The sequence below is a fragment of the Paraburkholderia sp. GAS41 genome (assembly GCF_050436545.1).
Lineage (GTDB): Bacteria > Pseudomonadota > Gammaproteobacteria > Burkholderiales > Burkholderiaceae > Paraburkholderia.
On sequence record NZ_JBNDMK010000008.1, the window covers coordinates 173,015 to 230,273 of the forward strand.

At 63.5% G+C, this 57,259-nt stretch carries 47 protein-coding genes, 6 pseudogenes and 1 riboswitch (2 of these 54 cut by a window edge); of the genes and pseudogenes, 28 read left to right on the plus strand and 25 right to left on the minus strand.

Annotated features, from left to right (window positions below; translation table 11 throughout):
• From P3T43_RS14055 to P3T43_RS14075, 5 genes and pseudogenes are all read left to right on the plus strand, one after another.
• Positions 1-421, plus strand: partial view of an amino acid permease gene (locus tag P3T43_RS14055; RefSeq protein WP_429281651.1) — the end only. The gene continues 1,010 nt to the left of window position 1, outside the view; only the last 421 of its 1,431 coding nucleotides appear in the window; the start codon falls outside the window, past its left edge; its stop codon occupies positions 419-421.
• Positions 422-1,672, plus strand: a complete 1,251-nt coding sequence (locus P3T43_RS14060) for an NAD(P)/FAD-dependent oxidoreductase (RefSeq protein ID WP_429281652.1) — start codon at positions 422-424, stop codon at positions 1,670-1,672.
• Between the two features lie 28 nt (positions 1,673-1,700).
• The gene (locus P3T43_RS14065; protein ID WP_429281653.1) at positions 1,701-2,852 is read left to right on the plus strand and encodes a branched-chain amino acid ABC transporter substrate-binding protein; all 1,152 of its coding nucleotides are present in this window, start codon (positions 1,701-1,703) and stop codon (positions 2,850-2,852) included.
• A gap of 31 nt (positions 2,853-2,883) precedes the next feature.
• A pseudogene (eutB, locus tag P3T43_RS14070) lies at positions 2,884-3,279 on the plus strand (ethanolamine ammonia-lyase subunit EutB); the annotation flags it as partial.
• Positions 3,270-3,740: pseudogene (locus P3T43_RS14075) on the plus strand (ethanolamine ammonia-lyase light chain EutC); the annotation flags it as partial. The pseudogenes eutB and P3T43_RS14075, both read left to right, overlap by 10 nt.
• A 134-nt stretch (positions 3,741-3,874) precedes the next feature.
• Here P3T43_RS14075 and P3T43_RS14080 read toward each other — a convergent pair.
• The gene (locus tag P3T43_RS14080; protein ID WP_429281654.1) at positions 3,875-4,774 is read right to left on the minus strand and encodes an NAD(P)H-binding protein; all 900 of its coding nucleotides are present in this window, start codon (positions 4,772-4,774) and stop codon (positions 3,875-3,877) included.
• A 194-nt stretch (positions 4,775-4,968) separates the two neighbouring features.
• Between P3T43_RS14080 and P3T43_RS14085 the strand changes: the two genes are divergently transcribed.
• The gene (locus P3T43_RS14085) at positions 4,969-5,922 is read left to right on the plus strand and encodes a helix-turn-helix domain-containing protein (RefSeq protein WP_429281655.1); all 954 of its coding nucleotides are present in this window, start codon (positions 4,969-4,971) and stop codon (positions 5,920-5,922) included.
• A gap of 52 nt (positions 5,923-5,974) precedes the next feature.
• Here P3T43_RS14085 and P3T43_RS14090 read toward each other — a convergent pair whose 3' ends face one another.
• The 3 genes from P3T43_RS14090 to P3T43_RS14100 form a co-directional block, all read right to left on the minus strand.
• Positions 5,975-6,817: an anti-sigma factor family protein gene (locus tag P3T43_RS14090; RefSeq protein WP_429281656.1), complete on the minus strand. Its 843-nt coding sequence runs from the start codon at positions 6,815-6,817 to the stop codon at positions 5,975-5,977.
• Positions 6,814-7,332 (minus strand): RNA polymerase sigma factor, encoded by a 519-nt coding sequence (locus P3T43_RS14095; RefSeq protein WP_429281657.1) that lies wholly within the window; start codon positions 7,330-7,332, stop codon positions 6,814-6,816. The genes P3T43_RS14090 and P3T43_RS14095 overlap by 4 nt, the downstream gene beginning before the upstream one ends.
• A 233-nt stretch (positions 7,333-7,565) precedes the next feature.
• Positions 7,566-8,333, minus strand: coding sequence for a transcriptional regulator (locus P3T43_RS14100; protein ID WP_429281717.1), 768 nt, complete (start codon positions 8,331-8,333; stop codon positions 7,566-7,568).
• 242 nt (positions 8,334-8,575) lie between these two features.
• Between P3T43_RS14100 and P3T43_RS14105 the strand changes: the two genes are divergently transcribed.
• Positions 8,576-9,664: a catalase family peroxidase gene (locus P3T43_RS14105; RefSeq protein WP_429281658.1), complete on the plus strand. Its 1,089-nt coding sequence runs from the start codon at positions 8,576-8,578 to the stop codon at positions 9,662-9,664.
• On the plus strand, positions 9,661-10,206 hold the full coding sequence (locus P3T43_RS14110; RefSeq protein WP_429281659.1) for a cytochrome b: 546 nt from the start codon (positions 9,661-9,663) through the stop codon (positions 10,204-10,206). Before P3T43_RS14105 ends, P3T43_RS14110 begins: the two co-directional genes overlap by 4 nt.
• Before the next feature lie 108 nt (positions 10,207-10,314).
• Here the strand turns inward: P3T43_RS14110 and P3T43_RS14115 are convergent, their stop codons facing one another.
• Positions 10,315-12,795: a GcvT family protein gene (locus P3T43_RS14115; protein ID WP_429281660.1), complete on the minus strand. Its 2,481-nt coding sequence runs from the start codon at positions 12,793-12,795 to the stop codon at positions 10,315-10,317.
• Between the two features lie 256 nt (positions 12,796-13,051).
• On the opposite strand from P3T43_RS14115, the gene P3T43_RS14120 reads away from it, so the two are divergent.
• From P3T43_RS14120 to P3T43_RS14130, 3 genes are all read left to right on the plus strand, one after another.
• On the plus strand, positions 13,052-13,849 hold the full coding sequence (locus tag P3T43_RS14120; RefSeq protein ID WP_429281661.1) for a DeoR/GlpR family DNA-binding transcription regulator: 798 nt from the start codon (positions 13,052-13,054) through the stop codon (positions 13,847-13,849).
• 227 nt (positions 13,850-14,076) lie between these two features.
• Positions 14,077-17,400: an SNF2-related protein gene (locus tag P3T43_RS14125; RefSeq protein ID WP_429281662.1), complete on the plus strand. Its 3,324-nt coding sequence runs from the start codon at positions 14,077-14,079 to the stop codon at positions 17,398-17,400.
• Positions 17,397-17,909 (plus strand): DUF1697 domain-containing protein, encoded by a 513-nt coding sequence (locus tag P3T43_RS14130; protein ID WP_429281663.1) that lies wholly within the window; start codon positions 17,397-17,399, stop codon positions 17,907-17,909. Before P3T43_RS14125 ends, P3T43_RS14130 begins: the two co-directional genes overlap by 4 nt.
• A gap of 57 nt (positions 17,910-17,966) precedes the next feature.
• Here the strand turns inward: P3T43_RS14130 and P3T43_RS14135 are convergent.
• A pseudogene (locus P3T43_RS14135) lies at positions 17,967-18,155 on the minus strand (cation:dicarboxylate symporter family transporter); the annotation flags it as partial.
• A 587-nt stretch (positions 18,156-18,742) separates the two neighbouring features.
• Here P3T43_RS14135 and P3T43_RS14140 point away from each other — a divergent pair.
• On the plus strand, positions 18,743-19,810 hold the full coding sequence (locus P3T43_RS14140; protein ID WP_429281718.1) for an SDR family oxidoreductase: 1,068 nt from the start codon (positions 18,743-18,745) through the stop codon (positions 19,808-19,810).
• 35 nt (positions 19,811-19,845) lie between these two features.
• Here the strand turns inward: P3T43_RS14140 and P3T43_RS14145 are convergent, their stop codons facing one another.
• A complete protein-coding gene (locus P3T43_RS14145; protein WP_429281664.1) occupies positions 19,846-20,082 on the minus strand; it encodes a hypothetical protein in 237 nt (78 codons plus the stop codon).
• Between the two features lie 516 nt (positions 20,083-20,598).
• On the opposite strand from P3T43_RS14145, the gene P3T43_RS14150 reads away from it, so the two are divergent.
• Together P3T43_RS14150 and P3T43_RS14155 are read left to right on the plus strand one after the other, a co-directional pair.
• Positions 20,599-22,320: a methanol/ethanol family PQQ-dependent dehydrogenase gene (locus P3T43_RS14150; RefSeq protein ID WP_429281665.1), complete on the plus strand. Its 1,722-nt coding sequence runs from the start codon at positions 20,599-20,601 to the stop codon at positions 22,318-22,320.
• 107 nt (positions 22,321-22,427) lie between these two features.
• A complete protein-coding gene (locus P3T43_RS14155) occupies positions 22,428-23,660 on the plus strand; it encodes a c-type cytochrome (RefSeq protein ID WP_429281666.1) in 1,233 nt (410 codons plus the stop codon).
• 58 nt (positions 23,661-23,718) lie between these two features.
• Here P3T43_RS14155 and pqqD read toward each other — a convergent pair whose 3' ends face one another.
• Positions 23,719-24,000, minus strand: coding sequence for a pyrroloquinoline quinone biosynthesis peptide chaperone PqqD (pqqD, locus tag P3T43_RS14160; RefSeq protein ID WP_429281667.1), 282 nt, complete (start codon positions 23,998-24,000; stop codon positions 23,719-23,721).
• A 241-nt stretch (positions 24,001-24,241) separates the two neighbouring features.
• On the minus strand, positions 24,242-26,233 hold the full coding sequence (locus P3T43_RS14165) for a sigma-54-dependent Fis family transcriptional regulator (RefSeq protein WP_429281668.1): 1,992 nt from the start codon (positions 26,231-26,233) through the stop codon (positions 24,242-24,244).
• 263 nt (positions 26,234-26,496) lie between these two features.
• On the opposite strand from P3T43_RS14165, the pseudogene P3T43_RS14170 reads away from it, so the two are divergent.
• Both P3T43_RS14170 and P3T43_RS14175 read left to right on the plus strand, forming a co-directional pair.
• Positions 26,497-26,996, plus strand: a pseudogene (locus tag P3T43_RS14170) (alanine dehydrogenase); the annotation flags it as partial.
• Between the two features lie 247 nt (positions 26,997-27,243).
• On the plus strand, positions 27,244-27,753 hold the full coding sequence (locus P3T43_RS14175) for an N-acetyltransferase family protein (RefSeq protein ID WP_429281669.1): 510 nt from the start codon (positions 27,244-27,246) through the stop codon (positions 27,751-27,753).
• 121 nt (positions 27,754-27,874) lie between these two features.
• Here the strand turns inward: P3T43_RS14175 and P3T43_RS14180 are convergent, their stop codons facing one another.
• Positions 27,875-28,372 (minus strand): helix-turn-helix domain-containing protein, encoded by a 498-nt coding sequence (locus P3T43_RS14180; protein WP_429281719.1) that lies wholly within the window; start codon positions 28,370-28,372, stop codon positions 27,875-27,877.
• Positions 28,373-28,423: 51 nt separating this feature from the next.
• On the opposite strand from P3T43_RS14180, the pseudogene P3T43_RS14185 reads away from it, so the two are divergent.
• A pseudogene (locus P3T43_RS14185) lies at positions 28,424-28,609 on the plus strand (helix-turn-helix domain-containing protein); the annotation flags it as partial.
• 90 nt (positions 28,610-28,699) lie between these two features.
• On the plus strand, positions 28,700-29,377 hold the full coding sequence (locus P3T43_RS14190) for a LysR family transcriptional regulator substrate-binding protein (protein ID WP_429281720.1): 678 nt from the start codon (positions 28,700-28,702) through the stop codon (positions 29,375-29,377).
• Between the two features lie 99 nt (positions 29,378-29,476).
• Here the strand turns inward: P3T43_RS14190 and P3T43_RS14195 are convergent, their stop codons facing one another.
• Complete coding sequence (locus P3T43_RS14195; protein ID WP_429281670.1) at positions 29,477-30,124, minus strand: LysE family translocator; 648 nt, start codon at positions 30,122-30,124, stop codon at positions 29,477-29,479.
• 104 nt (positions 30,125-30,228) lie between these two features.
• Here P3T43_RS14195 and P3T43_RS14200 point away from each other — a divergent pair, with 104 nt between their 5' ends.
• Positions 30,229-31,077: a LysR substrate-binding domain-containing protein gene (locus tag P3T43_RS14200; protein ID WP_429281671.1), complete on the plus strand. Its 849-nt coding sequence runs from the start codon at positions 30,229-30,231 to the stop codon at positions 31,075-31,077.
• A gap of 144 nt (positions 31,078-31,221) precedes the next feature.
• Complete coding sequence (locus P3T43_RS14205; protein ID WP_429281672.1) at positions 31,222-31,485, plus strand: ATP-binding protein; 264 nt, start codon at positions 31,222-31,224, stop codon at positions 31,483-31,485.
• A gap of 27 nt (positions 31,486-31,512) precedes the next feature.
• On the opposite strand, the gene P3T43_RS14210 is transcribed toward P3T43_RS14205, so the two are convergent.
• From P3T43_RS14210 to P3T43_RS14225, 4 genes and pseudogenes are all read right to left on the minus strand, one after another.
• Positions 31,513-32,424, minus strand: a complete 912-nt coding sequence (locus P3T43_RS14210; protein ID WP_429281673.1) for a carboxymuconolactone decarboxylase family protein — start codon at positions 32,422-32,424, stop codon at positions 31,513-31,515.
• Positions 32,425-32,498: 74 nt separating this feature from the next.
• A pseudogene (locus P3T43_RS14215) lies at positions 32,499-33,210 on the minus strand (SDR family NAD(P)-dependent oxidoreductase).
• Between the two features lie 221 nt (positions 33,211-33,431).
• Positions 33,432-33,839, minus strand: coding sequence for a hypothetical protein (locus P3T43_RS14220; RefSeq protein WP_429281674.1), 408 nt, complete (start codon positions 33,837-33,839; stop codon positions 33,432-33,434).
• Entirely contained in the window at positions 33,752-34,420 is a 669-nt protein-coding gene (locus tag P3T43_RS14225) for a hypothetical protein (RefSeq protein WP_429281675.1), read from the minus strand. Before P3T43_RS14225 ends, P3T43_RS14220 begins: the two co-directional genes overlap by 88 nt.
• 968 nt (positions 34,421-35,388) lie before the next feature.
• Between P3T43_RS14225 and P3T43_RS14230 the strand changes: the two genes are divergently transcribed.
• From P3T43_RS14230 to P3T43_RS14245, 4 genes are all read left to right on the plus strand, one after another.
• On the plus strand, positions 35,389-36,087 hold the full coding sequence (locus P3T43_RS14230; RefSeq protein WP_429281676.1) for a response regulator transcription factor: 699 nt from the start codon (positions 35,389-35,391) through the stop codon (positions 36,085-36,087).
• Between the two features lie 62 nt (positions 36,088-36,149).
• Positions 36,150-37,532: a FecR domain-containing protein gene (locus P3T43_RS14235; RefSeq protein WP_429281721.1), complete on the plus strand. Its 1,383-nt coding sequence runs from the start codon at positions 36,150-36,152 to the stop codon at positions 37,530-37,532.
• A gap of 18 nt (positions 37,533-37,550) precedes the next feature.
• Positions 37,551-39,974, plus strand: a complete 2,424-nt coding sequence (locus P3T43_RS14240) for a CHASE2 domain-containing protein (protein ID WP_429281677.1) — start codon at positions 37,551-37,553, stop codon at positions 39,972-39,974.
• 34 nt (positions 39,975-40,008) lie between these two features.
• Entirely contained in the window at positions 40,009-40,617 is a 609-nt protein-coding gene (locus tag P3T43_RS14245; protein ID WP_429281678.1) for a DUF4136 domain-containing protein, read from the plus strand.
• Between the two features lie 39 nt (positions 40,618-40,656).
• On the opposite strand, the gene bluB is transcribed toward P3T43_RS14245, so the two are convergent.
• From bluB to P3T43_RS14265, 4 genes are read right to left on the minus strand one after another with little or no spacing between them, the layout of a single operon-like run.
• Positions 40,657-41,313 carry a 5,6-dimethylbenzimidazole synthase gene (bluB, locus tag P3T43_RS14250; RefSeq protein ID WP_429281679.1) on the minus strand — a complete coding sequence of 219 codons (657 nt, stop codon included), beginning with the start codon at positions 41,311-41,313 and terminating at the stop codon, positions 40,657-40,659.
• Entirely contained in the window at positions 41,297-42,595 is a 1,299-nt protein-coding gene (locus tag P3T43_RS14255; protein ID WP_429281680.1) for a cobyrinate a,c-diamide synthase, read from the minus strand. The genes bluB and P3T43_RS14255 overlap by 17 nt, the downstream gene beginning before the upstream one ends.
• 3 nt (positions 42,596-42,598) lie before the next feature.
• Positions 42,599-43,201, minus strand: a complete 603-nt coding sequence (cobO, locus tag P3T43_RS14260; protein WP_429281681.1) for a cob(I)yrinic acid a,c-diamide adenosyltransferase — start codon at positions 43,199-43,201, stop codon at positions 42,599-42,601.
• Positions 43,198-43,647: a cobalamin biosynthesis protein gene (locus P3T43_RS14265; protein ID WP_429281682.1), complete on the minus strand. Its 450-nt coding sequence runs from the start codon at positions 43,645-43,647 to the stop codon at positions 43,198-43,200. The genes cobO and P3T43_RS14265 overlap by 4 nt, the downstream gene beginning before the upstream one ends.
• Before the next feature lie 131 nt (positions 43,648-43,778).
• Positions 43,779-44,046: riboswitch (cobalamin riboswitch) on the plus strand.
• Between the two features lie 134 nt (positions 44,047-44,180).
• Here P3T43_RS14265 and cobW point away from each other — a divergent pair.
• The 4 genes from cobW to P3T43_RS14285 are packed head-to-tail and all read left to right on the plus strand — an operon-like array spanning position 44,181 to position 50,802.
• Positions 44,181-45,260: a cobalamin biosynthesis protein CobW gene (gene cobW / locus P3T43_RS14270; protein ID WP_429281683.1), complete on the plus strand. Its 1,080-nt coding sequence runs from the start codon at positions 44,181-44,183 to the stop codon at positions 45,258-45,260.
• Positions 45,261-45,266: 6 nt separating this feature from the next.
• A complete protein-coding gene (gene cobN, locus P3T43_RS14275; protein WP_429281684.1) occupies positions 45,267-49,073 on the plus strand; it encodes a cobaltochelatase subunit CobN in 3,807 nt (1,268 codons plus the stop codon).
• Entirely contained in the window at positions 49,070-50,137 is a 1,068-nt protein-coding gene (locus P3T43_RS14280; RefSeq protein ID WP_429281685.1) for an ATP-binding protein, read from the plus strand. The genes cobN and P3T43_RS14280 overlap by 4 nt, the downstream gene beginning before the upstream one ends.
• Positions 50,138-50,163: 26 nt before the next feature.
• The gene (locus P3T43_RS14285; RefSeq protein WP_429281686.1) at positions 50,164-50,802 is read left to right on the plus strand and encodes a vWA domain-containing protein; all 639 of its coding nucleotides are present in this window, start codon (positions 50,164-50,166) and stop codon (positions 50,800-50,802) included.
• A gap of 77 nt (positions 50,803-50,879) precedes the next feature.
• On the opposite strand, the gene P3T43_RS14290 is transcribed toward P3T43_RS14285, so the two are convergent.
• The 6 genes from P3T43_RS14290 to P3T43_RS14315 all read right to left on the minus strand — a co-directional run.
• Positions 50,880-51,461: a carbonic anhydrase gene (locus P3T43_RS14290; protein ID WP_429281687.1), complete on the minus strand. Its 582-nt coding sequence runs from the start codon at positions 51,459-51,461 to the stop codon at positions 50,880-50,882.
• A gap of 263 nt (positions 51,462-51,724) precedes the next feature.
• Positions 51,725-52,660: a flagellar brake protein gene (locus P3T43_RS14295; RefSeq protein ID WP_429281688.1), complete on the minus strand. Its 936-nt coding sequence runs from the start codon at positions 52,658-52,660 to the stop codon at positions 51,725-51,727.
• A gap of 73 nt (positions 52,661-52,733) precedes the next feature.
• On the minus strand, positions 52,734-54,494 hold the full coding sequence (gene cobJ / locus P3T43_RS14300) for a precorrin-3B C(17)-methyltransferase (RefSeq protein WP_429281722.1): 1,761 nt from the start codon (positions 54,492-54,494) through the stop codon (positions 52,734-52,736).
• Positions 54,491-55,222: a precorrin-2 C(20)-methyltransferase gene (locus P3T43_RS14305; protein WP_429281689.1), complete on the minus strand. Its 732-nt coding sequence runs from the start codon at positions 55,220-55,222 to the stop codon at positions 54,491-54,493. The genes cobJ and P3T43_RS14305 overlap by 4 nt, the downstream gene beginning before the upstream one ends.
• Positions 55,223-55,849, minus strand: a complete 627-nt coding sequence (locus P3T43_RS14310; protein WP_429281690.1) for a precorrin-8X methylmutase — start codon at positions 55,847-55,849, stop codon at positions 55,223-55,225.
• A protein-coding gene (locus tag P3T43_RS14315; protein ID WP_429281691.1) for a precorrin-3B synthase crosses the window boundary here: on the minus strand, positions 55,842-57,259 show its 3' portion. It continues 124 nt past the right edge of the window; only the last 1,418 of its 1,542 coding nucleotides appear in the window; the start codon falls outside the window, past its right edge; its stop codon occupies positions 55,842-55,844. Before P3T43_RS14315 ends, P3T43_RS14310 begins: the two co-directional genes overlap by 8 nt.

Below are 57,259 nucleotides of genomic sequence, written 5' to 3' on the forward strand. Positions count from 1 at the left end.
CGCGGTGCTGCTGAGCAGCGTAGTCGGCTATATGGCGATCATCGCGGCCATTGTGTCGCCGCAAGGGGTGTTTCTGTTTCTCGTGAATGCGTCCGGCGCGGTCATGCTGTTCGTCTATCTCGCGACGGCGCTGGCGCAAATCCGCATTCGCCGCCGCATCGAAGCCACCGCGCCCGAGCGTCTGTCCTTGAAGATGTGGCTGTTTCCGTGGCTGTCGTATGCGGTGGTGGCGGCGATTGTCGGTGTACTCGTCGCGATGGGTGCGGATGCCTCCCTGCGGCCGCAATTGATGGCGAGCCTCGCGAGTCTGGCGGTGGCGTCCATCGCTTATCTGCTGGCGGCAAAACGCCAGCAGGGCGAGGCGACCGCGACGGGTTTTCGTGCGCCGCTTGGCAAACATGCATTGGCGGGGCGCAAGTAGATGTCTGAGATCGCCATCGTGGGAGCGGGATTCATCGGCCTTGCCAGCGCCGCGGCGCTGATGCGGGATGGCCACCGCGTGACGTTGTTCGATCCGGCCGGCGTGGGGCAGGGCGCGTCGTTCGGTAATGCAGGGACCTTCGCGCATTACGCCTGCATCCCGGTCAACAACCCGTCCGTGTTCCGCGATTTACCCCGTTTTCTGTTATCGAACGACAGCCCGTTCCGCCTGCGCTGGGGATATCTGCCGCACCTCGCGCCCTGGCTCGCGCGCTTCATGATGAGTTCGCTGCCGCGCCGCTATGCGGCGAGTGCGGGTGCCTTGGCCACCTTGCTCGGCCACGCGCAGGACGGTTACGCGCCGATCCTCGCGGCGCCGGCACTGGCGCGTTTCGTCCGGCAGCGCGAGTGTCTCTATCTGTATTCCAACGCCAGTTCGTTCGATGCCGCGCGTCCGGCTCTCGATCTGCGTAAGACACTCGGCGTCGCGTTCGAGGTGCTCTCAGGCGACGACATCTGCGCGCTCGAACCGTCGCTCGCGCCGATTTTCGAACGCGGCGTGCTGTTCAGCGACAGTTGGCACTTCTCCGATCCGCAAGGCTTTTTGCAGGCGCTTTTTGACCAGCTCGCGACCGAGGGGCTGAAACTGGAGCGCGCGACCGTGGGCGCGGTGCAGGCCAGCGCACAGGGCGCCAGCCTCACCGTGGATGGCAAGACGCGCAGCTTCAGCCACGTCGTCATCGCCACCGGTGCGCGATCCGCGCAGTTCGCCAGACAATGCGGCGACGTGGTGCCGCTCGATACCGAGCGCGGTTATCACGTGCGCTACCCAGGCGCGCAGCAGCTGATTTCGCGCCCGGTTGGCTGGGCCGAACGCGGCTTCTACATGACGCCGATGAGCGACGGCATTCGGGTCGCGGGGACCGTCGAACTGGCCGGCTTCGGCGAAACGCGCAATCGCTCGCTGCTCGACCTGCTGACGTTTTCGTCGAAGCGGGCGTTGCCTGGCCTGGACGAACCCGACACCAGCTGGCTCGGCTTTCGTCCGACGCTGCCGGACGGTGTGCCCGTGCTGGGCCGTTCGAGCGCCAGCGAGCGCGTGATCTACGCGTTCGGTCATCAGCATCTTGGCTTGACGCTGGCGGGTATCAGCGGACGCATCGTTGCCGACCTGGTCGCGCAACGCGCGCCCCCGTTCGATCTTGCGCCGTACGCGGCGACGCGATTTCAGGTTGCGGCTCACGCCGCTTAACGTAGTCACATCTCGCAAGGAGTGCATCATGAATCGTCGCTATTGGCTGTTGAGTTTGGCCGTCTGCGCGCTGGGCACGCAAATGGCGCCGTCGTGGGGTGCCGATCCGGAAGTCGTCAAGATCGGCTTTGTCGGACCGTTGACTGGTCCGGTGGCCCGCGTCGGCAAGGATTTGCAGTACGGCGCGCAACTGGCGCTCGACGAAGAGAATGCCAGGCATCCGACCGTGGGCGGCAAGCCGGTCACCTTCGTGCTGGATGTTCAGGATGACCAGGGAGACCCGCACGTGGCGGTGCAGGTTGCGCAGAAACTGGTCGATGACGGCGTGGTGGGCGTGATCGGCCACTACAACTCAGGATGCAGCATCCCGGCTTCGGCGGTGTACCACCAGGCGGGTTTGGCGATGATCACCCCGGGTTCGACCAATCCGGACCTGACCAGGCAGGGCTTCAAGAACGTGTTCCGGACCATGGGCCACGACGGCATCGGCGGCGTGGTGGCGGGCCATTTCGTGGTCGAGCAGATGAAGGCCAAGCGTATCGCCATCATCGACGACCGCACCGCGTTCGGCGAAGGGCTCGCCAATGCCTTCGAAAAAGGCGTCAAGGAAGCGAACGGCAACGTGGTGGATCGCGAGTTCACCAACGACAAGGCGGTCGATTTCCGCTCCATTCTGACCACGCTCAAGAGCAGGAATGTCGACCTGATTTTCTTCGGCGGACTGGATGAGCAGGGCGCGATGCTCGTCAAGCAGATGCGCTCATTGGGGATGAACGCGCAACTGTTCGGTGCAGGCGCCTTGAAGAGCAATGCGTTCCTGCAGATCGCCGGCACGGCGGGGGATGGTACGCAGGATCTGGAACCGGGACCGGCGCTCGACAAGCTGCCGGCCGCGCAGGAGTTCGGCAAGCGCTACAAGGCGCGCTTCAATCAGGATGTCGAACTGTACGCGCCTTTTGCCTATGACGCCGCGCTTGCGCTCATCAAGGCGATTCACAGCGCCGACTCGCTCGACCGCGCGAAGATCGTCGACAATTTGTCGAAAGTCACGCTCAACGGCGTGACTGGCAAGATCACCTTCGATCCCTACGGAGACCTGATCAAGCCGCCCTACACGCTGTTCCAGGTCGAGCAGGGCCAGTGGAAGAGCGTCAAGACTGTCGGTGGCAGCGGCGCGTAATGCTTTCCGGATCTCAGGCAAGGTTGCAACCATGAACTTCCGCGAAACCATTGGCGCACGCAGCTATCGCTTCGAGGGGCTCGCCACCCTGCTCGCCAAGGCGAGCCCGCGCCGCTCCGGGGACGAACTGGCCGGTCTCGCCGCCGCCTCGGAAGAAGAGCGGGTGGCGGCGAAGCTGGCACTCGCGCAGGTGCCGCTCGCGGCGTTCCTGAACGAGGCGCTGATTCCCTACGAAAGCGACGAGGTCACGCGCCTCATCATCGACACCCATTCGGTCGAGGCATTCAAGGAGATCTCGCATCTGACGGTGGGCGATTTTCGTAACTGGTTGCTGGCCGATACCACGGGTACGGCTGCGCTCACGCGCATTGCCGCAGGCCTCACGCCCGAGAGGGTGGCCGCGGTCTCGAAGCTGATGCGTCGTCGGGCGTGCGCCCCGATCTGGTGTTCGTGCTGGCGGACGGACTGTCTTCAAGCGCGGTGACGTTGCACGCCATCCCACTGATGGAGCGAACCATCGCCCGCCTGGAAAACTGGCATGTCGGCCCGGTCGTCGTGGCGACCCAGGCGCGCGTGGCAATCGGCGATCAGATCGGCGAGCTGCTGCATGCCGGCCTCGTGGCGGTGCTGATCGGTGAACGTCCAGGGCTGAGTTCGCCGGCAAGCCTCGGCGTATATCTGACGTATCGTCCAGCCGTGGGACGCAACGACGCGGAACGCAACTGCATTTCCAATGTACGCCCCGAAGGATTGGGCCACGACGCGGCCGCATTCAAGCTCGTGCATCTGCTCGAGGCTGCGCGTCGCCGCGCGCTCACGGGGGTTGGGTTGAAGGACAACAGCGTCTGGCAGGCTGAGGCGCCGTCGGTGGTTGACGATGCGCGATAGTCTGCTTGGAGATCGCGCAGGCGCGTTTGTGTGGCGTTCGTCACGACAAGCGCGCCTGAGCAACGAATGACGATCGGCAATCGAAACGCCATGAAGTCGTCGTTGCCAAGGATTCGCGAGCGCGTTTAGCGGGTTCAGCGCGCGGCGGCTTCGACTCGCGGCAGCATCGACGCCAGCACGTCCGCAAGCAGCGTGGTCCCAAAACGGCGTTCGCCAACCCCATCTTCAACGTCGATACGGCCATTGTTATGCGCGTCGTAGAGGTCCGTAGTCAACTGGGCGTGATTGAGACTGAGTCCCGCGCGTAACAGCATCGGCGTCCACGCTTCGCGCGGCAACGCCTGCGCCGCGACGGTGCGTCCGCTTAGCGCGCTGAGTGTGCGCGCGACATCGAGCGCGCTGACCCGCGCCGGGCCTTCAATGCTGACGATACGCGGGGAGATATCGCCGTCCGGGTCATCGTCGATTAGCAGGTCGGCGGCGAGGCGCCCCACGTCCTGTGCGGCGACGGTCGGAAACCGTTTCTCCAGCGGATGATGCAGGCTCGGCAGCAAGCCGGCCGTCAGCGCGGCCGGGATCACGCGGCCCCAGTTGTGCATATGTTCCGCCGCGCGCAGGAACGTCAAATGGCTCGGCACGGACCGCAACTGAGCTTCGAGTTCATGAAACAGCAACGTGATGCCGGTGCCGCGATCCTGCTCCGCGCCGTAGTCGGACAGCGCCAATATCCGGGGCGGGGGATTCGTGCGCAAGACGTCGGCTGCGGTGTCGATCATGTGTCGCATTGTGTTTGCAAGGTGAGAATCGGCGCGCGGAACCGGACAGAGAATCTGCACGGCGTGCGCACCTTCGATTGCTTCGGCGACGGATGTGCGGTCGGCGAGATCGGCAATCGCGATCTCGCAGCCTAGTGACGCAAGCTGCGTGCCTTGCTGCTCACGACGAACTACGGCCCGTACTGCGCGACCGGCCTGGCGCAAGCGGACCGCGGTGGCGTAACCGACATTGCCTGATGCTCCAAAGACGACGAACACGTTGTGCTCCTTGTGGATAGGGTTTCCCCATCATAGAAGCGCGTTGCGGGCGGGGCGCGCAGAGATGGATTGCCATGAGCAGATCCGGATGAGCGTTTTGCGCGTTCGATGCGGCGCACGCGGCACCTGATGCAACACTGCGGAAAACGACGCACAATGCAGTCGATGTCTGTCGCCACGGTGGAGGAACTGCCATGAACGCTGTGATTCCGATTCCTGCGCCGCATTCAGGCACTCGCATCCCGCTGCGCTCGAGCGCCGGGCTCGGCTGGCAGGGCTTCGGCGCGGAGCTGGTCAGCGTGGCGGCCGGGGTGCACCGGATCCCGGCGCAGCAGCATCACCGGGTTGGCATTCATGTGGGGACGCCGGTCCAGGCGCATTGCTTTTGCGACGAGCGGCGCCACGTGCGCCTGCAATCGCCCGGCGACACGGATGTGATTCCCGCAGGACTGGATGGTCAATGGGCCGATGATTCCCATTGCACGATCTTCAGCGTGTGGTTTGCCGAGGCGTTCGTGCGCGCCACCTTCGAACAGATGGCATTGCGCGAAAGTCTGGCGCAAATCCGCCCGCAGTTTCAGATGCGCGATGCGCGGTTTCAACATCTGGCGTGGGCCTTGCGCGCCGAACTGGAGGCGGATGATGCGTCCGATCCGCTGTATGCGGAGAGTCTCGGTACCGCGATGATCGTCCGGCTGGCCGAGAGGGCGCCGGCGCTAGAGGGGAAGCGAAGCAAACGGCTCGCGCCGCGGACGGCCGCGCGGGTGGTGGAGTTTGTCGAAAGCAACCTGGACCAGCGCCTCACGTTGAGCGAACTGGCTGCGCTGGCGAACCTGAGCGTGCCGCATTTCAAGGTGCTGTTCCGGGAGACGCTGGGTGTACCGGTGCATCAGTATGTCGTGCAGCGGCGCGTCGAGCGGGCGCGCACGCTGTTGTTGCAGGGTGGATCAAGCGCGAGCCAGGTGGCGCTGGAAGCCGGGTTCGCGCATCAGAGCCATATGGCGCATTGGATGGGCCGGTTGTTGGGGGTGACGCCGCGGGAGTTGGTGAGGGGTGGGCGTATTGTGGCAGCGGGGCCTGCCGCTGCGGATGACCGGGATCTCAGACCGAGGAACGCGCCGCGCAACAGTTCGGTGTCCGGATCATAGCGGATGCCGGGACGATGATCGTTGATGGCAGCGATGTTCAGGATCATCTGACTTAGCCCCCCTTCGCCGTCAACTGCGCATAAACATCATGCGAAAGCTGCAACAAAACCTTGCGGTCGATCCCTCCCGAAACCGCGTACCCATAATCCCCATCCACCCAGTAGAACACGTTCACCGGCCCGTCCTGATACAGCTTGAACGCGGTCGTGTTCGAATTCACCTTCCGATGTGAAATACACAGCGTGACCCGTTCATCGCCGGGTCCGCGATACATGAACTGCGCCACCGGACCATCGGCGCCAGGCAAAATCCGCCCGCCGCTCAGCTCGAAGCCGCTCTTGTTGAGCAGCGGCGCATGGACATCGGTGCCGAGCTTGTTCGACAGCCATTGCACGAAATCCTGATCGTGGTCCGTACCGGCGCTATCCGGCACTTGCACCGCAGGCATGTACACCACGTGCGCCACCGCCGCCTGCCGGGCGAGCTCATCCGACGCATCGGCACTGACAGGGCGCGTATCCGCAGGGTTGCCGCCCATATTCATGGAGGTCGCCGTCGAACCCGGCACATCCTTGCCCATCTGCGTCCCGACGCCAATACCGACACCCAGCACCAACGCAGCCGCCATGCCCGCGAACTGCGGCCAGTTCGCCGCGTCGAGCCAGCGGCGCTTCGGTGCTGGCGGCTGGAGCCGCTTGGGCACCGGCTCGCTCAACACGCGGTCATAGCGCTCATGAAACAGGTTGTTCAGCGAAAAATAATCGCTGACCCGCGCGGCCAGCTCCGGATTCTGCTCGAGCGCGCGCTCCACCTGGGCGCGGCGCTCGTCGGACAGCGTGCCGTCGACGTACGCGTGCAGCTCTTCTTCGCCGATCGGAGTGAGTTGTTCGTTCATCGCACCACCTGTAATTTCGCGCCGGGTTGTGTGCCCGCCATCAAGGCCCTAAGCCGCTCACGTCCGCGTGACAGCCGCGACATCACTGTGCCGATGGGGATGTCCAGCGCCAGCGCCACGTCGGCGTAGCTCATTTCTTCCAGTCCGACCAGCAGCACCACTTCCCGTTGTTCGGTGGGCAGGCGCTGCAAGGCGTAGTCCAGATCGCGCATTTCCAGCGAACGCGTCTGGTCGGACGCCACGGCGAATTCGCTTTCGGCGACGCTGTCGTCATCCACGGACACATGCACCGCCCGCACCGACGCCTTGCGCGCCTGGTTCGCAAACACGTTGTGCATGATCGTAAACAGCCACGCGCGCAGGTCGGTGCCGGCCTGAAACAATGCTGTGCGTCCCAAGGCCCGCTCCAGCGTGTCCTGCACCAGATCGTCGGCGAGGTCCCGGTTGTTGATCAGCGCCCTTGCATAGCGCCGCAACCGCGGGACGTGCTCCATCAATTCGTCACGGATGTCCATTGCCCTTACCAGTGAGTGCCTCCAGGCCTGCCGTTTCGGGCCGGGCTCCCCGCGTGGGGACAAGAGAACCTCGGGTGACCCGGGATTTTCCTGGGAAACGTGCTGCGTCGTCCGTCCACAGGGACGCACGACGGCGTTTCAGGTGCAAACACGCCTTTTCACATTTTATTCCCGCCCTTAAACCACAGGCGGAAATTAGCATGATCGGCACTCATGACCTGCTCGGCTTTCGGCTAGCGCAGGGTCATGAAGTCGGCGGCGCGCATCAGGCCGTGGGCATCCGCCGCACCGGCCAGCACGTAGCGCTGGTGATGCGCGTTCCAGCTCAGGAGCCGCAGCGTGCCGACACGCTGCGCGCTCCACTGGGTTTGGCCGCTGACCGACCGCGAGCGTGCCACGAGCAAGACCACCGGCTGCCCCTCGGCGTTCCGGTACACGTACTCGGCGGCGCGGGCGAGCGGGCCGAGTCTCAAGGTTCGGTAGCTGACGAGGCGCATGCCGATTGGGGCGAGATTAGGGGCGCCCGGCTGAGGGGCGCCCGGCTGAGGGGCGCCTGTCGCCGCGCCCAAGTGACTGTCAGCAGCCCGTGCCAGCGCCATCACCGCGGCGTTGTTGAGCGCTTCCTCGGACACCTGCGACGCGGCCATCCAGCCGCTGGCAGCCAGCGGAGCCAGCGCCACCGCAAGAACCAATCCCAGCAAGGCGCGCCACGGACGCAGCATGACCGCGCGCATGGGCCGCTCGAACCACGTGACGAGCTTGCTACGGCCGGGCGCCGCGCGCCGCGCGCGGGCCGGCAAAGGCTCGTCGGTTGGCAGGAAGGCGTCCTGGATCTGCCGGTTCAGCTTGCCGTAAAAGGCCACCCGGCGCGCCTCGCCCGGCCGTTTGCCGAGGTACTGGCGCAAATGGGCGGCGCGTTCGGGCTCGAGAAAGCCGTCGGCATACGCCTGAATATCGGTTTCGGAGAGCGGCGGATCGTGCCGTGGGTCGATGGGATTCATGATGATCATGCCAAGAGATTGCCTGTTCACCCGCTAACACGATCCTGTCGGCGTTTATTCCATGTCCAGGTACAACGCAACCGGCGTGGCGAGACCCATGACGGCACATAACGCGATGACATCGCTTCGTGGTGACACACAAGCATCCACGCACCACTCATGAATTCGATGCCATCAGGAATAAACCTTCGGTGTCGGTGTTTGCTGCCAGGTACACCGCCTCAAAAGCCAAAGGAGTCCTTGTGAAAATACCCTCGTCCCCGCCACCTGCGCCGATTTGCGTACCGTGCCGGCTTGCCGCGATCGGCGCTGTCGTGCTGGCCATGGCCGGCGGTTTCGCCTACGTGGCCGGCTGCCTCACGCCGCATCGTCTGACCACGCATCGCATCATCGGCGCTTTCGAAGCGGATAACGGTCCTCATCCGGGCTTTCGCCGTAACCATGCCAAAGGTGTGTGCGTATCCGGCTATTTCGATAGCAATGGCAACGCCGCTGCGCTATCGAGTGCCGGCGTATTCGCGGCGGGGCGCACGCCGGTCATCGGCCGGTTCGCGATTCCAGGCGGCAATCCGTCAGCGGCTGATACCAGCGTACCGATCCGCAGCCTCGCCTTGGTGTTCACGCAGCACGATGGCGAGCAATGGCGCACCGGCATGAATTCGGTTCCGCTGTTCGCGGTTCGTACACCTGAGCAGTTCTATCAGCAACTGGTTGCCGCGAAGCCCGATCCGGCGACAGGCAAGCCGAACCCAGCCACGCTCAAGGCGTTTTATGCCGCCAATCCGGAAACGCAGCCGCTGCAGGCCTGGGTAAAAGGGCATCCGCCGTCGTCCAGTTTCGCTAATGGTTCGTACTACAGCGTAAACGCTTTCCGCTTTGTCGATGCGAAGGGTGAGGTACACGCCGTCCGCTGGGCGATGGTCCCGGAAACGCCGTTCACGCCGGTCACCGACGCGCAGAAAGCCGCGAAGAATTTCCTGGATGCCGATCTCGATCAGCGCCTGCAAAGCGGCCCGCTGCGCTGGCATCTGATCGTGACGGTGGCCGCGTTGACAGACCCGACCAACGACGCCACGCACATGTGGCCAAACGACCGGCAACAAATCGATGCCGGCACACTCGTAATCGACCACGAAACCGCGCAGGACGACGGTCCGTGCCGCGACATCACTTTCGATCCGACTGTGTTGCCAGCAGGCATCGAGACCTCGGACGATCCGCTGCTTGCCGCGCGTTCGGCGGCCTATTCGCTTTCGTATAACCGGCGCACGCGTGAAGAAGCGCTCAATCCCAACCTGCATCATCCGCAGCAAGACGGAGATCGGTCATGACACCGACGCATTCACATTTCAGCCCAGTCCAGAGGCTGCTGCACTGGACGATGGCGCTCGCGATCCTGGCGATGTTGTTCGTCGGCATCGGCATGGTCGCGACGGTCTCGCGCGCCCACAATACGTTGATCGCGCTGCACAGGCCGCTCGGCATCGCGATCCTGCTGCTGGTGCTGCTGCGCGTTGGCGTGCGTCTCAAGCGCGGCAGCCCGGCGCTGCCGGCCGATATGCCAATGCTGCAGCGGGTCGCCGCGAAGCTCTCGCATCTGGTGCTGTATGCGCTGATGCTGGGTATGCCGCTAATCGGCTGGGCGATGCTTTCGGCCGCCGGTTATCCCGTGACGATGTTTGGCGCGTTTCATCTGCCATCGATCGTGCCGCATGACATCCGTCTCTATGCGGCGTTGCGGGCGTTGCATACGTACCTCGCGCTGGCGCTGTTTCTAACCGTCCTCGCGCATCTCGCGGCCGCGTTGTTTCATGGGCTGATCCGGCGCGATGGGGTATTTTCGAGCATGGCGCGCGGTGCTGGTCGCGCGTGAAAAAAAGCACCGCTCACGTTCTTGAGCGTGAGCGGTGCCATGTCCTCTGACGGGGGAATCTGAGCGCGTGGCGGTTATCGCAGGCTTTGCATAAGCCAACCCGTGCGTTCAGCTTTTCACGCGTTCCGAGCGCGGATCGTAGGGCGCCTTCAGATGGAGTGTGGCGGGCAGCAGATCGCCGGCCACGTCGATCTCATACCGTCCGCTCGTCAGATACGCTGTATCGGCTGTTCCTTCCGGGTGGTTGACGTAACCCATTGCCACCGGGCAGCCGAACGTGTGGCCGAACGCCGCGGAACTGACGAAGCCCACGGGCTTGCCGTCGCGCAGAATCGCTTCGCCGCCCCACAGCATCCGGTCAGCCGCGCCGTCGGCGGTGAGCACTACCATGCGCCGGCGCAGCGGCTCTGCGCGCAATTTCAACAAGGCTTCACGCCCGCGGAATGGAATCTCCTTGTCCAGCTTGCAGGCAAACGCCAGACCGGCTTCGAACGGGTTCGAATCGGGCGTCAGTTCGCGGCCCCATGCGCGGTAGCCTTTCTCGATCCGCAGCGAATCGATAGCGTAGTAGCCTGCGTTGAGGAGGCCGAACGGCTTGCCTGCGGCCTGCAGCGTCTCGTAGACACCGGCGGCGAATTCGACCGGCACATAGAGTTCCCAGCCCAGTTCGCCCACATAGGTCAGCCGCGTGGCACGCACGGTGGCGTAGCCGATGTCGACTTCCCGGCTCTGGCCGAACGCAAACGCGGCATTGCTCCAGTCGGCCTTCGAAACGCTCTGCAGCAGTTCGCGGGAACGCGGTCCCATGACGGCTAGCACTGCGTACTGACCAGTGACATCCACCAGCGTGCAATGCTTGTCGTGGGGAATCAATTTCTCGATGGTGTCGAAATCGCGCGTGGTTTGCGCGGAGCCCGTGACGATCAGGTATTGCTCGTCGGTCAGGCGCGTCAGCGTGAAATCCGACTCGTACGTGCCGCGTTCGTTGAGCATGCCGGTATACACAGTCGTTCCAGCCGGTACTGCAACATCGTTGGTGACGATGCCTTGCAGCACGCTCTCGGCGTCACGTCCCTTCACGAGGAATTTCGAAAACGACGTCATGTCGAACAGCGCCACGGCTTCGCGACAGGCGCGATGTTCAGCGCCGCTCCACGGCAACCAGTTCTGCTGGCCGAAGGCGTACTCGATCTGCGCTTGCTCTGGGCTCGGCGCGAAGAAATTCGGTCGCTCCCAGCCCATCTTGCTGCCAAAACTCGCGCCTGCGTCACGGAGCATCGCGTAAAGCGGCGAGCGGCGGAACGGGCGCGCGCTATCCAGTTCGCGGTTCGGCCAGGGCATCGCATAGTGCAGCCCGAGCGTTTCCTTGACGCGATCATGCAGCCAGGTGTCGTTGCCGTTGAAGCGCGCGAAGCGGCGGATATCCACGGGCCACAGATCCATGGTGGGCGAGCCTTCCACGATCCATTCGGCCAGCGCCATGCCGGCGCCGCCGGCCGAGGCGATCCCCATCGAATTAAAGCCCGCGCCGACAAAGAAGTGCCGCAATTCGGGGGCTTCGCCGAGGATAAAGTTGTTGTCCGGCGTGAACGACTCCGGTCCGTTATAGAACTGCCGGACTTGCGCGGTTTCGAGCGCCGGCACGCGTTGCAAGGCGTTTTCCATCAGGATCTGGAATTGATCCCAGTCGTCGGGCAGCAGTTGGAATTCGAAATTCTCGGGGATGCCGTTCATGCCCCACGGCTTGGCGTTCGGTTCGAAGCCGCCCATGACGAGGCCGCCCACTTCTTCCTTGAAGTAGATGAAGCCGTCCGGGTCGCGCATCACAGGCAGATCCGGATGCACGCCGGCAATGCGCTCGGTGACGATGTAGTAGTGCTCCGCCGAATGCAGCGGCACCGTCACGCCGCACAACCGGCCCACGGCCTTCGCCCATTGACCCGCGCAGTTCACGACGATTTCCGCCTCGATCGTACCTTCTGCGCCATCCTTGCTGCGCCATGCGAGGCCGCTCGCTTCGCGGCCTCCCGACGTTGGCCGCGTATGGATTGCGCTCACACGGGTGTTCTCGACGATGCGCGCGCCGCGCGTGCGGGCGCCGCGGGCGAGGGCCTGGGTGAGGTCGGTGGGATTGGCCTTGCCGTCGCCACGCAGCCAGACCGCGCCAAGCAGGTCGTCGGTGCGCATCAACGGCCAGAGGTCGCCGGCTTCCTGCGGCCCGATGACGTCGCACGTCACGCCGTAGGCCCGGGCGATAGCGGCCGTGCGCTTGAGTTGCGTCATCCGTTCCGACGTGCGGGCGACCGAGAGCGAGCCGCATTGCTTCCAGCCGGTGGCGAGGCCGGTGTCCGCTTCCAGTTCGGCATAGAGCGCCGTGGAGTAGCGGATCAGTTTCGTCATGCTTTCCTGGGCGCGCAATTGCCCCACCAGGCCGGCGGCGTGCCATGTCGTCCCGCAGGACAGTTGGCCCTGTTCGAGCAGGACGACATCGGTCCAGCCCAGCTTCGTCAGGTGATACGCCACGGAGCAACCGACAATGCCGCCGCCGATAATCACGACGCGGGCATGTTGGGGAATAGGGGTAGACATGATTGGTTCGACGAGTGAATGTTGATATGTGTTGAAATATGTGGAATATAGTGCAGTGAAAGGCTGAAAAACGCAACGATTTCACGTAAAATTCAGGCGGAAGGGGGCGCGGCTCTGCCGCTATTCGCCGTATTGGAAGAGGTTATGCCCGCAAAAGCCGCTGAATGTGGAATTATTTTGATGTCTGTGGAATCAACTTTCCCCGCGTCGGCACCTTTGCTAGACTGTGCGCCACCTGGATCTTCGTGCCGCCCGTATGTTTTCCACACAACGCCAATCCGAAATCCTGCGCCTCGTACGGACGCAGCACACCTGCACCATTACCGAGCTGGCCGAAGTCTTCGCTGTGTCCGACGAAACCATCCGCCGCGACATCAAGCCGCTGATTGCGGAGGGTGTGCTGCTCAAGGTGCACGGCGGCGTGATGCTGCCGGACCGGCTCGAAGAGCCGCCGTTTCAGCGGCGCATGCAGGAGAATCTCGAGGCAAAGCGGGTGATTGCGGCGCGTGTGTGCGAGTGGGTGCGTGACGGCGATTCGCTCATTCTGGACGGCGGCACGACCTGCGTGCATATCGCTCAGGCGTTGTGTGCCCGTTCGCGGCTAACCATCGTCACGAATTCCGCGGAAATTGCCCGCACGCTCGCGCCGCGCGGCGATAACCGCGTGTTCATCGCGGGCGGCGAAGTGCGCGGCGACGACGTGGCGGCGTTCGGCCCCGGCACGCTGGCGTTCGTGCGCCAGTTTCACGTGCGCTACGCAATCGTCTCGGTGACGGCAATCGATACCCAGGGCCGCTTTATGGATGCGCAACCCGACGACGTGTCGTGGTCGCTGGCCGCGTTTGCGCAGGCGGAGCGGCGGGTCGTCGCGGCGGATCACAGCAAGTTCGGCCACAGCGCGCTGGTCCACGCATTTGGCTGCGATGCGCTGGATCTGCTGATCACTGACGAAGCGCCGTCGCCGGCGCTCGCCGAGGTATTCGCCGCTGCAGACCTCGAAGTGAGTGTCGGCGCGCCGGACTGCGCCGCACCAGCGGACGACGCGGCGGCCTGAACGGTCTTTCCAGCGCAGGTCGCGCGTACCCGCAAACGCGCGGGCCGGACGTGTTTCAGGTGCTGCCTGCCGCTGCCCAACGGCGATCGGTGAGCCATGCGAAAATAACCGGCTATCGGCGCGCAATGCAATCGCGGACAGGGCGGCAGGTCATCAGCGGACTAGCTGGCTGACCGGTAGCCCGCAACGTCGCCGTACGCCTGAACACGCATGGATGGGTCATCCGGATGTCGTCTGTTTCCTACGATCGAGAAGATATCGCGAAGTGGCTTGGGGCGAGAACCGTCGCCAAGGCGCGCGAGTACGTCGACGCGGTCTCCAATCTGCGCTGGGAAAACAACACGCTGAGCGGCGAAGTGCAGGGCACGCAGCGCCATCCGTACGTGGTGGATGTGCAGTTTCATGACATCGGCGACGACCTGTGGGTCGAGGGCGATTGTTCCTGCCCGGTCGGTTTTCAGTGCAAGCATATGGCGGCGCTTCTGATCGCGGGCCTGGAAGACTCCGGGCAGCAGACCGGCGTGCGACCCGAACTGGTCCGGTGGCTGGAGACGTTCCGCGCGCGCGCTGAAACCGACGCGCCCACCCGAGTTCCGGCAAACGCAGCGGCCACTCACGTGCTGGCCTACCGGCTTGGCTGGTCGCGTTACCAGCAGCGTCACGAAATCCAGTTGTTCAAGGCGCGGCTTGGCGCCGACGGCGAGGTCCGTGCGATCGACGAGCCGTGGAGCAATGTCGAAGCAGCCCTCATCAAGCCGCCCAAATTTGTTTCGGACGACGATCTGGTGATCCTGCGCAGCTTGTGGCTGGGCCATTCGCGCGAGAATCACGGGCATTTCGTTTTGCGCGGCGCCAACGGCGGCGAGGTGCTGCACAGGTTGATTGCCACTGGCCGGTTGTTTGCCGTCCAGGCAGGGGACTTGGTTACGCGGGGCACGCCACGCGCGCTCACGATGGGCGCGGCGCGGGCGGGCCAGATTGGCTGGGAAGCGCAATCGGACGACCGGCTGAGGCCGGTGCTGCGCACCGAACCGCCGGCCGCGATGGTGCTGGCGACCGAGCCGGTCTGGTACGTCGACGCGGCCGCCGGCGAAGCCGGCATTGTCGAACTCTCGCTGCCGTTCCAGCAACTGCCCGACTACCTCTCCATGCCGCCCATCTCGCTCGCCGAGGCGCCGCTGGTGGCCGCGGTGCTGCGCGAGGTCGCGCCCGATCTGCCGTTGCCGCCCGCGCTCGATAGCGGCAAGGTGCGCGTGATCGACACCGAACCGGTGCCCGTACTCGCGCTCAACACCTTGCCGATGGCTGTCCTCGGTGTCGGCAAGGCCACCCAGCACAGCCAGTTGCTGGACTTTGCCGCAGTCAGCTTCGACTACGAAGGGGTGAGTATCAAGGCCGAAAGCCGCGCCACGCTGGTGCCGCTGCCTGGCGGCAACGTGATCCATATCCGGCGCCGCTATGACACCGAAAAGCAGCGCCTGCTGGAGTTGCGCAAGACCGGCTTGCAGGTGATTCCGGCGAGCAGCGCGTATTCCCGGCAGACGCTGCCGGAGACGTTACTCGCGTTGCCGGAAGTCGACGCGTGGCCGGAGTTCGTCGACGACGCGTTGCCCGCGCTCGACAGCAAAGGCTGGCGCGTGACGATGGCGTCGACGTTCCGTCATAACGTGATTGAAATCGACGCCATCGAAGGCACCGCGCGCCAGGCCGGCGATGGCTGGTTCGACCTCGAAATGGGCATCGCGGTGGGCGCTCGCACGGTGCGTCTCGAGCCGTTGCTGGCGGGTCTGTTCCGGCGCGACCGGCGCTGGCTGAGCGGCGCGCTGGAAACGATCGACGACGAAGAAGACATCGACCTGACCACCGACCGCGCCGAGCGTCTGCGGTTGCGGGCCGGCCGGCTCAAACCCGTGGTGCGCGTGCTGGTCGATCTGTTCGACGGTCTGGGCAGCTGGAAAGGCGACGACAACATCAGGATTCCTGAGCTTGACGCGGGACGCCTTGCCGCACTCACCGACACGGGCCGCTGGGAGTTTCAAGGCGACGACTCGATCCGTCAGTTGGCGCAGCGTCTGCAGGACGGCGCCGGTGTCAAGGAGGCGGCGGTGCCGCGCGGGTTGCAGGCCGAATTGCGCGCGTACCAGCATCAGGGGCTGAGCTGGATGCAATTCCTGCGCGAGCACAACCTGGCCGGCATCCTCGCCGACGATATGGGTCTCGGCAAAACGGTGCAGACGCTGGCTCACGTGCTGGCGGAAAAGGAAGCCGGGCGCCTCGACCGGCCGGCGCTGATCGTCGTGCCGACGACTCTCGTGCATAACTGGCGCGAAGAAGCGCAGCGCTTTGCGCCGGACCTGAAGGTGCTGGATCTGAACGGACCGCAGCGCAAGGAGCGCTTCGAACTGATCGGCCAGCATGAGCTGATTCTGACCACGTATGCGTTGCTGTGGCGCGATCATGCGGTGCTGTCCGAGCACGACTATCACCTGCTGATTCTGGACGAAGCGCAGTACGTGAAGAACGCCACCACCAAATCGGCGACGGCGATTCGCGACCTGCGGGCGCGGCATCGCCTGTGCCTCACCGGCACGCCGCTCGAAAATCACCTTGGCGAATTGTGGGCACAGTTCGATTTTCTGCTGCCGGGTTTTCTCGGTACGCAGAAAGACTTCACCAAACGCTGGCGCAATCCGATCGAGCGCAACGGCGACGGCGTCCGCCGCGAACTGCTGGCGCGGCGGATTCGTCCCTTCATGCTTCGGCGCCGCAAGGACGAAGTGGCGAAAGAACTGCCGCAGAAAACCACCATCGTGCGCACCGTCGATCTGGAAGGCGCGCAGCGCGACCTCTACGAAATCGTTCGTACAGCGATGCAGGCGAAAGTGCGTGATGCCGTGAACTCGCAAGGGCTCGCCCGCAGTCACATCATCGTGCTGGACGCGTTACTGAAGCTGCGGCAGGTGTGCTGCGATCCACGTCTCGTGAAGCTCGAGAAGGCGGCGCGCGTCAAGGAGTCGGCCAAGCTCGAACTGCTGCTGGCGATGCTGCCGGAACTGATCGAAGAGGGCCGCCGCGTGCTGCTGTTTTCGCAGTTCACCGGCATGCTGGAACTGATCGCCGCCGCGCTCGACAAGGCCGCTATCCCGTACGTCACGCTGACCGGCGATACGGCCGATCGCGCCACACCGGTGCATCGCTTCCAGCGTGGCGAAGTGCCGTTGTTCCTGATCAGTCTGAAGGCGGGCGGAGTGGGTCTGAACCTCACGGCGGCGGATACGGTGATTCACTACGATCCGTGGTGGAACCCGGCGGCCGAAAACCAGGCAACGGATCGTGCGCATCGTCTGGGCCAGGACAAGCCGGTGTTCGTCTACAAGCTGATCGCGGCGGGCAGCATCGAGGAGAAAATCGTCCGGCTGCAGGAGAAGAAGGCCGCGCTGGCCGATAGCATCCTCTCCGAAGACGCGGCGGGAATGGTCAAGTTCTCCGATGACGATCTCGACGCGTTGTTCGCGCCAATGCCGGAGATCGCGAGGGCAAGCAAACGATGAAGCGCTATGTGGCTCTGTTACGCGCCGTCAACGTGGGCGGCACAGGCAAACTGCCGATGGCCGAATTGCGGGCGATGTGCGAGTCGCTTGGGTTTGCCGACGTGCGGACCTATATCGCGAGCGGCAACGTCGTCTTCGCTAGCAAGCTGTCCGAAAAGACGGTCAAGACGAAGCTTGAACGTGCTCTCGAAACCTACGCAGGCAAGCCGGTTGGGGTGCTGATCCGAACTGCGGCGGAACTCGCCGCCGTGCTCGACGCCAATCCCTTCAAATCCGCCGCGCCGAACCGGACCGTGGCGATCTTTCTCGACGCAGCGCCACCGGCGGATATGTCGAGCGGCGTGAGCGGCCAGCGGACGGAAGAAATCGCGCCGGGCGTGCGGGAGATCTACGTGCACTACGCCGATGGAATCGCGAACTCGAAGCTGAAAATCGCGGCTGCGAAAAACGGCACGGCGCGCAATATGAACACGGTGGCAACGCTCGCGGAGTGGGCCACGTCTAGTTAGCGATGCTGATTGTTCTGGAATCGTCATTTGCGCGACGCCCACGACAAGGGTCGTAAAGACGAGCGGCGCGACGATCATCTTGATCAGGCGCATGAACAGCTCTGTCACCAGCGCGAAGGAATCGGACGCAGCCTTGATGCTGTCGGAGTCCGTGAACAGTTGATTACACGCGTATCCTGTGGCGTTTCCCAGGACCATACCAATCACGATCCAGGTCGTCAGTTTCATTCGCTTCATTGAACGCATCCTTCTTTATGCACGTGACGTGCTAGCTGAAAAACCATAGGCGGCGCCAATTTACTGAGGCGCATCAGGCGTAGCAAGTGCAAGGAAAACCCTGGTGTGACAACAGGTCGCAGTGGAGAAAGAGGTGTTTTGCGGTCTGTACCTTCAGGCGATACGTCATCTTTTCGTTGATGGCCTAGATGCGCGATATGCACGGCAAGAACGAAGGAGTGCGTCGGCAACTTGCGAGACGTGCAATGCATGCCGGATGCGGGTGTGAGAAAAACTCGAGCTACGCGAGTAAGGACGCCTTGAGGACGACACCGTTTGATGTCAGAGGGAGAGCGTCATGTGAAGGATGACGCTACGCGAGCAGGTGAATGTGCTCGCACGTATTGCGGCCATGCGCTGCAACGCGCGGTACATGTAGCGTCATATGGCAAGCCGGCACCGGCACCGACGCGCATCGCGTAACAGGTGTACTGTACAGCCAGGCCTCACGCAGCAACTTCCAAACCCTTGCGCTGGAGACGCGCTCAACCCACGGGCAAGCACCGGTCATAGAACCCACCCGTGTCGACAGCATTTACTTTGTGACTACCACTCTCATGGAAAAACGGGCACTTATCATTGGCGCAAGCGGGATCGTCGGCAGCAATCTGGCCGATCAATTGCTATCGACCGGGTGGACCGTTTCCGGTCTCTCGCGTGGGCGCACGGCGATGTCGCCGGCCGTCGAACCGATCGTCGCTGATCTGACCTCTGCCGCCTCGGTAAGCGAGGCGCTGGCAGGAAAGCACTTTAGCCATGTCTTCTTTACGGCGTGGTCTCGCCAGGCCACCGAAAAGGACAACATTCGTGTGAATGGCGCGATGGTGCGTCATGTACTGGACGCGGTTGGACCGTCGGGCATCGTATCGCACGCAGCGCTGGTCACGGGTCTGAAGCATTATCTCGGACCGTTCGAAGCGTATGCCACGGGCGGCGTGCCGATTACGCCGTTTCGCGAGGAACAGGGCCGTCAACCCGTGGAGAACTTCTACTACGAGCAGGAAGACCGGCTGTTCGAAGCGGCGCAACGGTATGACTTTGGCTGGAGCGTGCATCGCCCGCACACCATCATCGGCTTCGCAATCGGCAATGCGATGAATATGGGCGTGACGCTCGCTGTCTACGCCACGCTTTGCAAACAGACAGGCCAGCCGTTCGTGTTTCCGGGCTCTGCCGCGCAATGGAACAGCCTCACCGACATGACCGATGCCCGGCTTCTCGCGCGTCATCTGGAATGGGCGGCCACCTCCGGCAATGCGCGCAACGAGGACTTCAACGTCGTCAACGGTGACGTGTTTCGCTGGAAGTGGCTGTGGCCGCAAATCGCCGCTTACTTCGGTATCGAGGCGGTGCCGTTCGACGGTGAAGTACGTCCGCTCGAAGCGCGCATGCAGAACGCCGCGCAGGCATGGTCGGACATCGCGGCGCGCTTCGACCTGAAGGAAGCGGATCTCAGCAAACTGGCGTCCTGGTGGCATACGGACGCCGATCTTGGCCGCCCCATGGAAGTGCTCACGGATATGACGAAGAGCCGCAAGGCCGGCTTCCTCGATTATCAAAGCACGCCCGATGCGTTCCTCGCGCTATTCGACCGGCTCAAGGCCGAGTGGATCATTCCTCGGTGATCGGATGAGGCCCGTACCTCACCCGAACCCTTGCGCTACAGGGCCATCAGCATTTCGGGAGTGAGTGCCACGGTCTCGCCGGTTCGCGCGGAACGTGTCGCCGCCTCCGCGCAGGCGAGCGCCGCGATTCCGTCGCCGAGGACTACTACGTTTTGCAACGCAATCGCGTCCTTGAAGTCATCGATCAACTGGCCAAGCAACGCCAGATCAGAACGATTCCCTCTCCGGCGGTGCCCGGATACCACGACCTGATCCACCTGTTGAGCGAGCATCTCGAAGCGCTGTTGTTCGACGGGACCCAGGACCTTCGAAAGCGGATGGCCCGGCTGCAGAGCGCATGGGATCGGGCAGGGCGGCGACGCAAGCGGCGCCCTCGTTAAGGCGTGATAGCAAGGTTTCCTATTGGGCGTAGCGCTGTGTGCGGCGGGGCACGCTGACGAAGCGGACCGCGCGTCCATTCATATCGGCAGTCTGAACCGTTGAGACTGTTCCGTCTAGCAACACCTTTCGTGAGGACTGTTCCGCAATGGAGCGTCCCATGCCACGAGCACAGCACGCGGCAGGCAGCGCGCACGGCATGCATGGAAGGGGGCCGTCCAATGCATACGGTATTCGCGGCACAACGTCCGCCGATGGCACGCGACTTGCCTTGAAGAGGCGGCAGCGTGTCTGCAGGGACCAGGCGAATCGCGTCGCGGCAAAGCATCGCGTTGGCAACTCAACAGCAATCATATTGCGTGGGAGCAGAGTGGGCCATGCGCCGACTTCGATCCACACAGGAGACAGGCATGAAAATACGTTTAGCTTCGGCGACGCGGCCCACGACGCTCGCCATGAGCGTCGCGCTTGCCATCACGATGGCATTGGGCGCAGCGTCCGCCACCGCCGACGATTACCCGGCGGTCACCTATGAGCGTTTAACCGCAGCGCAGAGCGATCCCGGCTGGCTGACCTACTATCGCAGCTATAACGGCCAGGCGCATTCACCACTCAAGCAGATTGACACGTCGAACGTGGGAAAACTCAAGCAGGTGTGGAGCTACAAATTCCCTGCCGATCTTCAGCAAGGCTTCGAGGCCACGCCGATCGTCAACGGCCGGTTCTTGTTCGTCACCACCCCAAAGGACAACGTCTACGCGTTCGACGCCGCGACCGGCAAACCATTGTGGAAGTACGAGCCTAACCTCGGCGCAGAGTCGTTCAAGACGGCATGCTGCGATGTGGTCAACCGCGGCGTGGCGTTGTATGGGAAGAATGTCTACGTCGCCATGCTCAGCGGTGACGTTGTTGCGCTCGACGCGCAGACCGGCGCGATGGTATGGAAAAAGCAGATGTTCGAGCCGGGCCTTGGCTATGCATTCTCACTTGCGCCACTTGCACTGGACGGAGCGCTCGTGGTGGGCAGTTCGGGCGGCGAATATGGTGCGCGCGGCTTCATCGCCGCGTTGAGTCCGGACGACGGCTCGGTGCAATGGAAGCGCTTCACGGTACCGGCAGCCGGTGAGAAAGATGCCGACACCTGGCCGAAGGGCATGCAGGACCATGGCGGTGCGCCCGCATGGCTGACCGGCACCTACGATCCGGGATCGAAAACGCTATACTGGGGTGTCGGTAATCCCGGGCCGTGGCTCGCCGATCTTCGCCCAGGCGACAACCTGTATTCCGACTCGCTGCTCGCACTCGATCCGAAAACCGGCAATCTGAAGTGGCATTATCAGTACACGAAGCACGATACCTGGGACTACGACGGAGTGAACACACCGGTGCTCGCCACCATCAAGTACCAGGACAAGGACTACGACGCCATCATCCATGCGGATCGAAACGGCTACTTTCATGCGATCGATCGCAATACGGGCAAGCTCATCTACGCCAAACCATTCGTGACAGCAAGTTCGGTTACCGGCTATTCCGCGGATGGCGTGCCGGTCCAGGACGCGTCGAAGTATCCGAAGGCAGGCACGACGATCGAGACGTGTCCGAGTTTCCTCGGCGGCAAGAACTGGTGGTCGGTTTCATACGATCCGGAACGCCACCTGGCGTTCGTTCCTTCGTTGCATGCGTGCATGTCGTTATCCGGCAAGTCGGTCAACTATATGGAAGGACTGCCCTACCTCGGTGAGGGCTTCGAAATCAAGCCGGAACCCGGAAGCAAGGGATACGGCGAATTGCAGGCTATTGACGTCGACACGGGCAAGAAGGTCTGGAGTCACTGGACCAAGCTGCCGTGGAATGGCGGCGTCGCGACGACGGCGGGTGGACTCGCGTTCAGCGGGTCGCTCGACGGCCACCTTTACGCATTCGACGAAGCCACCGGCAAGGTGTTGTGGCAGAGTCCGAAGCTCGCGAGCGGCATCGTGGCACAACCTTCGGTGTTCGAAGTCAATGGCAAGCAATACGTAGCGATCCTGGCCGGCTACGGCGGCGCCAATCCAATCTGGGGCGGCCCGATGGCCAAGGCTGCGGAGAAGGTGCCGCGTGGCGGGACCTTGTACATATTCGCGCTGTGAACCACGTTTGATCGTCGCAGTGTTGCCACGGTGATGTGTACGTCCTATGCACGTCGTAGGCATGGATACACGCCGTGGCAACCCAGGCATTTCTCGGAAGCATGACCATGAAAACTCGACTCCATTCTCTTTCGGCCTGCCTTCTGCTGGCAGGCGGCGCATTGCTGCCGCCCGGCGCGATAGCGGGCATCCGCGTATGCACGTTCCCAGGCAGTCCATCGACGGCCCTCGACCAGGCGGTCACGCGCGAAGCGTTCAAAACTGCAGGAATTGCCGTATCGCTTGCACCGGGCGGGTTCGCGGGCAGTGATGACGATGGTGTCTCGCTGAAAGAGCTCAACCAGGCGTTAGACCGGAACTGTGACGTGATCGCCGGCTTTCCGCGCTCGTCCGTGGCCGATGGCTCGGGTAGCAAACTGCGCTTTTCGCAAGGCTATTTGCGTTCAGGATATGTGAGCGTGAGCAACATCGATGCGTCCGGCAAGACGGGACCGGTGGATGTGATCGCAGCGACCTACGCGAGTCCCGCGCAACTGATTGCGGTCCAGCAACACGACGTCACACTCGATCTGGAAAACACACCAGAGGCCACCGTGGATGCCGTGGTGAGCGGTCATGCCGGGCGCGCGATCGTCTGGTATCCGGCTGTAGTGGCGTATACGCTCGCGCGTCCTCAGCAGCACTTCGCGGTAGCGAGTACGACCTCACCGTATGCGGACTGGCACCTCGTCTTTGCGTTCGGATCGGCACATGCAGCGTTGCAGCAACGAGTCGATGCCGCGCTGGCGCGAATGACCGCAAGCGGCAAGCTGGCAGCATTGACGCGGCAATGGCTATTGCCCGACTCTGCCGAGGCAGCACAGACACCGGCCGGGCAATTCGCGTTTCTGGACGGGCCGTCGCATCTCTCAGGAAGGCGTCTCTTCCTGACGGCGCGTGCACAACTGCCCATGCGAGGCGGGGGTTTCATCAAGGTCGACGCAGCCGCGGGCGGCGCCGCGCCCACCTTCGATCGAACCCAGGTGACGCACGGCAAGATGCTCTACGCCGGCGCGTGCGCCAAATGTCACGGTGCGAACCTGCAAGGCGTCAACGCGCCCGCATTGCGTGGGCCTGCATTTGCACCGGCGGCCAATGCGCATCTGACGATTGGCGGGATATTCGGTTATATGACGACGAACATGCCAGCGGATCGCCCCGGTAAATTGAAGCCCGAGGAGTACGCCGACATCATGGCGTTCCTGTTGAACTCGAACGGTTATGGCGCAGGCAACGCGAAGCTGACTCCGGACATGGCGAAAGCATCGTCGACGCCGCTCAACGCGGGGACTTCGCAGTAAGATTCGGGATCCTGACCGATGGTGGGCGCGGGCTGTTTGCCGCGCCCATTTTGCTTTTTCAGTTCACCCAGCCGCACTGATGTGCATGATCGATGAAGCGGTAGACGTCCGCAGCCAGATCGGAGGCACTGAACAGATCCTCCAGTTCATCGATGATGTCGTCCAGTTCATGGGCTCCGTCGCAACGCGCAAGAATTTCCCCGGCGCTGGGATTGAGCCTCACGGTGCCCTCCGGATACAGCAACACGTAGGTCTCCTCGGCGGGTTCCCACTGCAAACGAACCAGCTGGTGAAGGCAGGGGCGGGTGGGGGCGCCGGAGCCGGTGTCGAGCGAACTCATTCCGGATAGACCCTCGAACGGGCATCCAGCGCTGAGAGCGGGACGTCGGGTTTGATTGGTATATTCATGGCTGTTTTCATGCAAGGTATAGGCCGGTGAATTAGCCGTATTCCGGGTGCTCCAAAACGGCGCATTGTTCAATCTCGGAACAGGGGTGTTGCAAAACGCAACACCGATCGCGCAGCGGCTGGCACACCTTCACGCGCCGTGACACATCCAACAGCCGGGCGTGCGGCGGCCTCTACAGGTCGTCCGCAGACCCGCCCCCGCATGGCATCAGCGGCAGCTTTCTATATACGGTGTTGCGCGAGATGCCCAGTGCACGGGCCGCGGCCGACACGTTGCCCCGATGCTGGGCAACCGCCGCGGCAATCGCGGATGCCGCGACGTCCTGCAGGCTGGCTCCCTGCACACCAGGCGCGGGCACGTCGCCGCGGGTGGGCATCCCTGCCGGGCCTGCTCTGCGAAGGTCTTCGAAAAAATCGTCGGGCAAATGCTCGCGTCGTATCTCGACGTCCGCGTCGACCATGGCGGCCGCCGTGCGCAGGAGATTCCCCAGTTGACGGAAATTGCCCGGCCATGCGCACTGCTCGAAGAGCGTCGTCACCTCGGCTGCGACACGCAGGGGTTGCCCATCCACACCCGCAAGCGATTCGCATTGCAGCATGGTTTCGATCACCCGGGCCAGATCGGTGCGCTCGCGCAGTGGCGGAAGCTTCACCACCAGACCATTCAGGCGGTAGTACAGGTCTTCCCGAAAGCGGTTTTGCGCGATCATTTCGCGCAGATCGCGGTGAGTGGCGCAGATGATCGAGACGTCGACGGGTATCGACCGCGTGGAACCGAGCGGATTGACGAGCCGTTCCTGCAGGACTCTTAACAGCCGAACTTGCAGCGGATACGGCATGTCGCCGATTTCATCGAGAAACAACGTCCCGCCGTTGGCCTGCAGCAGTTTGCCGACAGCCCCCTTGCGGCGTGCGCCGGTAAACGCGCCTTCCTCGTAGCCGAACAGTTCGGATTCGATCAGCGACTCCGGAATCGAGGCGCAGTTGACCGCCACGAAGGCGCCAGAGCGCCGCTGTGACTCGCCGTGGATGGCCTGGGCGAGCAGTTCCTTGCCGGTTCCCGTCTCACCCGTGATGAGGATCGGAATTCCCTTGCCGATGACTCTACGAACCTTGTTGACGACCGCCGCGACCTGCGGGTCGCCGGTGTCGAGGCAACCGAGGCTGGACGGCGTGTTGGCGGGGGCGGAGGTCCGCGGGGCAACCGTGAGAGGCGCCGCCCTGGTCTCGCTGCGTGGTGCGGTTGGCCAGGCGCCTGAATCCGGGATGGCGCGGCGGAATTCGACGTTTGCACACACTTGCGCACCGTTGCTCAGGTGCAGCATCAGGTGCCGGTCACGGTTTGCGCGCAAACGATCAATGAGTTGTGCGCTGGTGAGGCCGAACAAGGACGACAACGTATGGGCGCGCAAGCCGTTCAGCGACATGCCCAACTGGAATTGGGCGCTGCGATTCGCCGAGAGGAAACGCCCGTCGCAGGTGAATGCGGCGATACCCTCCATCAGCGTGCCGAGAAATTCGGGGCGGCCATGGAAGGCGATTTGCAAGGTTTCGCGAAAAGTGTCCGAAAACAGATGGTTCTCGATCATCTGCACGGACATTTTCGCCAATGCCATCGTATGTTGATGGTAGCAACGGTGATCGCCGGTCACATCGAGCACGCCGATCAGATCGCCATACGGATCGAGGATCGGCACGCTGGAGCAGGTGAGGAAGCGGTTCGCTGCCAGGTAGTGCTGATCGCCATGCACGACGGTTGCGGAGCGTTCGGCAATGGCTGTACCAATGGCATTGGTGCCCTGCCGGTCTTCAGCCCAGTTCGCACCCGCCCGCAAGGCCACCTTTTCGGCCCGGCGCAGGAAATCGTCGTCGCCCGTCGAATAGAGGATGAGTCCTTCGGCGTCGGTCAGAACGATCATGCTTTGCGTGTTGACGATCTGTTCCCGCAGCGTTTCCATCACGGGCGTCGCGTGAGCGCACAGGACGCGGCTCTGTTCGAGCTTCAACCGCAACTCGGGTGCGGGCAGCAAGTCATAGTCGGGGCGGCTCGACGAGCACAATCCGAAGGTTTCGGATCGCTCATGCGACTTCTGTATGGATGGGGTGAGCCAGCCGGCTTCATGAGCCGCCAACGGCGTAGCCGCGTGATGAACGTCATCGCGCATTGTCTCCTCCTGCGGGTTGAGTTCCGGTCGTTCGCCGAAACCTCGTAAGTGACGATTAAGCAAATGTCGCGCCAACAACGAGCATCGTTTCAACCAAATTCACCGCAATTACATTAACAACCGCTATTACACCGCCGATAGTATTGAAAGAATCACTACGCTTAGCCGGATAAGAATCAGACCATTGGATGGCAAACCGGCAGTCCAAACCAGAAGGCACTTCTGTCCCCGGCGCAGCATGGCGCGCTCGGACGCCTGGGGTTCTGGACCGGCTACTGGGCGCGCGCGTGATCACCGTGTATTCGAATCAGGACAACATCGAACAACACGTGCTCGAAGCCGACCTCGTGATCGGCGGTGTGCTCGTGCCCGGCGCCGCTGCGCCCAAACTCGTCACGCGCAAGATGGTCGAGGCGATGAGCCCGGGCTCCGTGATTGTCGATGTCGCGATCGACCAGGGCGGATGCTGCGAAACCGCGAAGCCAACGACGCACGCGGACCCCACGTACACGGTTGGCGAAGTCGTCCATTACTGTGTCGCAAACATGCCGGGCGGCGTGCCGCGCACGTCCACTTATGCGTTGAACAACGCGACGCTTCCCTTTGTGCTGCAGATCGCCGACCAGGGCTGGCGCAAGGCGCTGACCGACGACGAACATCTGCGTCGTGGCCTGAATGTCGCGTTCGGCAAGTGACCTGTCCCGAGGTTGCCGAAGCACTGGGCTATACCTGCGAGGACGCTGGTGCCGTCGCTGCTGGGTAGCGAAGGTATCGAGACGAAAGCGGTCGTGCTGCGCCGGGCGATTCACAAACTCAAACTAATGTGTCAACATCCACCGTATGGAACTCCGTAACGTCCCGAACCGCATTCATCATCACGGCCGCAAAACATCGCGCCGTAGTCCGTTACGTCCATAGCAGGGAAGTCGACCTCACCGGTCCAGTTCCATGTGCAAACGACCAAGGCGCCTACGGCGCCTTTTTTATTTTCCTACCGTGAAGAGCCGAGGATGACCGAGCAGATAAGCTATCGACCCGCAACCATCGACGACGTTTTGACTGTCTGCGAACTAGGGCAGATCCTGAACGCGGTTCACCACGAGGCGCGTCCTGACATCTATGCCAACGCCACTGCGGAGTTCACGCGAGACGAACCGCACTGGCTCGCTAGCCTCAAGGGCGAAGATCGAGCCATGTTTCTCGCCGAGCAGGGCAGCACGGCGGTCGGCTTTATCACCGTACAAGTGCTGCGACCGACAAGCCCGCTATTACAGCCACTGAGCGTTGGCCGTATCAATTCAGTGGCTGTTCTGGAGCAAGTGCGGGGACGCGGCGTCGGAAGCGCATTGATGAGGATCGCAGAAGAATGGGCGCGGAAAAACGGCGTCGGCGACATGAGACTGACCGTCTGGGCGTTCAACGAGCAAGCGGTCGAGTTATACCGGGAACTCGGCTATGAGTTGCGTGCGTTCGAGATGGGCAAGGGAATTCAGCATGTCGAAGGAATGCATGGCGTATGAAGCATGCGGCGGTCTGAAACCTCAGAGGCCGTTGCTCGACATGCGTATCTGGATCGCAGCGATCCCACTTCCATGAAACGTCTCCGTGCATGCGGGGCCGCAACTCGTCGAAGCTCGCCAGTCACTCGCCCGCGTTCTTCCGATACTGTTCCGGCGTTGTACCGACGACCCTTCTGAACATCGCGATGAACGCCGAACTCGTGCCATACCCGAGCGTAATGGCGATGTGCTGCACCGTATCGCCGGCGGCGAGCCGTTCGATTGCGTGGGTGAGCTTCAGCCGCTGCCGCCAGTCGTTCAGCGGCATCCCCAGTTCCCGCTGACATTTGCGTTCGAGCGTGCGCGCGGTCATGTGCACCGCCGCCGCGATTTCCGCCGTCGTGCGCCGGTCGCCGGGGCACTCGTGCAGCGACGCCAGCACGCGGTTCAGCCCTGCTGATGCCGCATGCGGTAGATAGTATTGCACGTGATTGTCGGCGTCGAGAATCATGTCGAGCACGACCTGCGCGAGATGCCGGTCCGCGTCGGTCTCCGGCGTGCGGATATCGCGTGCGGCCAGATTGTCGAGCACGGCACGCAGCACCGGCCCGACATTCACGATGCACGCGTGTACCGGCATCCGCGCCGAGCAGGCAAGCGACACGTAAGCCGAGCGATAGATCGTCTCGCCATGCGCAAACGATACGTGCTCGGTATACGGCGGAATCCACAGCGCGTACTGCGCCGGCGACAGATCGATGCTGACCTGACTTATTTCCTGACCATCGCGGGCACCGGTACGCTGGCACGCGCGGCCGAACAGCTCGGCATTTCCCAGCCGGCCGTGACCAAAGCGATCCAGCGTCTGGAGCGAAAGGTGGGAGTAAGGTTGGTCGAACGCACCGCGCGCGGCTCGGTATTGACGGAGGCGGGCAAAATATTCCACGCACGGGTGTCTGGCGTTTCGATGCAACTGGATAGCGCGCTGCAGGAAGCGCGCGATATTGGCGGAGGACACGCGGGTCTGCTGCGCATTGGTGCGACGCCCGCCACTACGAGTTTCGCGCTGCGCGCGCTGTTCCCAACGTTGCTCGTCGAGCGGCCCGCCGCTCGCGTCAATGTGACGACGGCGTTCAGCGACATCCTGCTGGACGCGATCGACAAGCGTGAAGTGGAACTGGCTGTCTGTCCCTTGCCCGAAACATTGGATGCCTCCATGGCGAAGGAGGTGCTCTATGACGATCACTACAGCTTGATGGTTAGCACTACGCATCCTCTTGCCACGCGGAAATCGGTCACGCTACACGATCTGGCGGAGTGCTCGTGGGCCGCGTCCAGTCGACAGGAGTACGCACGTGCGCAGATCGAGCAGGCGTTTGCACAACAGGGCTATCCGCGTATGCGCGTGGTGGCGGAGGCCAACAGTCTGGCCGCGTTGATTCTTATCGTGTCCACGACCCAGCTGGTCAGCTTGATCAACACACGCAGCTTCGACCCAGGCCGCCTGCCGTTCGACATTGCGGTGCGCCCGCTCCAGCTCGACGGCCTGCTGCGGCAGGTTGGACTGATACGAAGGGTCGGTTACCTATCGCCGATCGCCCAGCGCGCGCAGGAGATTTTGCGCAACGTAGCGCGCGAGTTGTAAGCCTGCATGCCTCGATCTGTAGCGGGCAGTTTGGGTTGAACGTTTACGGTTCGGGTCGTCCGGTTTCGAGCGGCTTTCGAGCCGCTTTGCGACGAAGCGTCAAGCGACGCCGCCCAGCTTCAATGCATCCAGAGTCATGTGTGCGCCGAGGGCAAGCAGAATCACGCCCATTGTCCAGCGTTGAGCGATCAGGAATTTCGGCCGACTGGCGAGGAACGTCGCCATGCTGCCCGAGCAGATTGCCACGAAGCCATTGACCGATGCGAACGCGACGATCAGCGACGAACCGAGCACGAGCGATTGCTTGAGAACGCTGCCGCTCTGGTAGTTGATGAATTGTGGCAGGAGTGACAGAAAGATCATCGCCAGCTTGGGATTCAACAGACTGGTCGTGGCGCCCATTGCGAAGAGCCGGTGAGGCTGTTCGCGCGGCAGGGCGCGCACTTCCAGCGGAGAACGGCCGCCCGGCTTCACGGCCTGCCAGGCCAGATAGAACAGATACGCCGCGCCCCCTGCGCCCAACACGCTGGCTGCATAAGGGACGCTCAGAAAAAACGCCGTGATGCCGAACGCGGCGCCAAACATATAAAAGAGGTATCCGAGCATGACGCCCCCGAGCGATATCAGCCCGGCCGTGCGTCCTTGCGCAATCGAGCGCGACATCACGTAGATCATGTTCGGCCCTGGTGTGACCGCAAGCATGCCGCCGACCGCCAAAAATCCGTAAATCGATACCGTACCGTGCATTTTCGCGAGTTCCTTTCAAGCGCTCTTCGTGGGTAGTATCGGTTCGAGGCAAACTCCAGTAAAACGAATTAAACTGAATCCATTGCTCAGATTTTCTGAAGAACGTGAAAAGACTCGATCTGGATGTGCTGGAAATGGTGGTGGCGCTGGCCGATACGGAATCGTTTGCGCGCGCCGCGGAGGCCGTGCATCGGTCGCCGTCGGCGGTGAGCATGCAGATCAAGGCGCTCGAAGAAGCGCTGGGCAAGCCGCTCTTCGTGCGAAGCACCCGCAACGTAGCGATTACCGCAGACGGCAAGTCGCTGCTGGACTACGGCCGTCGCATGCTCGCGATGCGTGAGGAAGCATGGGCGTCGGTCGTTCGCCCCGAGATGAAGGGCCGCGTCACCATCGGCGTGCCTGACGACTTCGCGTCATCGTTGCTGCCGCAGGTGCTGGGGAAGTTCGTGGTGGCTCATCCCCGCGTCGAGATTCGGGTGATTGGCCGGCCCAGCAGCGAGCTCGGCCCATTGCTCAAAGACAACACGCTGGACCTTGCCTACATCACCAGAACGAAAGGCATCGCGGGCGAATTCGTCCGGTTCGAACCGGTGGTGTGGACCGGTTCGCCGGCCAGAAAAGTGTGGCAAGAGCGTCCGCTTCCAATCGCTGTTTTCGCACAGGGCAGTACGGCACGTGCCAATGCCATCAGCGCGCTTCAGCGGGAAAACATCAAATACCGGATGTCGTACGAAAGCCCGAGCCTGTTGGGCCTTGTCAGCATGGTCGAAGCCGGACTGGCAATAGCGCCGCTCGCCAGATGCAGCGTACCGGCGCACCTGGTTCAGCTATCGCAGAACGAAGGATTGCCGCCGCTGGATGACGTCGAGGTCGTCCTTGCGCGCAGTGCCCGGTCCGAGCGGCCGCCCTGCGATTTTCTCGCTGAACAGATTCTGGCTCAAATGAAAGGTTGAGCCGACCGCCGATCAGGATAGAGCAGTTATGAACGGGCAGAAACCCGTGTCCAGGTTCCGGCGAGTCGGCCTTCACAAAAGCGCGATGGCGGGCAAGCGTGAATGCGACTGGGGTTCAATTAGCGGAAGCCGACGGACATCGCGATGTTAATCATCAGGTCGCAGCAGATCGGCAACGGCCAGATTCCTGTTTCAGTCAGCGACACCGGAAAGGGGATTTCCCCGCAGCTCGCGAAACAGATTTTCGATCCATTCCTTACGACGAAACCGCACGGTACCGGCATGGGGTGGCGCATCTGCTGGACGATTGTCGAATTGCACGGTGGGCGCTTATGGGTCGAAGACGCGCCTGAGCGAGGCGCAACCTTTCAATTCACGCTACCCGCTGCAGCGTTGGCCAGCAGATAGGCTCAGAGGGTTCCGGCAGGCGTTGCGTCAAGCTGCGAGATGACTGAACTGGTCCTTTGAGATGACGTCTCGACGGTTGTATTTCCAGGCGCCATTCTCGCGCTTGAGCCAGTCGTCGTAGACGCAAATATACCCATTGATGGCGCCGTCCTTTTTACTGAAGAACTGCAGGTAGCACTTTTGACGAGCATTTTCTCCATCAGCCGAGATAATTTCGTTGGTCGTGAAGTGATACATCGTTCCGAAGGTTGTGGTGCCCGTAGGAACGAAGGCCTTCAATTGCTCGGTGCCGCGTGGTTGTTCCCCTTCGATCGCAGCATTGAAGGCCCCGTCGGCTGTGAAGCAACTCGCCCATTCTTCGGCGTTGCCTTCATCGATCGCGAAGTTGTACTTTGCGTCCACCGTACTGACGGTCGCAAGACTGCGGTCACGCGTGGAGAGGCCCCGCCGCAGCCATAGATTGCCAAAGAGCACGTCGGTCGAGAAATGCACGAGTCCCGGCGCCACGGCACCGAAGTACTGCTCTGCAGTCTCGAGTTGTGCGACAGCCGCCGGGTCGAGGGGAAGCAGGTCAACGGAGGCGGGGGCAAGCTGTGCCGGAGTGATTGCACGGCGCTCGAAGACGGGCTTCGTCGCCTTCACTGCGGCCCGCGCGTTGGCCCAACCCGAATAGAAGGCGAGATGCGTGATGAGCTCGGAAATCTCACCGGGTTCGAGGCCGCTATCGAGCGCCAGATCGAGGTAAAACGGTAATTCAGCGCTCTGGTTGCGAGCGATCAGAACAGCCAGCGTCACGATGCTGCGGTCGCGCGCCGATAGTTGAGGGCGCTTACAGACGTTGCCCAGCAGGACGTCGGTCGTATAGCGTTCGAGCGCCGGTGAGACCGCACGGATACCGTCGAACGCGTCGGCGGATGAGGTGTCAGGTGAGGTTTGCATAGCGAGATTTTTTCGCTTCATGAGCGGCCGCAAGGCAACCAGGAAGTTGTCGCGACCGCCGAACGTCGTGTTGCTTAACGACCTGCGCTCTGGCCGCCGTCGACGTGCAGGATTTCTCCCGTAATGAACGGTGCCGAATCCAGGAACAGGATGGCGTTGGTGATATCGCTCATCTCGCCCATGCGGCCCAGCGGATGGAGGCCGTTGAGCATGTCGTGATATTCCTCCGCGTGCATCGGAGTCTTGATGACGCCCGGCGCCACGGCATTGACGCGAATACCTTTCTTCGCGTACTCGATCGCCAGCGACTTCGTGGCAGCGTTGAGGCCGCCCTTTGTCAGCGCGGCCAGTACTGAATACACGCCGCTCAGCGCGTGGTCCACGACACTCGCGGTCACGCTAACCACGTGGCCGCTCGAATGCTTTTCCATTTCAGCGATGGCGAGTTGCGTGATGTAGTAGAAGCCCGCCATATTCACATTCGTCACAGCCGCGTAGTCTTCGCGGGTGTTTTCCGTGAAAGGCTTGCCGATATAAATGCCGGCGTTGTTCACCAGCGTGTCGATCCGGCCGAACTTTGCAACGCCTTCGGAGATGACACGTTGAGCGGTTTCGGGAGCACCAATATCGCCGGCGATCGTCAGGATATTCGGGTCTTCAGACGGCTTGATCGAACGTGAAGTGGCGACGATCCGATAGTCGAGCTTGCGAAATGCCTTGACGACTTCCGGCACCCATCCCTTGGGATGCTCCGGTAACGACGACAACCTTTTGTGATGTGCTCATGCTTTAGTCCAGAAAATTAGCTGTTTGGCTTTGACGCCACTTGTACCAATGATTTTGTGGGGTCATTGGACGTGAAAACGAAATGCCTCGCGCAGGAAAGCTGTTAGGCCTGCACGGCAAGTCAATTCGTCGGGGAGCGAGAGGGTCAGCACGCAGCGAATCTGCATGCTGAGCATTCTCGCCATAGCGGCTCTTACGAGAGCGATGCCGGAAGGCGCGACCTAGTTCGCGGTGTAGGGCGTGTAGTCGATGTAGCCTGCGGCGCCGCCGCCGTAAAAAGTGTTGGGGTCCGCGGGCGTGAGCGGCCAACCGTTTTGCAGCCGGGCGACAAGATCGGGATTACTGACGAAGTTCGCACCAAACGCCGCGAGGTCGATAAGATTGCTTTCGATCATCTGCTCGGCGTTTTCCCGCGTCATTCCGCCTGCCAGAATCAGCGCGGTGCGAGGAAGATGGACTTTCATTTTCCGCAAGAGCCCATTGAAGCCTGTTTCAGCGCCTGTTTCTACGACCTTGTCCGGTCGCGCGAACCCCGACTGATTCATGACGTGAACGTAGGCGAGCCCGCGCTGCCCGATCTCTTTGGCGAGTTCGGTGTAGGTCGTGTCGATCTCGTCATAGTGCGGCATGTCGAAAAGCTTCCCATACGGGGAGATGCGGATTGCGCAAACTCTTCCACGATGCGGGTGATCTCGCGGGTTTCCAGTTGACGAGGCGCAGGCGGCTCAACGAAACCGGGCTTGCCGCTTTCGTCGTATCCGAAAGCGACTGCACCTACAGGGCGCTTCGACGAACCGCTGACAGGCAGCCTGCCATCCTCATAGATCGACGGATGAGACACGCGGCCGACATGCCAGATCTGGGCAAAAATCTTTCCGCCGACCGGCTGGACGGACTGGGTGGTCAAACGCCATCCGGCAATTTGCTCTGCAGTGAAGATGCCTGGGTTGAACAGGTATCGCTGGCCTTCGCGCGAGATTGGCGTGCCCTCGCTGACGATCAGTCCGGCGGTGGCGCGTTGTGTGTAGTAAAGCGCGATGCGTTCGTCCGCGATGTCGTGAGGGGCTCGTGACCGCGTAAGCGGTGCCATGACGATACGATTCTTGAGGGCCGTGCCCTGAAGATCGAAGGTATCGAAGAGACTGGTTATCGTGTAGGAATCCTGCATGATTGAATGTAATGACGGGGCAGAGACAAACGATAAAGCCATGCGGAATCCGACACGACGTCCTCGACGCTCCTGATTTCTGACCTTGCTTATCGCAACACGCGGAAGCGGATGAGCAGAATTCCAACGAAGGAGATAGTAGGCGCATGTGATATCAGCAACAATTGGTCGGTGCGACAAATCTTAATTGTCGAAACGGCATTTTTTGATGCGGTTCACTGGAGGGGGCGCCTGCGGACGGGGCCGTGGCAGTCCCGTGGCCACTGGGTTCTTGCGGTTGATTTTTGTGGTGTCGATGCGTCTCGTTGCATATCCACGCTTGCGGCCCGAAACCGGTTTGACAATGTTTAAACGATTTAAATTGAGACTGTTCTTATACTAGCCTCGCTGGAGGATCAATATCAGTCCACTCCCTGGCGCACGGCGTCACGCGTAAGTATGTGAATTGCATCGCGTGGGGCGGCAATAGCGTGACAGGGGCCTTGCGGTTTAACGAGGGAAGCCGCAGCAAAGGCAACAAGAATGACGAAGGTGGGCCGAGGCACAACGCCTTGGCCTTGCCAGGAGAGGTTAGACGGGGCCAGCATAAATACGTGAGCAAGACCCGCTGTACAACCCGTTGATGGGCCTTCGCGGTCAGTAATGAACCTGAGAGACAGGCTCGGGCGTTTGAGTCGATGCCAGATGGCAGTTCGATGGCATTCGGAAGGGGATGGCTGTTTTCGATTATGATCGAAATGCCTAATCACTTTATGTGACCGGCCAAATTGCGCGTCATTTTTGAGATATTTCCGATGCTTGTTTTAAACAGGCGTTTCCGGCGCGCGGTTAATAATCGATAAATAGCGTTGTCGATGGCAGAACCGCTTGCATGAACGTCGGCGCGCGAAACGCGTACCGACGTTTAAAAGCAAACGGGGCATTGCGGACCGGGCGTCCGGGCCGCGTGCCGCATCGACTCGCTAACCGGCCATCCAGATACGAAAAACGGTGTTGCATTGCGGGGTGTTATGAGAATTGCTGTCCTGGATGACGATCCGGCTCAGGCCGATCTGGTGTGTCAAACCCTTTCGGCCGCTGGCCACATCTGCCACGCCTATGCCGAAGGCCGCGCGCTGGTACGCCAACTCAGGCGCCAGACTTTCGATCTGCTGGTACTGGATTGGAACGTGCCCGATATGTCGGGCGAGGAAGTGCTGCGCTGGGTGCGCGAGAGCCTGTCCGAGCGCTTGCCGGTGCTGTTCATGACGAGCCGCAGTCGCGAGACCGACATCACGTCGATCCTCAATACGGGCGCGGACGACTACGTCGTCAAGCCGGTGTCGGCGGGCGTCCTGCTGGCGCGCGTGGGGTCGCTGTTGCGGCGCGCGTACAGGCTCAACACGACGGCCGTGAAGGAAGTATTCGGCGAATACGAATTCGATCTGAGCGCCAAGCACGTCCTCGTGCGCGGCACCGCCGTGGCTGTGACGCAAAAGGAATTCGATCTCGCGTTGTTGCTGTTCCAGCATCTGAGCCGGCCGTTGTCGCGCGCCCATATTCTCGACGTGATCTGGAAACAGGTCACCGAAATCCCGTCGCGCACCATGGACACGCACGTTTCGATGCTGCGCAGCAAGCTGGGTTTGCGGCCCGAAAACGGCTACCGTCTGACGCCGATCTACGGCTATGGATACCGCCTGGAGCGCATCGAAAAGGGGGACGCGTGAGGTTGTCTGCCGGCCCGCTGCCGGCCCGTCTGCCAGCCGGCAGCGGGCGCCGCGCGCTGGCGATGCTCGCGCCGTGCTTGCCGTATGTGGTGGCGGCGCTCGGCGGCCTGGCGTCCGGGCTAGCCGCTGCCCATGACGACACGCACACGTACAAGCGCAACAGCGCGCCGCTTGCCACCGTGACTTACACAACTGCAGCGGGCGATACCCTATATGAAATCGCCGGGCGTTTTCTGCGCGATCAGCATGACTGGACGGTGCTCAGCCGTCTGAACCACGTGCCCGCGCCGCGTCGTCTGCAAGCCGGCATCCCGATCCGGCTACCGGTCGCGCTGCTGCGTCAGGATCGCGAATCGGCGCGGGTGCTGGCGACCAGCGGACCGGTCGAGCGGGCGTTCGGTACAGGCCCTTACACGCCGCTTGCACGGGACATGCAGCTTGGCGAAGGCGATCGCGTGCGCACCGGCCATGGGGGTTTCGCGACGCTGGAACTGGTGGACGGTTCGCACGTTTCGGTCTCGCAGGACAGCATGATCGAGATCGGCAAACTTCGTCAGACTGTCTTGACGGGTGCCTCCGACCGGGTCATCGAACTGCCGCACGGCGAGGTCGATAGCGAAGTCACCCACGCCACCCAGAAAGACGACCGCTTCCAGATCCGCTCGCCGTCCGTGGTAGCGGGTGTGCGAGGTACCCGCTTTCGGGTGACTTACGACGCGGGCCAGCAGCAAACGGCCGTTGAAGTCCTCGACGGCGCGGTGGGCGTGGATCCGGGCAGCACAGCTGCGCCCGCACCGGGCGTGCCGCTGCAGGCCTCGGCGCAACTCGTGGCGGCGCGCTTCGGCAACGTCTCGGGCGCGAGCGGGACAATCGGCGCGCCCATCGAATTGCTGGCCGCGCCATCCTTGAGCGATCCCGGCAAGATTCAGGATGGCCCGGGCGTCGCGTTCGATCTCGTGCCCGACAGCCACGCGGCGGGCTATCGCGCGCAGATCGCACGCGATGCCGACCTGCTCGACCTGATCCGCGATCTGCCGGTGAGCGCGCCGCATGCCGACTTCGGCGAGCTGCCCGACGGCACCTACTTCGTACGCATCTCGGCAATCGATCACAACGGCCTCGAAGGCCTGCCCCAGACCTATGGTTTCGAGCGGCGTCAGTTGGGGCTGAGTGCCTCGGCGACGCGGCGTCCCGGCAGCCGCGACTACACCTTCCGCTGGTTCGCGAGCCGCACCGGCGTGGCGACGCGCTTTCGCTTCGTTCTCGCGGCCACGCCGGATCTGCGCAATCCGATTCTCGACCGGCCCGATCTGCCGGCTGGCGAGATCGTGGTGACGGATCTGCCGCGCGGCGTTTATTATTGGACCGTGATCGCCGAGCAGTTCGAAAACGGCCGGTTCTACGAGAAGGGCAGCTCGATCCGGTCGTTCACACTGGCCCGTTAGGACGCAAACCCTCCACGCATGAGCCTTGATCCGCGTGCACGACTTGGGCGGCCGGCCGGCCGACGCTTCCTGTTCGAATGGGGCGCGCTCGGCTGCCTCGGCATTGCGGTCATCCTTCTGAGCGCGCTCGGCCGCTGGACCGCGGGCGTCGATCATCTGGTCTACGACCGGTTCCTCGCCTTGCATACGCAGCCGGTGCTCGCGGATATCGTAGTGGTCGAAATCGACAACGCCAGCATCGAGCGGCTTGGTCATTGGCCGTGGCCGCGCAGCGTGCATGCGAACCTGCTGGAACAACTCGCCAAGGCGCAGCCGGCCGCGGTGATCTACGACGTGCTGTTCACTGAGCCCGCCGCGGACGACGCGCAACTCGCACACGCGATCGCGCTGAGTCCGACCTATCTTCCGATGCTGCTTAGCCCAGAAGACAGCGACGGCCAGCGCGTGGTCGTCAAGCCGGTGGCGCCTCTCGCCGCCGCAGCGGCCGGCCTCGGCCATATCAATCTGGAAGTCGACGGCGACGGCATTGTCCGCAGCGTGGCGCTGTTCGAGGGCGACGCGCATTCACGCTGGCCGCAATTGATGGTGCCGGCCTGGCGCGCGCTCAGAAGTGGCGCACTCAAGCTTTCGCCGCCAGTCGCGGGCCTTGCCGGCGTGCGCGACCGCACCCAGGAAAAGGTCGACGAGGCACGTTTTCTGATCCCGTTCGGCCTGAATGCCGCGAGCTATCCGCATGTGTCGTTCGCCAGCGTCGTGGCGGGCGAGGTGCCGCCCGAGCAGTTGCGCGGCCATGTCGTGCTGATCGGCGTGACCGCGTCGGGCCTGTATGACCGCTTCGCTACGCCGGTGTCTGGCGAGCTTGGGCCGCTGCCCGGCGTCTACATTCATGCGAGCGTGCTCGATACGCTGCTGACGGGCCGCGGCATCGATCCGGTCGCGGCGGTGCCGCTGTTTCTTGTCTCGCTGGTGCCGCTCGCCGTCCTGCTGGCGGGGTTCCTCGTCCTGTCGCCGCGGCGTTCGTTGCTGCTGACCGTCGGGCTATGCGTTCTCGTCACGGGTGGCAGTGCCGCGTTGTTGTACGGCGCGCGGCTGTGGATGTCACCCGCGCCCGCCGTGATGGGACTGATCGTGGTGTATCCGGTGTGGAACTGGCGGCGCCTCGAAATGACCATGGCGTATCTGCGTCAGGAACTGCAGCGGCTCGCGGATGAACCGCATCTGCTGCCCGAAACGCCGCAGCGCCACGGCGAATTCGGCGGCGACGTGCTGGAGCAGCAGATGGCGCTGATGGCGCAGGCCGCGCAGCGGGTGCAGGACATGAAACGCTTCGTCTGGGACAGTCTCGACAGCGTGCCCGAGCCGATTCTGGTGAGCGACGTGCGCGGCATCGTACTGATTGCCAACCACGCGGCCATTGCACACTTCGAGCGGCTGGGTTCGGTCATGCCGCAAGGCCGGCTGATGCGCGAGGTCCTCGGCGACCTGGCGTTCGTGAAGACGATCGATGCCGGCAGCGAGGGCGACGCGGACCACGACACGCGGGCGCGCACGCACTGGCCGGCGATTCTCGATCCGGCGCGGCGCGAATTCGCGGGACTGATGGCGCAAGGCATCGAAGTGCGCGACCTGGCCGAGCGCGATCATCTGCTGCGCTATGCCATGTGTACCAACGAAGAAGGCGAAGTGACGGGCTGGATTGCGGGTCTTGTCGACGTGTCGGCGTTGCACGCGGCCGAGCGGCTGCGCGAGGACGCGTTGCGGCTGCTGTCGCATGATATGCGTTCGCCGCAGGCGTCGATTCTGGCGCTGGTGGAGATCGAGCGGGCTCGGATCGAGTCGGACCACGTGCATGAGTTGCTCGAACGCATCGCCCGGTACGCGCGACGCGCGCTCACCCTCGCCGACGATTTCGTGCAACTGGCGCGCGCCGAGTCGCAAGCCTATGTGCTCGAACCCGTCAGCCTGAGCGAACTGATGATCGACGCCAGCGACGAAGTCTGGCCGCAGGCGCACGCCAAGCAGATCGGGCTGGCGACCGAGGCCGAAACCGACGACGGCTACTGGATCTGCGCGGACCGTTCGCTGATGACGCGGGCACTCGTCAACATCATGAACAACGCGGTCAAGTACAGCCCGCCCGCGTCGCGGATCAGCTGCACGATTGGACCGGCGAGCGGCCTGCCGGCGCGCGTGCAATGTACGATTCGCGACCAGGGCTATGGGATTCCGCTGGAACAGCAGAGCCGGCTGTTTCAGCGGTTCCGGCGCTTTCACGAGACCGAGCAGCCCGATACCGGCGGCGCGGGCCTTGGCATGGCCTTCGTCAAAACGGTTGTGACGCGGCACGGAGGTGATGTGCAGGTGGTCAGCGCATCGGGCCAGGGGACGGCCTTCACCGTATGGCTGCCGGCGCTCGACGACACACAGCCTGGGCCCGCGTGATGGGCATCCTGCATTTTCTGGAAGTGAGAACACGATGAAAGCCATGCTGATATGCGCTGCGCTGACGGCAGCGAGCCTGACCTTAAGCTTGACCGGGTGTGCGGGCGTCAGCACCGACGTCCGGGCGGCGCCAGCCGATACCCGGATGCAAGGGGAACACAGCTATGCGCTGGTCCGTTCACCGTTGCAGGACGGTCTGCCGGATCATATGGAATACGAAACATTGATCCGCGCCGAACTCGTTAAATACGATTTTGCCGATGTGGCCCGGGAGCGTGCGCATTATCTGTTGTCGATTGCTTACGACACGCGGCTTGCAGCGATCAAGGTTAAATCGGCGGATTGCGCGCAGCAAGGCTGCAGCGGCGGTGGTGAAGGCGCCTTCTCGCTGTTTGGCCGCCACGCGTATCAGCATTCGTTGACGTTGCGTTTCTTCGAGCAGACTAGCGGCAGCGAGGTCTACACGGTGAGTGCCGTGAGCGAGGATCACGACGCGGATCCGCTGCACGCGATTCCATATCTGGTGAAGAGCGCGCTGGCGCAGTTTCCCTTCGCGGATCACGCTGACTGGCGCGTGAAACTGCGCGCCGATGCGGCGGACGGCAGCCCGAAAGTGGTGTCGATGAAGCCGGTTCAGCCCTGATTGTTCGCGCGGCGTGCATCCACGGCCCCGCGCAGCGGATCATTCCGGCGTGTCGTTCTCAGGCCAGCGGTTTTCGAACACACAATCGCCAAGTGGCACGCGGCTCGCCCAGCGCTCGGTTTCGAGCATTGGCTCCGCATAGAACTGGTCGACATGACCCAGGCACAGGATCGCCACCGGACGCGCGCCTTCCGGCATATGCAGCAGATTGCGCACAGCATCCACGTCGAACAGGGACACCCAGCCCATGCCGAGACCTTCGGCGCGCGCGGCCAGCCACATGTTCTGGATCGCACAGGCCACCGAGGCGAGATCCATCTCCGGCAACGTGCGGCGCCCGAAGATGTGCTTCTCGCGGCCGTCCATCAGAGCCATCACGAGGAGTTCGCCGCACTCCAGCATGCCTTCGACCTTGAGTTTCATGAACTCGTCGCGCCGTTTGCCGAGCGCGTCGGCGGTCGCGAGCCGTTCGCGGTCCACCGTCTCGTGCAAGGCCGCACGCAGCGCCGGATCGGTGATGCGCGCAATGCGCCACGGTTGCATGAAGCCGACGCTCGGCGCATGGTGCGCAGCATCGAGCAGACGTTGCAGCACGACGGGGTCGACAGGGTCGCGCACGAAATGCCGCATGTCGCGCCGCTCGTAGATGGCGCGGTAGACGGCCTCGCGGTCGGAATCGTTAAAACACTTCGCCATGGAACAGGGCGGCCGCGAAGGCCGGGTTGGAAGGCCAGTAGGCGTGCATATAGGTGGCGACGATCGGGCCGGCACGAAATACGGCCTCGCCGGGCGCGTCGGCTTGCGGACGGCTGGCCGTCAGCACCGGCGTGAGCGGCGTCGTCAACTTTGAGTAGTGGTACGTATGACCGGTCATGCCCCCGTGGATGCCGTCGAGCTGTTGCATGCCGAGCGCCGCGAGGCGGGTCTGCATCGTCGCGTGGCCCGGCAGCAGACCGAGCATCGGTGTGGTGACGCCGTGCGTGTCGGTGAGTTGCTCGAGCAGATACAGCATACCGCCACATTCGGCGACGATGGGTTTTCCAGCGGCCACGTGCGCCCGGATTGCATCTGCAGTCACCGTGTTGCGCGCGAGTGTCTGCGCATGCAGTTCGGGATAACCGCCTGGCAGATAGACGGCGTCCACCGCGTCCGGCACAGGCTCGTCCGCAAGCGGTGAGAAGTCGCTGACCTTTGCACCCAACGTTTCGAGTAACGTGACGTTGGCCGGATAGATGAACGAGAACGCTGCATCACGGGCAATCGCGATGTGTTTGCCGTCCAGCAGGCGCGGTGGTTCATGACGGGCCTGCGCGGCAAATTCCACCGGCGGCGGCAATGCTGCCAGCGGCGTTTGCGCGAGCGCCTCCGCGGCACGATCGAGCCGCGCATCGAGATCGTCGATATCGCCCGCCTGGTGCAGGCCGAGATGGCGCTCGGGCAGTTCGATGGCGTCCGCGCTGGCAATATGGCCGGTCCAGCGCAGCCCGGCCGGCAACGCCTCCTGCAGCATCTGCGCGTGGCGCGCCGAGCCGACACGGTTGGCGAACACGCCGTGAAACGGCACCTCCGGCCGGAATCGCGCGAGGCCGAAGGCGACGGCTCCGAAGGTTTGCGCCATCGCCTTGGCGGATATCACTGTGACGACCGGTACGCCGAACGCGGTGGCGAGGTCGGCGCTGCTCGGCGTGCCGTCGTAGAGGCCCATCACGCCTTCAATCAGGATCAGATCCGCCTCGGCTGCCGCCTGTGCAAGCAGTTCGCGGCACGCGGCTGCGCCGACCATCCACAGGTCGAGCGAGAGCACCGGTGCGCCGCTTGCGCGTGCGAGGATCATCGGGTCCAGAAAATCCGGGCCGGTCTTGAAGACGCGCACGCGCCGCCCTTGCCGCCGGTGATAGCGCGCAAGGCCGGCGGTAATCGTGGTTTTGCCCTGACCGGAAGCCGGTGCGCTGATGAACAGGGCGGGACAGGACGGCATGGTTCAGAATTCCACGCCGCGCTGCGCCTTGACATGCTGCTCACGATACGGGTGCTTGACGATGCGCATTTCCGTGACCAGATCGGCCGCTTCGATCAGCGCGTCGGGCGCATGACGCCCCGTAATCACCACATGCAGCATCTCGGGACGCGCGTTCACCACTGCGAGCACTTCGTCGAGTGGCAGGTATTCGTACTTCAGCACGGTATTCAGTTCGTCGAGAATCACCATCTGGTACTCGCCGCTTTCGATCATCCGCCGTGCTTCGTCCCAGCCTTTGCGGGCAGTCGCGATGTCGGCGTCGCGGTTTTGCGTATTCCACGTGTACCCGTCGCCCATGGTAACGAAATCGCATTGGGCGATTTTGCCCAGAAAATCGCGCTCCGACGTGTGCAGTGCGCCCTTGATGAACTGCACGACGCCAAGGCGCATGCCATGCCCCAGTACGCGCACCGCCATGCCGAACGCGGCCGTGGTTTTGCCCTTGCCGGTGCCGGTGTTGACGATCAGCAGGCCTTTTTCGATGGTCGCTTCGGCCTGCTTTTTCTCATGCCCTTCGCGACGCCGCTGGGTCATGCGCAGATGCGATTCGGGATCGGTTTTCATGGAAGGTCCTGTTGATGGTTAAATTCTGTGGTCGGCGACAGCGGACCGGATGCATTCGATGCAATCGCCACGGTGACGCCGTCGAGCACCGTCTTGTTGGCGATGAGCCGGCCGCCGGGCGCGGCGAGCAGGGCGCAGGGTTCGCAGACGCCCTCGATGCCGAGATGCTTGCGGGCCGCAGCGGATGGCGTGGGCGGAGCGGTTACGGTGGCGATTTCGGCGCGGCTGAAGGTCTGCAAAGCTAGCGCATGACGCGCGCAAAATTCGAGCAGGCCGGGCTGCCGGGCTTTGGATTCGATGGTCGCAATGCAGCGAATGGCTTCGAACGGCGCCGTACCCAGGGTCTTCGTGACGGCGGCGAAGATCTGGTCCGCAGAGCTGTGCTGCGTACAACCGACACCGACACTGAGTGTTTTTCCGGTGGCCGAATTCATCCGCTGCCACATATTCCGCATCCTGTTTCCCGTTCAACTGCGCCTGCGCGAGCACGCGGCGGCACCCAACGCGCGCATACGATAGCACAAGGCATGCCCTGGGTCGTAGGCCTGGTTTCCTTGACGCACGGGGCTTGCGAGCCTACACTCCCACGCACTTTGGTGCTCGTATGCGCGTTCCTGCGCATGCAGTTAAACGGGAAACAGGGCGTCCACTTTCACGAGACCGGACCAACCTGTGCTGCCCCCGCAACGGTAAGCGAAGGCATCGCGCAAGCGGTGCAGAGCCGGCTTCAGTGTCTGCGCGCAAGATCGCGCAGGCATGCAACCACTGGGCGAGAAATCACTCGCCCGGGAAGGGGAAGCGGCGCTTTCGCCAGCCCGGATACCGGCCAGAGAAGCAGGGCGACGCCGCGGGGATGCGGCGTGTCGTCCATGATTCATTACCTGTGCGCGCTGCTGTGGCGGCGCCGTTATCCGTCCCCGTGTTTCGTCTGTTCAATTCCCGTGCCCATGAACCGGCCAGTTCTTTCGACGGAATCACCATGCAAAACCCCATGCGCAAAATCCCCGTCACCGTGGTGACAGGCTTCCTCGGCAGCGGCAAAACCACCTTGCTGCGCCATATTCTTCAACACGCAGGCGGCAAGCGCATTGCGGTGATCGTCAACGAGTTCGGCGAACTGGGTATCGACGGCGAGATCCTCAAGGGTTGCGGCATCGGTTGCGACGAACAGGGCAACGAGACCGAAGGTCAACTGTATGAGCTGGCCAACGGCTGCCTCTGCTGCACCGTGCAGGAAGCGTTTTTTCCCGTAATGGAAAAGCTGGTGGAACGCCGCGAGCAGATCGATCACGTGCTGATCGAAACCTCGGGCCTCGCGTTGCCCAAGCCGCTGGTGCAGGCGTTCAACTGGCCGGCCATCAAGAACAGCTTCACGGTGGATGCGGTGGTGACGGTGGTCGACGGTCCGGCGGCAGCCAGCGGCCAGTTCGCCGACAACCCGATCGCCGTGGACGCGCAACGCAAGGCCGATCCGAATCTCGATCACGAGTCGCCGCTGCATGAACTGTTCGAAGATCAGTTGTCCGCAGCAGATCTGGTGATCCTCAACAAGACGGATCTGCTCGACGAAGCGCAGCAAGGCGCAGTCGAAGCGTTGATCCGCGAAGAGATTCCGTCGCAGGTCAAGGTGGTGCGCGCGCATCGTGGCGAACTGGACCTGCACACGCTGCTCGGACTCGAAGCGGCGTCCGAGGCGACGATCCATCTGCGGCACGATCATCATGGCTCGGCAGAAGACGCCGATCATCAACACGACGAGTTCGATTCAGTCGTGGTGGAGGCGCAGGCGCCGTCGCGCGAGGCTGTGATTGCCGCGTTGCAAAGTCTTGTCGAAAGCCACACGATCTATCGCGTGAAAGGCTTTGCCGCACTGCCCGGCGCGCCGATGCGGCTGGTGATTCAGGGCGTGGGGCGCCGCTTCGACAGCTATTTCGACCGCCGCTGGCAAACCGGCGAAACGCAGCGGAGCCGCTTCGTGCTGATCGGCGCGGATCTCGACCGGCCGGTGCTGCAGCGCGCGTTCGACGCCGCCCTGACGAGCATCGCGCAACAGGCGTAACGGATCATGCATCTGCTGCGCACTACGCCGGGTGGCTTCGTCGACGACACGCAGGGCGTCATCCGCATCGATCAGCGGCCCGCCGAGATCGTGGTGCTCAGCTCTGCCGATACCACGCTGTCGCTGCTCGCCAGCGCCGTGCCGCGTTTAGGCGAGGGTTTTCCGAGCGTGCGGCTCGCGAACGTCACTTATCTGCGGCAACCTGCATCGGTCGATTTCTATGTCGAAGACGTGTTGCAGCATGCGCGGGTCGTGGTGGTGGATCACCTGGGCGGCGAAGCGTATTGGCCGTACGGTATCGAACAGGTCGTGGCGCTCGCCGCGCGCAAGCAGCAGGTGCTGGCGATGTTCTCCGGCGATCTGCAGGAAGATCCCAACCTGCTCGCGCGCAGCACCGCGGATGCGGCGTTCTGTCATCAGCTATGGCGCTATCTGCGCGAAGGCGGCGCGCAGAATGCCGAGGCGTTTCTGCGTTGTCTCGCGTGGCGTTCGCTGGGTTGGGGGCACGAGCCGGCGCCGCCGCGCGTGTTGCCGGCGGCCACGCTCTATCATCCTGCGCGCGACCTCCCGACGATCGCCGACTGGCAGGCACGCTGGCGACCCGCCGCGCCGGTCGTCGCAATCCTGTTCTATAAGGCGCATCTGCAGGCCGCCAATACGGCGGTATTCGATGCGCTGATCGAGGCGCTCGATGCACAAGGCCTGAACCCGTTGCCGATTGCGCTGACCTCGCTCAAGGACGCCATGAGCCGCGAGGTCTTGCAGCAGTTGTGCGCGCAACATGATGTCGCACTGGTGCTGAACACAACGGCGTTCGCAGCCACGGCGATTGACGACCCCGAGCCGCTCGCCCTTGCTGGCGACGCGCCCGTGATGCAGGTGATCCTGAGCGGCGGCAATCGTGAGGATTGGGTCAAGGACCACCATGGACTGAATTCGCGCGATATCGTGATGCATATTGCGCTGCCCGAGGTGGATGGCCGCATCATCACGCGGGCGATCAGCTTCAAGGGGCTCGCGTACCGCTGTCCCCACACCGAAGTGGACGTGGTGCGGTATCAGCCCGATCATGAGCGGATCGAGTTTCTCGCGGAGCTGAGCCGCCGCTGGTGCCGCCTGCGCACGCTCGATAACGCTGACAAGACGCTCGCGCTGATCCTCGCGAACTATCCAATGAGCGAAGGGCGCATCGGCAATGGCGTGGGGCTCGATACGCCGGCCTCAGTGGTGGGCATCCTCGCAATGCTGGCCGAGCAGGGTTATCGGGTCGGCGAACTGCCGCCGGACGGCGACGCCTTGCTGCGCAAGCTGACCGAAGGCGTCACCAATGATCCCGTCGTGCGCGATCTGCGTCCCGCCTTGCAGAGCCTCGCGCTCCACGACTACCTCGCCCATTTCGCACGCCTGCCGGCCGTAGCCAGAGAGGCGTTGAACGCGCGTTGGGGGCCGCCGGAGCAGGACCCGACAGTAAGGCGCGGCCGCTTCATGATTTCCGGCTGGCGCTGCGGCCAGGTGTTCGTCGGCATTCAGCCGTCGCGCTCGCGCGAGCAGGGCGATTACGCGAGCTATCACGACGCCGATCTCGTGCCGCCGCATGCCTATCTGGCGTTCTACTTCTGGCTGCGTCACGCCTTGGGAATCGACGCGGTGGTGCACGTCGGCAAGCATGGCAACCTCGAATGGCTGCCGGGCAAAAGTGTGGCGCTGAGCCATGCCTGCTGGCCCGATCTGATTCTAGGGCCGCTGCCGCATCTGTATCCGTTTATCGTCAACGATCCCGGCGAGGGCAGTCAGGCGAAGCGCCGCGCCCAGGCGGTGATTATCGATCACCTGATGCCGCCGCTCACGCGGGCCGAAAGCTATGGTCCACTGCAGGATCTCGAGCGTCAGGTCGACGAGTACTACGAAGCATTGATGGTCGACCCGCGCCGTTCGAAACTGCTCAGACGTACGATCCTTTCGACCATCGTCGAACATCGTCTGCATGACGAACTGAGCCTGAAGGAGCCGGCCGGACAGGATGCCGAAGACGCGCTGCTCACCCGCGTGGATGCCTGGCTGTGCGAGCTGAAAGAAGCGCAGATTCGCGATGGCCTGCATACCTTCGGCCGTTCGCCCGAGGGTGTGCAGCGGCGCGATACCTTGCTGGCGCTGGGCCGCTTTCCAGTTGGCGATGGACGGGGCGGCAACGCGGGTCTGATGGATGCGCTGGCACGCGATCTTCAGATGGATCATCTGTTCGATCCACTTTCCGCGGATTGGGCGGCGGTGTGGGACGGTCCGCGCCCGGCAGTCTTGCAGCAGCTAGGCGACGTAGCGTGGCGACACAACGGCGACACCCGCGAGCGGCTTGAATGGCTTGGCGGCGAAATGCTGGCGGCGATATGCGGCGGTGAGCGTACTGCAGGCGTGAGATTGCCGCCCGCAGGCGCATTGCCGCAAACCGAACTTGTCCTCGAACGCCTGCGCAACGACATCTTGCCGCGCCTCGACGCCTGCGGTCCGGAAGAGATGCGCCAACTCAAACGCGGGCTGGAAGGCCGTTTTGTGCCGGCGGGGCCGAGCGGTTCACCCTCGCGTGGCCGGCCCGATGTCCTGCCCACCGGCCGCAACTTCTACTCGGTCGATACGCGCGCCATTCCCACTCAGGCGGCCTGGGCGCTGGGCCTGAAATCGGCGCAGCATCTGCTTGAACGGCATGTGCAGGAGCATGGAGATTATCCACGGGCGATCGGTCTGTCCGTGTGGGGCACCGCGACCATGCGCACCGGTGGCGACGATATTGCCCAGGCCATGGCACTGCTCGGCGTGCGGCCCCGCTGGGCGCCCGGCAGCCATCGGGTCACGGACTTCGAGATCATGCCAATCGAAGTGTTCGACCGGCCGCGCATCGACGTCACGTTGCGCGTATCGGGCTTCTTCCGCGACGCCTTCGCCAATGTGATGCACCTGTTCGACGCAGCCGTGCAGGCGGTCGCCGAACTCGACGAACCCGAGGACGTCAACCCGGTCCGCGCGCGCGTGATGCGCGAACGCGATACGCTGATGGCGCGCGGCATGGACGCAGCGGAAGCGCGCAGACGCGCCGGCTGGCGCGTTTTCAGCGCGCGGCCGGGCGCTTACGGCGCCGGTCTGCAAGAGATCATCGACACCCGGCAGTGGCAAACCGATGCCGATCTGGCGAACGCCTACCAGGCTTGGGGCGGTTACGTCTACACCCAGAAAAGCGCGGGCGAGGAAGCCCGCCAGGCGTTCGGCACGCGGCTTGCCGCCATGGACGTGGTACTGCAGAATCAGGACAACCGCGAGCACGATCTGCTCGATTCGAACGACTACTACCAGTTTCAGGGCGGCATGGTGGCGGCCGTGCGGCATCTGGCGGGCACCCAGCCGCACGTGTATCACGCGGACCATAGCAATCCGGACACGCCGCGCGTCCGTACGCTGCACGAAGAAATCGCCCGCGTGATCCGCTCGCGCGTGGTCAATCCGAAGTGGCTCGATGGCGTGAAGCGTCATGGCTACAAAGGCGCCGCGGAAATCGCCGCGACGGTCGACTATCTCTACGGCTACGACGCAACGGCGCGCGTGATTGCCGACCATCAATACGCGCTGGTGACCGACGCGTATCTGAATGACCCCGGCACACGCGACTTCCTGCAGCAACACAATCCGCACGCGCTGCATTCGATCTGCGAGCGTCTGCTCGAAGCGATGCAACGGGGACTGTGGCAAGCACCAGGCGACTATCGCGCGCAAGTCGAACAGCATCTGCTCGCGAGCGAGCAGTTCATCGAAGGAACACGATCATGAACGCAGCGAGCAAGGTTCGCGACACGTCGGCGGCGCGGCCCGCCTTTCCGTTTAGCGCGCTGGTCGGGCAAGCGCGTTTGCAGCAGGCTTTGCTGCTTGCCGCGATCGATCCGGGCCTGGGCGGCGTGCTGGTCACGGGGCCGCGCGGCACTGCCAAATCGACGGCGGCACGCGCGCTCGCGGAGCTGTTGCCCGAGGGCCAACTGGTGACGTTGCCGCTCGGCGCGAGCGAGGATCGTCTGATCGGCACGCTCGATATCGAAAGCGCGCTGCGCGACGGTGCCGTGCGCTTTTCGCCGGGTTTGCTGGCGAAGGCGCATCGCGGCATGCTGTATGTCGACGAAATCAACCTGTTGCCCGACGCCTTGGTCGATGCGTTGCTCGACGCGGCAGCCAGCGGCGTGAATACGGTCGAACGTGACGGCATTTCGCACAGCCACGCGGCGAGTTTCGTGCTGATCGGGACGATGAATCCGGAAGAGGGCGAGTTGCGGCCGCAACTGATCGATCGTTTCGGGCTGATGGTCGAACTGGAAAACTGCTTCGATCCAACGGTGCGTCAACAGATCGTCAAGGCACGGCTCGGCTTCGATCTCGATCCACAGGCATTCTGTGCGGCCTACGCGGAACAGCAGGCGGCACATGTGCAGCGGATTCGCGCCGCTCGCGCAGCGTTGCCAGCGCTAGGCTTCGATGACGCGGTGCACGTGCACGTCAGCGCGCTGTGCATCGCCGCGGCCGTCGATGGCCTGCGCGCCGATCTCGTCATGCTGCGCGCCGCGCGAGCGCTGGCCGCACTCGAACAGGCGGCTGCGGTAACCACCGGCCACGTCGATCAGGTGGCCGAAGGAGTTTTGCAGCATCGTCGCCATAGTCGCGAACCCGCGCAGCAGGCAGACAGTCCAGCCGCGCCGCGTCCCGACCACCCGCACGATGCCAGCGCTGCGCCACCCGCCTCGAGTGCTGCTGCGACCGGCGACCGCCAGTGGGGCTATCTGCCGCCCGAGCCGGTTGGGACGACTCAGGTCAAAGGCGTGATCCCGCTCACCGCAAAAAAACGCTGAGCCATCGGCAAGGTGTCGCCGCTGACTTGCACAGCGGTTTCCGATGGCGCAAAGGCGCAACAGGGACAGCCGCGCGCGGCAACGGGCAGGGTCAACGCATCGTATGGTCACGCACGCTCGCCGCCAAGCGCGAGAAGCCGTTGCACAGCACGCATCTACGTTTCATGCCGGCCGCGCCGCGCGGCGGCGTGTTGCACTGCTTTTTGCTCGACTGCTCCGGTTCGATGCTGGCAGCGCAGCAGCTCGCGCTCGCCAAAGGACTGCTGGTCGCGCTGTTCGACGAGGCGAGCAAGACCCGCGCGCAAGCGGCGCTGGTGTGCTTTGGCGGTTCAGGGGTGGAGCTTCGCTTTGGGCCCGCTGTGCCGCGCTGGTGGAACGAACGCTGGTTGCAGCCGCTGGGTGGCGGTGGCGGAACGCCGCTGGCCGCGGGCGTGCGCCACGCCGCGCAACTGCTCGAGCGCGCGGCGCGCTGCAGTCCGCTGCAGCAACGCTGGCTCTGGGTGCTCACCGATGGCCGCAGCGGCGAGGTGCCGGTGCGGCCCGGCGAGGTTGATCAGGTGGTGTTCGTGGATTTCGAACGCGGTGCTATCCGGCTAGGGCGCTGCGAGCAACTCGCGCAGGCCTGGGGCGCGATGTACCTCAAGCCGGAGGAACTGGTCGGATAGCGGCGCGCTCCGTCGCGTGTGAAGACGCGCCGCCCAGCTAACCGTTGCGGCGCCGCACTCGCTCGCGACACCGCGCTCTAGGCAGGAATGTCCCGCACCACTTCGGTCAGCTTGCCGGAACTGATTTCGTAAAAGAAGCCGTACAGCTTGACGTGCTTCGGCACGGCCGGACTCGCACGAAGCAATTTGACGTCGTAGTTGAGCGATTCCTCGAAGTCCATGATGGCGAGGCTGTCGTGATCGAACAAGGTCGAAATGTCGGCGTGGTGATGGTCGTGAAACTCCTCGACGATCAGCTCCGGCGTCAACGTGGTCGTACCGCAGAACGAGTGGTGCACGACCACGACCTTCTGCACATCGAACAGATAATCCATCGCCGCTACGGACGCGAGCGCGAAGGCGGCGCGTCCCCCCGCGTTGGTGGTGGCGAACAGGGTGCGCGTGGATCCGACCCGGATGCCGTTTTCGTCGGTGATGATTTCGCCCGGGTAGACCTCGTCGCCAAAATGATCGGCAACGGCTTGTGGAATTTCGACCGCCCGAGGATCCAGACAGTGGATCACGAGTGTCTTCATCGGGATGACCTGGCTCGCGCCCGGGAAGGCCTTCATGTCGAAGCCGGGTAGATTCCTGTACTCATAGTCGCTGAACTTGCCCATGTCGTGCTCCGTTGAACCTCGCGAGCCGCCGGCCTCGGGTCGAGGCGACCTGGGCCCGTCGAGGGCTGTTTGCGGTCGTGGGGATGGCTTCGATTCTGGGCGAGTTTCCAGGCGAAAACATCATCGCCCGGGGCAATTCACTTGTTCTATTCAGTCAACCATGGCGGTTCGCACTGACTTGAATGGCAATACCGTCGATCGATGCGGGAGGGGCGGGACAGTCGCAGGGCAGCCGGGCCCGCCTCACGGCAGCCAACCGGATGCTATTTATTCCCGTTGGTCCAGTAAAGCACGTCGTCCTGCCGGTCGAAGACGAACACTTTCATCGCCATCTGCTGCCCCGCGTCGAGCCGGTCCAGTTCGAGGCCGTGCATCGCAGGTTCGCCGTCCGCGCCTTTCTGCAAGTTGCGGATCACGGCCGTCGTTTCGACGAAGGTGTCGAGGTCCTTGGACTTGAGCTGGTACGCGACACGCAGACGATCGCCGACCTGACCGAGCGGCCATGACGCGCTGAGCGACATGCCGAGCGCGCTGATGCCCTTCGCGAGGCCGATTCCTTCATAGGATTCGCCGGTCTCGCCGATGCCGTAACGCACGGGAAGCCGCGCGCGCACCCGGATCGACTTGCGCTCCCGCAGACGGCGGATCACGCCCGGTTTCGACAGGACAACGTAGTCAAACGGCAACTGACACACCACTTCGACCGTGCACACGAAGCGGAACACCGCCTGGCTGGCGATCGCCACGATCTCCACGTTTTCGCCCACGCCAAGCGGCAAGCGTTTTCCTTCGAACAGCGGCGGCGTGGTGAACAGCGCCTCATTCGGCGCGAAGCCGATGATGCGGCAAGGATGCATGGGCGCGGCGCTGCCGATATGCTGGCGCACACCGATTAACGCACCGATCGACAGATGCATGTCCTTGACGGACAGCGGGTCCGACGTGTCGAGCTTGCTGGCTCCATCCGTGCCGGCCGCACCCGCCGCAGCGGCGGCATCGAGCACGTCGCCGCGTTGCGGGCGGAAGTTGTCGAACAGGAACTTGCGTTCCTCGGCGCCGACCAGAATCGCGCCGGCGTCGAACAGCAGCGTGCCGTCGCTGTCGACGATAGGCCAGGCGAGCGGCGTGCCGACCGGTACGGTATCGGGTCCCAGCGCGGCTGGCGCTGCCCCAGCGGGCAATTCCACGGTATCGTTCATGGTTTTTGTAGCGAAGCGAGTATCGGGTAACCACTATTAACGTCACGGTTACCGGAAACTTTAGGACTTCTGCTCAGGCATCGGCTGGGGTGTGCGGATACCACCGCGGCGTGTAGATCCACTCGCCCTGCGTGCCACGCGCAAACCCACGCGTCGTGGACGAACCGATGATGACCATGGTGCGCATGTCGACATCGGCCGAGGCGAGTTCACCGAGTGTCGTACTCCGAAGCGATGCGCCGGGCCTGCCGATATCGCGCCCTAGCACCACCTTCGTCGCTGCAGTGCGATATGCGCGCACGATGTCGAGCGCCTTGTCCAGTTGCCGGGGCCGGGCGCGTGAAATGGGGTTATAGAACGCCATCACGAGATCGGCCTGCGCCGCGTGGCGCAGACGCGTTTCGATGATCGACCAGGGCTTGAGGTTATCCGAGAGCGAGAGCATGCAGAAGTCGTGTCCCAGCGGCGCGCCCGCTTGCGCGGCGGTCGCCATGGCGGCGGTCACGCCCGGCACGATATTCAGTTCGACCGAATGCCAGCGGGGATCACCGGATGCGTCGAGGGCCTCGAGCACGGCGGCGGCCATCGCAAACACACCCGGGTCGCCGGACGACACCATCACCACCGCACGACCGGCACTCGCCAGTTCAAACGCGTGTCGCGCCCGCTGCATTTCTTCGCGGTTGTCCGTGCCATGCAATTGCTGATCGGCGCGGAACGGGCCGGCCATGTTCACGTAGGTCTCGTAACCGAGGATATCGGTCGCCTCGGTCAGCGCGGTGCGTGCCGCCGGCACCATCAGGTCGGCGCTGCCGGGGCCGAGACCGATGACGGTGAGACGGCCGCGGGCCTGGCCGAGCGTGTTCGGGTCGATCGGTGCGGGGCTCATCGCCAGCGCGATGTCGTTCGCGTCGGAAGCGCTTTGCAGCATGGCATAGGGCACGCGCATGGCGGCTGCCAACAGGTGCGGCGCAGAAGGCGCAACTCCGGGTCGGGGTTCTTGGTCCGCCGCAAGCGGCGCGGCATTCCCGGCATTGCCGGCAAACCTCAGCGGCACGCCCAACGCACCAGCGGCTTCGATCAGCGCGTCATCGCCCATCTGCTCGACCGGCACGAGCAACGCCGCGAGCGCAAGCGGCGCCAGATCGTGCTCCCGCAGCGCAGCGAGAACCTGATCTGCCCCATGCGCGCCAGTACCACTGAGCGCCGCGACCACACTGCGCGGATGAATCACCAGTTCGTGCGCGCCGCCATCCCAGGCTTTCGGCGTCACGCGAATCGTCAGCCTGGCTTCGCCGGCACGCGGCAGTTGCGCATCGTCGAGCCATGGCGCCTCGCCTTCGACGCGCGTGCTTTCTCCCGCCAGCAGGTCCGACACGAAACGTTTGCCCTGCGTCAGACTCGCCAACGCGTAGCCTTCCGGCGGATTGAGCACGCAAGTGCCGAAGCGCAATTCGCCGCTCGTGGTGATCGCCGGGGCGACCTCGAGCGCAGCGGCGATCTCGCGCGCCATCACGTTCACGCCGGCGAGGCCGCCGAGCAACGGCACGACGGCGGTGCCATCTTCGGCGACGGCCAGCACTGGCGGTTCGACGCCCTTGTTGGACAGCAACGGCGCCAGACAGCGAATCACGATGCCCGCGGCACACAGCGCGACGATCGGCGTGCCGCGCGCATAGAGTTCGCGCAGATGCGCGGCGAGGTCTGCATAACCCACGTCGGCTTCGGCGCGGCCCTGCAGGGCATGCACCCGAGCCGCCGGATAACACGCCTGCACACGCCGGGCCGTGGCGAGCGCCCCGACGCCCAGGATCACAATGGCCGGTGGCGTCAACCTTGCCATTTTTCCCCCGGCACGACCAGCAGCGAAAAGTACGGCGAAGCCATCGGATCGACTTCGGCAAGCGGCACGATGCGCTGGTTCGCCATCGTCGCCCGCTCGATATACAAGGCACGTTCCGCGAGTCCGAGTTCGCCGAGCACGCGCCGCACCTTGTCGAAATTGCGGCCGAGTTTCATCACGACTGCCGCGTCGGCATCGGCGAGGCGCCGGCGCAAGTCATCTTCCGGCAACACGCCAGACAGCACGGACAGGCTCTGATTGCGATACACGAGCGGCGCGCCGAGCACCGCCGCGCCGCCGAGCATCGAGCACACGCCGGGCACGACCTGCGCCTCGAAGCGAGCTGCAAGGCGGTCGTGCAGATACATATAAGAGCCGTAGAAAAACGGATCGCCTTCACAGATCACCGCAACGTCGCGGCCTGCATCGAGGTGCGTAGCGACGACTTGCGCCGCGGTGTCGTAGAAGTCGGCAATGATCGCTTCGTAGCAAAGCGGGGGTTCCAGCGCTTCGGTCGTCACCGGATAGATCAACGGCAGGTGCTGCTGCGTCTCGCTCAGATGCGCCTCGATGATGCTGAACGCGTTGCCTTTTTTGCCCTTGGCGACGAAATAGGCGACCACGGGTGCCGCTTTCAGCAGGCGTAGCGCTTTCAGCGTAATCAGCTCCGGGTCTCCGGGGCCCACGCCCAGTCCGAACAGACGTCCTCGTGCGGTCATTTATTCGGTCTCCGAAGCGAGGGCATTGACGGCGGCGGCGGCCATCGCGCTGCCGCCGCGTCGTCCCTTGACGATCACATAGGGCACGCCACGGCTGTGTTCGGCGAGCAGCGCTTTCGATTCCGCCGCGCCGACGAAGCCGACCGGAAAACCGAGAATCAGTGCGGGACGAGGCGCGCCGGCGTCGAGCATCTCGAGCAGATAGAACAGCGCGGTCGGCGCATTGCCGATCACCACGACGCTGCCTGCCAGATGCGGCCGCCACAGTTCGAGCGCTGCCGCCGAGCGCGTATTGCCGAGTTCGCGCGCCATGGCGGGCACAGTCGGATCGCCGAGCGTGCAGATCACCGGGTTGTCAGCCGGCAGACGGGTACGCGTGACGCCCTCGGCGACCATGCGCGCGTCGCAGAGGATCGGCGCACCGCCTGCGAGCGCCGCGCGGCCCACGGCGCCGGCGTCGGCGGAAAAACGCAAGTCGTCGACCACGTCGACCATGCCGCAGGCGTGGATCACCCGTACGGCGAGTTTTTCGAGGTCGGCGGGGATGCTCGACAGGTCGGCCTCCGCGCGAATCGTCGCGAAGGATTGGCGATAGATCTCCTGACCGTCGCGAATGTAATCAAGCATCAATGGGGCTCCGGGCCAGCCGTGCGAGGGCGTCGGCCGCCTGTTCAATCGTCAGATGGCGCGCGACGCACTGGCCGAAGCCGGGCTGGTCGTCGCTGCGTCGATAAAGGTCGTAATGGCACTCGGCTGCCGCCAGCAGGGTGTACTGCGCGCGATGCGCGGCCGCGCATGAGCGCGGGCAGCCGCTCAGATGCACTTGCTCGACGGCGGCTGGCAAAAGCGAGGCGAGACGCAACGCATCGGTCTTGGTGTCGGCGAGGCTCTTTGCGCAACCGGTCGAGCCGGCGCAGGCGATCAGGCGGGCCAGAGGCTGGGTCGGATCGCAGGCGAAACCGAGTGCGGCGAGGCGCGCGAGGACGGCTGCGGTGGCGTCGGCGGCGATGTCGGGCAGCAGCACGCTTTGCCATGGCGTCATGTGCAACGTGGCGTCGCCCGATTCTTCGGCGATGCTGGCGAGCGCGCGCAGGGTCGCCGCGTCGAGACGTCCGAGCGGCGCCTGGCCGCCCACCTGCCAGGTTCCCGGCGCGCGTTGCGGATGGACGCCGAAGCGCAGCGAGGCGTCGGCGGACGCGCGATGCCATTGCGCGAGCGCGGGCTCGATGACTAGCGGGAAATCGAGGTAGGTTTGCGTGCGCTGCATGACCGCTTCCAGCGGGTGAGCCTCAAGCAGATGGCGCATGCGTGTGTGATCGGGCGCAGCGAGGTCGAGGAACGTCTGCAGCAGTGCGTTTGCCAACGCGGGCACTTGCGAGGGCAGTACTGCGGCGAGTGCGGGGGTGGATGCGGTTGGGTGTGCCGGGGCGGGTTTGCTTGCGCGTGCTGGTTCGCTTGTGAGTGCCTGCATCGGTTCGCTTGTGCATGCCGGAGCCGGTGCCGGTTCGACAGGCATTGGACGCGTGCCGGCGCCGCTGGACTCCACTTGCGCCACGGGCGGACAACCCGCCAGTCCGAAGGCGAATCGCACACCATCATCCGTGGACATCGCAGCAAGCCAGACATCGTGCGGATGCTCGACCATCGCCAGTTGCTCGCCGCCGTCCAGCAGCAGCGCGAATTTCGGCGAGAGCGCGGTAAAACGCGGCTCGCTTTGCAATAGCGCGAGAAGCTGTCCGGCGAGAGGGCGCGTATCGATTAGCGCCTGTGGATCACGACCGGCGCTGGGGCTGAGCATCAGGTTGCGGACGTCGTCGGCGGCGCTGGCGGCACGTGCCGCTGACATGAGAAGTGCCTCAATCGCAGCAAGAGTCGCAGGCCCAAACCCGGCGTCGACGAGCCGCTCGCTCAACACCGCCTCGTGTCCTGCCAGCACCCCGCGGATCTGCAGATTCGCCCGGTTGGTGATCTCGATCACGCCGCTCGCGTGCTGCTCCGCCGCATCCGCAATCGCACGCGCCTCGCTCGCGCGCAACA

What these genes read in the sequence shown, in the direction of transcription:
- P3T43_RS14060 (WP_429281652.1), top strand. Translation starts at nt 422, where the DNA reads ATGTCTGAGATCGCCATCGTGGGAGCGGGATTCATCGGCCTTGCCAGC.
- P3T43_RS14065 (WP_429281653.1), top strand. Translation starts at nt 1,701, where the DNA reads ATGAATCGTCGCTATTGGCTGTTGAGTTTGGCCGTCTGCGCGCTGGGC.
- P3T43_RS14085 (WP_429281655.1), top strand. Translation starts at nt 4,969, where the DNA reads ATGAACGCTGTGATTCCGATTCCTGCGCCGCATTCAGGCACTCGCATC.
- P3T43_RS14090 (WP_429281656.1), bottom strand. Translation starts at nt 6,817, where the DNA reads ATGAACGAACAACTCACTCCGATCGGCGAAGAAGAGCTGCACGCGTAC.
- P3T43_RS14095 (WP_429281657.1), bottom strand. Translation starts at nt 7,332, where the DNA reads ATGGACATCCGTGACGAATTGATGGAGCACGTCCCGCGGTTGCGGCGC.
- P3T43_RS14100 (WP_429281717.1), bottom strand. Translation starts at nt 8,333, where the DNA reads ATGAATCCCATCGACCCACGGCACGATCCGCCGCTCTCCGAAACCGAT.
- P3T43_RS14110 (WP_429281659.1), top strand. Translation starts at nt 9,661, where the DNA reads ATGACACCGACGCATTCACATTTCAGCCCAGTCCAGAGGCTGCTGCAC.
- P3T43_RS14115 (WP_429281660.1), bottom strand. Translation starts at nt 12,795, where the DNA reads ATGTCTACCCCTATTCCCCAACATGCCCGCGTCGTGATTATCGGCGGC.
- P3T43_RS14120 (WP_429281661.1), top strand. Translation starts at nt 13,052, where the DNA reads ATGTTTTCCACACAACGCCAATCCGAAATCCTGCGCCTCGTACGGACG.
- P3T43_RS14125 (WP_429281662.1), top strand. Translation starts at nt 14,077, where the DNA reads ATGTCGTCTGTTTCCTACGATCGAGAAGATATCGCGAAGTGGCTTGGG.
- P3T43_RS14130 (WP_429281663.1), top strand. Translation starts at nt 17,397, where the DNA reads ATGAAGCGCTATGTGGCTCTGTTACGCGCCGTCAACGTGGGCGGCACA.
- P3T43_RS14140 (WP_429281718.1), top strand. Translation starts at nt 18,743, where the DNA reads ATGGAAAAACGGGCACTTATCATTGGCGCAAGCGGGATCGTCGGCAGC.
- P3T43_RS14145 (WP_429281664.1), bottom strand. Translation starts at nt 20,082, where the DNA reads ATGCTCGCTCAACAGGTGGATCAGGTCGTGGTATCCGGGCACCGCCGG.
- P3T43_RS14150 (WP_429281665.1), top strand. Translation starts at nt 20,599, where the DNA reads ATGAAAATACGTTTAGCTTCGGCGACGCGGCCCACGACGCTCGCCATG.
- P3T43_RS14155 (WP_429281666.1), top strand. Translation starts at nt 22,428, where the DNA reads ATGAAAACTCGACTCCATTCTCTTTCGGCCTGCCTTCTGCTGGCAGGC.
- pqqD (WP_429281667.1), bottom strand. Translation starts at nt 24,000, where the DNA reads ATGAGTTCGCTCGACACCGGCTCCGGCGCCCCCACCCGCCCCTGCCTT.
- P3T43_RS14165 (WP_429281668.1), bottom strand. Translation starts at nt 26,233, where the DNA reads ATGCGCGATGACGTTCATCACGCGGCTACGCCGTTGGCGGCTCATGAA.
- P3T43_RS14175 (WP_429281669.1), top strand. Translation starts at nt 27,244, where the DNA reads ATGACCGAGCAGATAAGCTATCGACCCGCAACCATCGACGACGTTTTG.
- P3T43_RS14180 (WP_429281719.1), bottom strand. Translation starts at nt 28,372, where the DNA reads ATGCCGGTACACGCGTGCATCGTGAATGTCGGGCCGGTGCTGCGTGCC.
- P3T43_RS14190 (WP_429281720.1), top strand. Translation starts at nt 28,700, where the DNA reads ATGCAACTGGATAGCGCGCTGCAGGAAGCGCGCGATATTGGCGGAGGA.
- P3T43_RS14195 (WP_429281670.1), bottom strand. Translation starts at nt 30,124, where the DNA reads ATGCACGGTACGGTATCGATTTACGGATTTTTGGCGGTCGGCGGCATG.
- P3T43_RS14205 (WP_429281672.1), top strand. Translation starts at nt 31,222, where the DNA reads ATGTTAATCATCAGGTCGCAGCAGATCGGCAACGGCCAGATTCCTGTT.
- P3T43_RS14210 (WP_429281673.1), bottom strand. Translation starts at nt 32,424, where the DNA reads ATGCAAACCTCACCTGACACCTCATCCGCCGACGCGTTCGACGGTATC.
- P3T43_RS14220 (WP_429281674.1), bottom strand. Translation starts at nt 33,839, where the DNA reads ATGCCGCACTATGACGAGATCGACACGACCTACACCGAACTCGCCAAA.
- P3T43_RS14225 (WP_429281675.1), bottom strand. Translation starts at nt 34,420, where the DNA reads ATGGCTTTATCGTTTGTCTCTGCCCCGTCATTACATTCAATCATGCAG.
- P3T43_RS14230 (WP_429281676.1), top strand. Translation starts at nt 35,389, where the DNA reads ATGAGAATTGCTGTCCTGGATGACGATCCGGCTCAGGCCGATCTGGTG.
- P3T43_RS14235 (WP_429281721.1), top strand. Translation starts at nt 36,150, where the DNA reads ATGCTCGCGCCGTGCTTGCCGTATGTGGTGGCGGCGCTCGGCGGCCTG.
- P3T43_RS14240 (WP_429281677.1), top strand. Translation starts at nt 37,551, where the DNA reads ATGAGCCTTGATCCGCGTGCACGACTTGGGCGGCCGGCCGGCCGACGC.
- P3T43_RS14245 (WP_429281678.1), top strand. Translation starts at nt 40,009, where the DNA reads ATGAAAGCCATGCTGATATGCGCTGCGCTGACGGCAGCGAGCCTGACC.
- bluB (WP_429281679.1), bottom strand. Translation starts at nt 41,313, where the DNA reads ATGGCGAAGTGTTTTAACGATTCCGACCGCGAGGCCGTCTACCGCGCC.
- P3T43_RS14255 (WP_429281680.1), bottom strand. Translation starts at nt 42,595, where the DNA reads ATGCCGTCCTGTCCCGCCCTGTTCATCAGCGCACCGGCTTCCGGTCAG.
- cobO (WP_429281681.1), bottom strand. Translation starts at nt 43,201, where the DNA reads ATGAAAACCGATCCCGAATCGCATCTGCGCATGACCCAGCGGCGTCGC.
- P3T43_RS14265 (WP_429281682.1), bottom strand. Translation starts at nt 43,647, where the DNA reads ATGTGGCAGCGGATGAATTCGGCCACCGGAAAAACACTCAGTGTCGGT.
- cobW (WP_429281683.1), top strand. Translation starts at nt 44,181, where the DNA reads ATGCAAAACCCCATGCGCAAAATCCCCGTCACCGTGGTGACAGGCTTC.
- cobN (WP_429281684.1), top strand. Translation starts at nt 45,267, where the DNA reads ATGCATCTGCTGCGCACTACGCCGGGTGGCTTCGTCGACGACACGCAG.
- P3T43_RS14280 (WP_429281685.1), top strand. Translation starts at nt 49,070, where the DNA reads ATGAACGCAGCGAGCAAGGTTCGCGACACGTCGGCGGCGCGGCCCGCC.
- P3T43_RS14290 (WP_429281687.1), bottom strand. Translation starts at nt 51,461, where the DNA reads ATGGGCAAGTTCAGCGACTATGAGTACAGGAATCTACCCGGCTTCGAC.
- P3T43_RS14295 (WP_429281688.1), bottom strand. Translation starts at nt 52,660, where the DNA reads ATGAACGATACCGTGGAATTGCCCGCTGGGGCAGCGCCAGCCGCGCTG.
- P3T43_RS14305 (WP_429281689.1), bottom strand. Translation starts at nt 55,222, where the DNA reads ATGACCGCACGAGGACGTCTGTTCGGACTGGGCGTGGGCCCCGGAGAC.
- P3T43_RS14310 (WP_429281690.1), bottom strand. Translation starts at nt 55,849, where the DNA reads ATGCTTGATTACATTCGCGACGGTCAGGAGATCTATCGCCAATCCTTC.